The 56,171-nt window shown below is 51.8% G+C and carries 60 protein-coding genes and 1 pseudogene (1 of these 61 running past the window's edge); 36 read left to right on the top strand and 25 right to left on the bottom strand.

Annotated features, from left to right (window positions below; genetic code table 11):
* From BUA28_RS13090 to traJ, 13 genes are all read right to left on the bottom strand, one after another.
* Window positions 1-260: ParB N-terminal domain-containing protein (locus tag BUA28_RS13090; RefSeq protein WP_178298051.1), on the bottom strand; the 260-nt coding region annotated here is incomplete at its 3' end.
* A 70-nt stretch (window positions 261-330) separates the two neighbouring features.
* Window positions 331-633, bottom strand: a complete 303-nt coding sequence (locus BUA28_RS13095; RefSeq protein WP_072768569.1) for a type I restriction endonuclease subunit M — start codon at window positions 631-633, stop codon at window positions 331-333.
* Window positions 634-1,299: 666 nt separating this feature from the next.
* Complete coding sequence (locus BUA28_RS13100) at window positions 1,300-2,244, bottom strand: DNA-binding protein (RefSeq protein ID WP_072768570.1); 945 nt, start codon at window positions 2,242-2,244, stop codon at window positions 1,300-1,302.
* Window positions 2,245-2,307: 63 nt separating this feature from the next.
* Window positions 2,308-3,114, bottom strand: a complete 807-nt coding sequence (locus BUA28_RS13105; protein WP_072768571.1) for an N-6 DNA methylase — start codon at window positions 3,112-3,114, stop codon at window positions 2,308-2,310.
* Window positions 3,115-4,571: 1,457 nt separating this feature from the next.
* Window positions 4,572-4,931, bottom strand: coding sequence for a hypothetical protein (locus tag BUA28_RS13115; RefSeq protein ID WP_072768573.1), 360 nt, complete (start codon window positions 4,929-4,931; stop codon window positions 4,572-4,574).
* A gap of 129 nt (window positions 4,932-5,060) precedes the next feature.
* Window positions 5,061-6,296: a replication initiation protein gene (locus BUA28_RS13120; protein ID WP_256598324.1), complete on the bottom strand. Its 1,236-nt coding sequence runs from the start codon at window positions 6,294-6,296 to the stop codon at window positions 5,061-5,063.
* A 223-nt stretch (window positions 6,297-6,519) separates the two neighbouring features.
* Entirely contained in the window at window positions 6,520-6,834 is a 315-nt protein-coding gene (gene parC, locus BUA28_RS13125; protein ID WP_072768575.1) for a ParC family partition-associated protein, read from the bottom strand.
* Window positions 6,835-6,987: 153 nt separating this feature from the next.
* Complete coding sequence (locus BUA28_RS13130) at window positions 6,988-7,302, bottom strand: hypothetical protein (RefSeq protein WP_072768576.1); 315 nt, start codon at window positions 7,300-7,302, stop codon at window positions 6,988-6,990.
* On the bottom strand, window positions 7,299-7,925 hold the full coding sequence (locus BUA28_RS13135; RefSeq protein ID WP_072768577.1) for a ParA family protein: 627 nt from the start codon (window positions 7,923-7,925) through the stop codon (window positions 7,299-7,301). Before BUA28_RS13135 ends, BUA28_RS13130 begins: the two co-directional genes overlap by 4 nt.
* A gap of 236 nt (window positions 7,926-8,161) precedes the next feature.
* The gene (gene traF / locus BUA28_RS13140; RefSeq protein ID WP_072768578.1) at window positions 8,162-8,695 is read right to left on the bottom strand and encodes a conjugative transfer signal peptidase TraF; all 534 of its coding nucleotides are present in this window, start codon (window positions 8,693-8,695) and stop codon (window positions 8,162-8,164) included.
* A 1-nt stretch (window position 8,696) separates the two neighbouring features.
* A complete protein-coding gene (locus BUA28_RS13145; protein ID WP_072768579.1) occupies window positions 8,697-10,559 on the bottom strand; it encodes a type IV secretory system conjugative DNA transfer family protein in 1,863 nt (620 codons plus the stop codon).
* The gene (gene traI / locus BUA28_RS13150) at window positions 10,556-12,706 is read right to left on the bottom strand and encodes a TraI/MobA(P) family conjugative relaxase (RefSeq protein ID WP_072768580.1); all 2,151 of its coding nucleotides are present in this window, start codon (window positions 12,704-12,706) and stop codon (window positions 10,556-10,558) included. Before traI ends, BUA28_RS13145 begins: the two co-directional genes overlap by 4 nt.
* Before the next feature lie 28 nt (window positions 12,707-12,734).
* On the bottom strand, window positions 12,735-13,103 hold the full coding sequence (gene traJ / locus BUA28_RS13155; RefSeq protein WP_072768581.1) for a conjugal transfer transcriptional regulator TraJ: 369 nt from the start codon (window positions 13,101-13,103) through the stop codon (window positions 12,735-12,737).
* 234 nt (window positions 13,104-13,337) lie between these two features.
* Here traJ and BUA28_RS16465 point away from each other — a divergent pair, with 234 nt between their 5' ends.
* Genes BUA28_RS16465 through BUA28_RS13170 form a run of 3 tightly spaced genes read left to right on the top strand, consistent with a single transcriptional unit; the run spans window position 13,338 to window position 14,820 of the window.
* Window positions 13,338-13,688, top strand: coding sequence for a TraK family protein (locus BUA28_RS16465; protein WP_371915221.1), 351 nt, complete (start codon window positions 13,338-13,340; stop codon window positions 13,686-13,688).
* Complete coding sequence (locus tag BUA28_RS13165) at window positions 13,688-14,419, top strand: nucleotide-binding protein (protein ID WP_072768583.1); 732 nt, start codon at window positions 13,688-13,690, stop codon at window positions 14,417-14,419. The genes BUA28_RS16465 and BUA28_RS13165 overlap by 1 nt, the downstream gene beginning before the upstream one ends.
* Window positions 14,416-14,820: a hypothetical protein gene (locus BUA28_RS13170; RefSeq protein WP_072768584.1), complete on the top strand. Its 405-nt coding sequence runs from the start codon at window positions 14,416-14,418 to the stop codon at window positions 14,818-14,820. Before BUA28_RS13165 ends, BUA28_RS13170 begins: the two co-directional genes overlap by 4 nt.
* A gap of 8 nt (window positions 14,821-14,828) precedes the next feature.
* On the opposite strand, the gene BUA28_RS13175 is transcribed toward BUA28_RS13170, so the two are convergent.
* The 3 genes from BUA28_RS13175 to kleE all read right to left on the bottom strand — a co-directional run bounded on the left by BUA28_RS13175 (window position 14,829) and on the right by kleE (window position 16,450).
* The gene (locus BUA28_RS13175) at window positions 14,829-15,176 is read right to left on the bottom strand and encodes a KfrB domain-containing protein (RefSeq protein WP_072768585.1); all 348 of its coding nucleotides are present in this window, start codon (window positions 15,174-15,176) and stop codon (window positions 14,829-14,831) included.
* 16 nt (window positions 15,177-15,192) lie between these two features.
* Complete coding sequence (locus BUA28_RS13180) at window positions 15,193-16,104, bottom strand: ParB/RepB/Spo0J family partition protein (protein ID WP_072768586.1); 912 nt, start codon at window positions 16,102-16,104, stop codon at window positions 15,193-15,195.
* 64 nt (window positions 16,105-16,168) lie between these two features.
* Window positions 16,169-16,450 carry a KleE stable inheritance protein gene (kleE, locus tag BUA28_RS13185; protein ID WP_072768587.1) on the bottom strand — a complete coding sequence of 94 codons (282 nt, stop codon included), beginning with the start codon at window positions 16,448-16,450 and terminating at the stop codon, window positions 16,169-16,171.
* A 151-nt stretch (window positions 16,451-16,601) separates the two neighbouring features.
* Between kleE and parA the strand changes: the two genes are divergently transcribed.
* The 16 genes from parA (at window position 16,602) to BUA28_RS13265 (ending at window position 30,556) form a co-directional block, all read left to right on the top strand.
* Entirely contained in the window at window positions 16,602-17,234 is a 633-nt protein-coding gene (parA, locus tag BUA28_RS13190; RefSeq protein ID WP_072768588.1) for a ParA family partition ATPase, read from the top strand.
* Window positions 17,231-17,473 (top strand): hypothetical protein, encoded by a 243-nt coding sequence (locus BUA28_RS13195; protein WP_072768589.1) that lies wholly within the window; start codon window positions 17,231-17,233, stop codon window positions 17,471-17,473. The genes parA and BUA28_RS13195 overlap by 4 nt, the downstream gene beginning before the upstream one ends.
* Before the next feature lie 395 nt (window positions 17,474-17,868).
* The gene (locus BUA28_RS13200; protein WP_072768590.1) at window positions 17,869-18,273 is read left to right on the top strand and encodes a helix-turn-helix domain-containing protein; all 405 of its coding nucleotides are present in this window, start codon (window positions 17,869-17,871) and stop codon (window positions 18,271-18,273) included.
* A 144-nt stretch (window positions 18,274-18,417) separates the two neighbouring features.
* The gene (gene trbB / locus BUA28_RS13205; protein WP_072768591.1) at window positions 18,418-19,383 is read left to right on the top strand and encodes a P-type conjugative transfer ATPase TrbB; all 966 of its coding nucleotides are present in this window, start codon (window positions 18,418-18,420) and stop codon (window positions 19,381-19,383) included.
* A gap of 75 nt (window positions 19,384-19,458) precedes the next feature.
* A complete protein-coding gene (locus tag BUA28_RS13210; protein ID WP_371915222.1) occupies window positions 19,459-19,779 on the top strand; it encodes a TrbC/VirB2 family protein in 321 nt (106 codons plus the stop codon).
* Window positions 19,780-19,781: 2 nt separating this feature from the next.
* On the top strand, window positions 19,782-20,096 hold the full coding sequence (locus BUA28_RS13215; RefSeq protein WP_072768593.1) for a conjugal transfer protein TrbD: 315 nt from the start codon (window positions 19,782-19,784) through the stop codon (window positions 20,094-20,096).
* Window positions 20,093-22,555: a VirB4 family type IV secretion/conjugal transfer ATPase gene (locus BUA28_RS13220; protein WP_083570023.1), complete on the top strand. Its 2,463-nt coding sequence runs from the start codon at window positions 20,093-20,095 to the stop codon at window positions 22,553-22,555. The genes BUA28_RS13215 and BUA28_RS13220 overlap by 4 nt, the downstream gene beginning before the upstream one ends.
* On the top strand, window positions 22,552-23,334 hold the full coding sequence (locus tag BUA28_RS13225) for a VirB8/TrbF family protein (RefSeq protein ID WP_143148525.1): 783 nt from the start codon (window positions 22,552-22,554) through the stop codon (window positions 23,332-23,334). Before BUA28_RS13220 ends, BUA28_RS13225 begins: the two co-directional genes overlap by 4 nt.
* A gap of 7 nt (window positions 23,335-23,341) precedes the next feature.
* Window positions 23,342-24,391, top strand: coding sequence for a P-type conjugative transfer protein TrbG (gene trbG / locus BUA28_RS13230; RefSeq protein WP_256598325.1), 1,050 nt, complete (start codon window positions 23,342-23,344; stop codon window positions 24,389-24,391).
* Window positions 24,392-24,393: 2 nt separating this feature from the next.
* Entirely contained in the window at window positions 24,394-24,882 is a 489-nt protein-coding gene (locus tag BUA28_RS13235; protein ID WP_072768594.1) for a hypothetical protein, read from the top strand.
* A 4-nt stretch (window positions 24,883-24,886) separates the two neighbouring features.
* The gene (locus BUA28_RS13240) at window positions 24,887-26,170 is read left to right on the top strand and encodes a TrbI/VirB10 family protein (protein WP_072768595.1); all 1,284 of its coding nucleotides are present in this window, start codon (window positions 24,887-24,889) and stop codon (window positions 26,168-26,170) included.
* A gap of 12 nt (window positions 26,171-26,182) precedes the next feature.
* Window positions 26,183-26,944, top strand: coding sequence for a P-type conjugative transfer protein TrbJ (gene trbJ / locus BUA28_RS13245; protein ID WP_072768596.1), 762 nt, complete (start codon window positions 26,183-26,185; stop codon window positions 26,942-26,944).
* A gap of 10 nt (window positions 26,945-26,954) precedes the next feature.
* Window positions 26,955-27,164 carry an entry exclusion lipoprotein TrbK gene (gene trbK, locus BUA28_RS13250; protein ID WP_072768597.1) on the top strand — a complete coding sequence of 70 codons (210 nt, stop codon included), beginning with the start codon at window positions 26,955-26,957 and terminating at the stop codon, window positions 27,162-27,164.
* Window positions 27,165-27,168: 4 nt separating this feature from the next.
* Window positions 27,169-28,497 (top strand): P-type conjugative transfer protein TrbL, encoded by a 1,329-nt coding sequence (trbL, locus tag BUA28_RS13255; RefSeq protein ID WP_072768598.1) that lies wholly within the window; start codon window positions 27,169-27,171, stop codon window positions 28,495-28,497.
* Between the two features lie 2 nt (window positions 28,498-28,499).
* The gene (locus BUA28_RS13260; protein WP_072768599.1) at window positions 28,500-28,955 is read left to right on the top strand and encodes a transglycosylase SLT domain-containing protein; all 456 of its coding nucleotides are present in this window, start codon (window positions 28,500-28,502) and stop codon (window positions 28,953-28,955) included.
* 419 nt (window positions 28,956-29,374) lie between these two features.
* On the top strand, window positions 29,375-30,556 hold the full coding sequence (locus BUA28_RS13265; RefSeq protein WP_072768600.1) for a DUF4236 domain-containing protein: 1,182 nt from the start codon (window positions 29,375-29,377) through the stop codon (window positions 30,554-30,556).
* Between the two features lie 759 nt (window positions 30,557-31,315).
* Here the strand turns inward: BUA28_RS13265 and BUA28_RS13270 are convergent.
* A complete protein-coding gene (locus BUA28_RS13270; RefSeq protein WP_072768601.1) occupies window positions 31,316-32,080 on the bottom strand; it encodes a hypothetical protein in 765 nt (254 codons plus the stop codon).
* Between the two features lie 420 nt (window positions 32,081-32,500).
* On the opposite strand from BUA28_RS13270, the gene BUA28_RS13275 reads away from it, so the two are divergent.
* The 9 genes from BUA28_RS13275 to BUA28_RS13315 all read left to right on the top strand — a co-directional run bounded on the left by BUA28_RS13275 (window position 32,501) and on the right by BUA28_RS13315 (window position 39,981).
* A complete protein-coding gene (locus tag BUA28_RS13275; RefSeq protein WP_072768602.1) occupies window positions 32,501-33,178 on the top strand; it encodes a vWA domain-containing protein in 678 nt (225 codons plus the stop codon).
* On the top strand, window positions 33,156-33,929 hold the full coding sequence (locus tag BUA28_RS13280) for a PP2C family serine/threonine-protein phosphatase (protein WP_072768603.1): 774 nt from the start codon (window positions 33,156-33,158) through the stop codon (window positions 33,927-33,929). Before BUA28_RS13275 ends, BUA28_RS13280 begins: the two co-directional genes overlap by 23 nt.
* Window positions 33,930-34,258: 329 nt before the next feature.
* A complete protein-coding gene (locus BUA28_RS13285) occupies window positions 34,259-36,091 on the top strand; it encodes a topoisomerase DNA-binding C4 zinc finger domain-containing protein (protein ID WP_256598326.1) in 1,833 nt (610 codons plus the stop codon).
* A gap of 373 nt (window positions 36,092-36,464) precedes the next feature.
* Window positions 36,465-36,707 (top strand): CopG family ribbon-helix-helix protein, encoded by a 243-nt coding sequence (locus tag BUA28_RS13290; protein ID WP_072768605.1) that lies wholly within the window; start codon window positions 36,465-36,467, stop codon window positions 36,705-36,707.
* A gap of 3 nt (window positions 36,708-36,710) precedes the next feature.
* Window positions 36,711-36,986, top strand: a complete 276-nt coding sequence (locus BUA28_RS13295; RefSeq protein ID WP_072768606.1) for a type II toxin-antitoxin system RelE/ParE family toxin — start codon at window positions 36,711-36,713, stop codon at window positions 36,984-36,986.
* Window positions 36,983-37,822: a tyrosine-type recombinase/integrase gene (locus tag BUA28_RS13300; RefSeq protein ID WP_218587269.1), complete on the top strand. Its 840-nt coding sequence runs from the start codon at window positions 36,983-36,985 to the stop codon at window positions 37,820-37,822. The genes BUA28_RS13295 and BUA28_RS13300 overlap by 4 nt, the downstream gene beginning before the upstream one ends.
* Before the next feature lie 414 nt (window positions 37,823-38,236).
* Window positions 38,237-38,731: a hypothetical protein gene (locus BUA28_RS13305; protein ID WP_072768607.1), complete on the top strand. Its 495-nt coding sequence runs from the start codon at window positions 38,237-38,239 to the stop codon at window positions 38,729-38,731.
* 132 nt (window positions 38,732-38,863) lie between these two features.
* Window positions 38,864-39,604 (top strand): HupE/UreJ family protein, encoded by a 741-nt coding sequence (locus BUA28_RS13310; RefSeq protein WP_371915223.1) that lies wholly within the window; start codon window positions 38,864-38,866, stop codon window positions 39,602-39,604.
* A 26-nt stretch (window positions 39,605-39,630) separates the two neighbouring features.
* Entirely contained in the window at window positions 39,631-39,981 is a 351-nt protein-coding gene (locus tag BUA28_RS13315; protein ID WP_072768608.1) for a DUF6488 family protein, read from the top strand.
* Between the two features lie 49 nt (window positions 39,982-40,030).
* On the opposite strand, the gene BUA28_RS13320 is transcribed toward BUA28_RS13315, so the two are convergent.
* A complete protein-coding gene (locus tag BUA28_RS13320) occupies window positions 40,031-40,396 on the bottom strand; it encodes a DUF3147 family protein (protein WP_072768609.1) in 366 nt (121 codons plus the stop codon).
* Window positions 40,397-40,655: 259 nt separating this feature from the next.
* Between BUA28_RS13320 and BUA28_RS13325 the strand changes: the two are divergent.
* Window positions 40,656-40,857: pseudogene (locus BUA28_RS13325) on the top strand (chromate transporter); the annotation flags it as partial.
* Between the two features lie 27 nt (window positions 40,858-40,884).
* On the top strand, window positions 40,885-42,111 hold the full coding sequence (gene chrA / locus BUA28_RS13330) for a chromate efflux transporter (protein WP_072768611.1): 1,227 nt from the start codon (window positions 40,885-40,887) through the stop codon (window positions 42,109-42,111).
* A gap of 131 nt (window positions 42,112-42,242) precedes the next feature.
* On the opposite strand, the gene BUA28_RS13335 is transcribed toward chrA, so the two are convergent.
* The gene (locus BUA28_RS13335; RefSeq protein ID WP_072768612.1) at window positions 42,243-43,166 is read right to left on the bottom strand and encodes a DUF1259 domain-containing protein; all 924 of its coding nucleotides are present in this window, start codon (window positions 43,164-43,166) and stop codon (window positions 42,243-42,245) included.
* Window positions 43,167-44,111: 945 nt separating this feature from the next.
* On the opposite strand from BUA28_RS13335, the gene BUA28_RS13350 reads away from it, so the two are divergent.
* The 3 genes from BUA28_RS13350 (at window position 44,112) to BUA28_RS16325 (ending at window position 48,150) form a co-directional block, all read left to right on the top strand.
* Window positions 44,112-46,670, top strand: a complete 2,559-nt coding sequence (locus tag BUA28_RS13350) for a 3-keto-alpha-glucoside-1,2-lyase-like domain-containing protein (RefSeq protein WP_072768615.1) — start codon at window positions 44,112-44,114, stop codon at window positions 46,668-46,670.
* Between the two features lie 60 nt (window positions 46,671-46,730).
* Window positions 46,731-47,894, top strand: a complete 1,164-nt coding sequence (locus tag BUA28_RS13355) for a glycosyltransferase family 4 protein (RefSeq protein ID WP_072768616.1) — start codon at window positions 46,731-46,733, stop codon at window positions 47,892-47,894.
* A 79-nt stretch (window positions 47,895-47,973) separates the two neighbouring features.
* Window positions 47,974-48,150, top strand: coding sequence for a PEP-CTERM sorting domain-containing protein (locus BUA28_RS16325; RefSeq protein WP_256598332.1), 177 nt, complete (start codon window positions 47,974-47,976; stop codon window positions 48,148-48,150).
* A 7-nt stretch (window positions 48,151-48,157) separates the two neighbouring features.
* Here BUA28_RS16325 and BUA28_RS13365 read toward each other — a convergent pair whose 3' ends face one another.
* The 3 genes from BUA28_RS13365 to BUA28_RS13375 form a co-directional block, all read right to left on the bottom strand.
* A complete protein-coding gene (locus BUA28_RS13365) occupies window positions 48,158-49,159 on the bottom strand; it encodes a tyrosine-type recombinase/integrase (RefSeq protein ID WP_083570025.1) in 1,002 nt (333 codons plus the stop codon).
* Between the two features lie 383 nt (window positions 49,160-49,542).
* Window positions 49,543-50,700 (bottom strand): hypothetical protein, encoded by a 1,158-nt coding sequence (locus BUA28_RS13370; RefSeq protein WP_143148526.1) that lies wholly within the window; start codon window positions 50,698-50,700, stop codon window positions 49,543-49,545.
* 144 nt (window positions 50,701-50,844) lie between these two features.
* The gene (locus BUA28_RS13375) at window positions 50,845-52,476 is read right to left on the bottom strand and encodes a hypothetical protein (protein WP_143148527.1); all 1,632 of its coding nucleotides are present in this window, start codon (window positions 52,474-52,476) and stop codon (window positions 50,845-50,847) included.
* A gap of 422 nt (window positions 52,477-52,898) precedes the next feature.
* Between BUA28_RS13375 and BUA28_RS13380 the strand changes: the two genes are divergently transcribed.
* From BUA28_RS13380 to BUA28_RS13390, 3 genes are read left to right on the top strand one after another with little or no spacing between them, the layout of a single operon-like run.
* Complete coding sequence (locus BUA28_RS13380; protein WP_072768620.1) at window positions 52,899-53,201, top strand: hypothetical protein; 303 nt, start codon at window positions 52,899-52,901, stop codon at window positions 53,199-53,201.
* A gap of 9 nt (window positions 53,202-53,210) precedes the next feature.
* Window positions 53,211-53,828 (top strand): hypothetical protein, encoded by a 618-nt coding sequence (locus BUA28_RS13385; protein ID WP_072768621.1) that lies wholly within the window; start codon window positions 53,211-53,213, stop codon window positions 53,826-53,828.
* A gap of 21 nt (window positions 53,829-53,849) precedes the next feature.
* Window positions 53,850-54,416 (top strand): hypothetical protein, encoded by a 567-nt coding sequence (locus BUA28_RS13390; protein WP_072768622.1) that lies wholly within the window; start codon window positions 53,850-53,852, stop codon window positions 54,414-54,416.
* A 171-nt stretch (window positions 54,417-54,587) separates the two neighbouring features.
* On the opposite strand, the gene BUA28_RS13395 is transcribed toward BUA28_RS13390, so the two are convergent.
* The 3 genes from BUA28_RS13395 to BUA28_RS13410 form a co-directional block, all read right to left on the bottom strand.
* Window positions 54,588-54,722, bottom strand: coding sequence for a very short patch repair endonuclease (locus tag BUA28_RS13395; protein WP_256598329.1), 135 nt, complete (start codon window positions 54,720-54,722; stop codon window positions 54,588-54,590).
* A 378-nt stretch (window positions 54,723-55,100) separates the two neighbouring features.
* On the bottom strand, window positions 55,101-56,000 hold the full coding sequence (locus BUA28_RS13405; RefSeq protein WP_256598330.1) for an ImmA/IrrE family metallo-endopeptidase: 900 nt from the start codon (window positions 55,998-56,000) through the stop codon (window positions 55,101-55,103).
* Window positions 55,990-56,171 carry the 3' portion of a helix-turn-helix domain-containing protein gene (locus tag BUA28_RS13410; RefSeq protein ID WP_072768625.1) on the bottom strand. Its footprint extends 139 nt past the window's final position, so 182 of the gene's 321 nt are visible here — the last part of the coding sequence; the start codon falls outside the window, past its right edge — the gene reads right to left on this strand; its stop codon occupies window positions 55,990-55,992. The genes BUA28_RS13405 and BUA28_RS13410 overlap by 11 nt, the downstream gene beginning before the upstream one ends.

Here is a 56,171-nt window from a genome sequence, read left to right on the forward strand (position 1 = left end):
TCGGCCACCAGCAGATTCAGAGCGGCCAGCCGCCTCCCGCCGGCGACAACCTCAAATTTTCCGGTTTTCTTGTTTTTCTTCTTTTGCTCGGTGACGACCAGATTTTGTATCAGCCCTTGGGATGCTATCAAAGCGGCCAGTTCCGCTATGCCGCTGCCCTCTTTCTTGCGCACGTTCAGGGGCGATTTAACAAGATTCTTGATGGCGATGCGCTGAATGTTGCTGGTTTCAATGTCTTGGATGGCGTCGGTGTTTTCCATGATGATTTTTTCCTATGGTAATAGTGAATGGTAAAGGGAAAGAGCCGGTGCGGGCGCACCGGCATGGGTTCTAGTATTCGTTGGGCAAAAGGAAGGTGGTCACGTTGCGATCCCATTCCGTGATGATCCAGAAGGTGTTGTCGCCAAAACCTTCACACGGCTTGGTTTCGTCAATCGGATAAGCGGACATAAGGCGGCCCCCTGTGCGTACACCTGCGTTATTGGTTTCGGCATCTTCCTCGCATACCACGCCCCAATCGCCTCGCGTGTGACGCCCTAAGCACAGCATCAAGCGTGAAATGCCCACGGCAGCAAGCGCGCCCGGAGTGGCAACAACCCGCCCAAATGGAAATAGTGACTGTAAAAAACACATGGCAATCTCCCTAAAAATTGAGGTTAAGAAAGAGAAGCTAAAAACTGATCCTCTCGCTCGGACTCTCCTCGGGCCGCCCTGGGGCGGCGGTGGTGGGGATAGCCCTGCCCTCACGGGCAAGGGTTGGGAATGGGTGGGGTTGGAAGGCAGACACATGCAAAGCCGATGATCTGGCCCCGCATGAAACGTTTATCCCCCCACAAGTCCCCCTCGCAGAGATTGGGGGGCGCTTTGTGGGGGGATTCTTGCGGGGTGAGTTTTCGGCTTGTGCCGTCAGGGATTCGGGTTCAAGCGCGTTGCGGCCGCAAGAATTTGCGGATCACAGGGCATGACAGGCAAAGCGAACCCGCCAGCGGCTGGCGTGGCCTGTGACAGCGATAAGCGGAAGAAACAAGATATTCGCGGGCGCGAATATCTATCCTGCTCTCGGGGTGGATCTGTTCATTGATCTATTTTCGCATATGCAAAAACATGCTCTGAATCGGCCTGGTCTGAATTGACGAGGCCGCTACCCAGCTATTGCAACGGGATCGTGACCGAATGGCTGGGACTACAGGCCCGGGGTGCGCAGCATGTAGAGCCCACCCCCGCTGACAGCGTGAGCGGGTTGCTCTGAATCCCGGTAGTCAGTCGAGATGATTTTCTGGCCGTCGTTATTGATCGTTATCATTTCTTTTTTTCTCCTGTGCTAGTTCCCTCGCCTCCGGGTTCGCGTCGTCCGGACAAGTCGCGGATAGTTGCCTGCTGTTCGGCAACCTGGGCGCGCAACGCGTCTGCGGTACCGCTGGCCTTACCTAATTTTTCGCTCAACGTGCGAGCCTCTTTCCGTGTCTCGGATAACTCGGCCGCTATTGCCTGTTTATTAGTTGTCAATTTATTGACAATCTCGCCGCTGCGTTTTTTCAGTTCCGCCAGGGCTTCAATCAGCCCTGCGGTCTCGGCTCTCGCCTTGGCTGCTTCCTCGATCTTTGCGCGTTCGCGTGTGCTGATTTCCTCGATTTTGATCTGCGCTTGGCTGAGTTGACCGCGAACATGGTCAATTTCGACCGCGTACCGCTTGCGTTCAGCCTCGGCTTCGCGCCGGGCTGCCGACAAATCACCTTTCAACCCCTCGATCTGATTGCGCATCTGGTCCACGGTAGCCGCAAGCCCGGCCTGGCGAGCGGCGGCATCTGACATGGCTTGATGTGAAGTTTCACGCTCGCCCGCCAATATGGTTTCCAGCGCTTCCAGGCGGTCGGCGTCAGCCTGTTGCTCGTTTTCAAGTTGACCAATCGCAGCAACCGCTTCCTCCAGGCGGCGATTCGCCGCCTTAATTTCTGCCTCTGCCTTCTCACGGATCGCAGCGATTTCCTTACCGGCTTCGGTAGCTGCAGCTTGCCAAGACTGATCGAAAGCAAGCTTGACAGCATCCGGCATCGGAATGCTGACCGGCGCGGGCAGCGTCTTGCGCGTCTCTTCCCAAACTTCAAGATGTCGGTAAATCGTGGTCAAGCTACCGCCGCCCAGCGCTTCGCGCAAGGCTGTCGGCGTGACTTCTTTTCTGGATGCGGCCAGCTGGTCGGCTGCCTCGAAAATCTGCTCTTGCGTGTGAAGCGCTTTGCGTCCCATATTCTCCCCTATTTGATAAAATATTACTTTATTACGTTATCTTATTTTATCAAATGGTTTGCCTCAAAACAAGGTTAATTGTTGGTTGTTTTGTTTCGCCGCCACCAGCTCGCGCACCTGTTGGGAAACAACATCAGGCATAGCCAGCACGGCATCCGTTTTTTCTTCCTGCTCCTGCCTGGCGCTTTCGTCCCGCTTGAGTTTGGTATTCCAGAAACCAAGCACATGCGCGGGAGTCAGCCAATATCCCCAATGTTCACTGCTCAAGGCATTGCCGTGGATGATGATCGCCGGAATGTGCAACAACGTTAATTGGATATAGGCCATGTGCACGGCGGTCGCATCGATGTCGATGCAAGTTGCGTGCATTGCCTGTTGATAGTTGATCTCTTCATCCGCAAGGGCGTGCGCGGTAGCAATCACCATGCCACCAGCACCGACAGTCGGTTCCATCACGCGCACGAATCCCCGCTCTTTGCAGATCCGGCTAGCGTCGCTGCATCCTATTTTCGCCATCAGCAAAGATATGGGATAAGGCGTGAAAAACTGCCCTGCCCTGCTGTTTCCAAGTTCCATTGCCATGAACAATTCTCCCAGGCAATCGCTCATGCTTTCCAGCGATAACGTCAGGCAAGCCAGCATTTGGGGGAAGCGCGCAACCTCATCCGCCTTATAGCCTTTCACGATCTGCAAATAGCGTGCTTCCCGTACCTCGTACTGTGCCCGGTCAACGGCATTGCTGAATGACAGCGCCGCCAGTTCGCAGAAATCCTTGAAAACCGTATATGTGTGACGGCTGTGGCTATTTTCCTCAACCAGCCTCGCAAACTCCTTTTGGTGCTTGTTCAATCCAGCATAATTCGTTGCCATTGATTCTTTCCCCTTCCCATCATCGTTTTGTTAGGGGTGAGCCAGGTCTTGAACTGGTTTGCTCGAACAGACCCGGCCAACCTGCTTACTGCTGTAAAACATCGCTTCGCTGAGGGTTTCGCCGTTGAAGCACGATGGGAAGGCAAGACGAATGAGTGAGATGGCAAGGGCTGGAATGAACGAAGTGAAGGGAAGGCGAAGCACACCCTTGCCATGGAACGCGGCTTGGCTAGGGTTTTAGTGCTTGGTGAACCCCTGGGCGAAGCGATTGCAGGTGATGAGCGGACGAATGAGTGAGAGCGAATGAAGCGGAGCGCGAAGCGCCTGCGTGGGGGGTTTTTATTACCGGCGTGGCCCGGAACGGGCGACGCTGCTAGATAGGAATTTGCAAAAGGGATCGTTACCGAATGGCCGGGACCAAAGGCCCGGCGTGCGTAGCACGTAGAGCCCGACCCGCTGACAGTATGTGAGCAGGATTTGCCTACCCCAGGTTAAAAACAACAAAATGATTGTTAAAATCAGAATATGCGGTAGGTTTCTCCTCTTAAAACCTCACTCTTGCACAATAAATCGTGAACCCAAACCTTAAACCCATAATTGGACTAGGATAAGTTATTGAACGGAACTGCTATTATCCATATGTCATATATTACAGAATAGTGCTAATCAAGGTTAGAGTACATTTGGTAATATTTGTTATTATTAATTATGAATCAGATTGTTACAGAGATAATGAGCTCTAAAACCCCACTTCAGCATAAGAAAGCGTCAAACATTAAAACTCTATTGTCATAAATAGACAGGAGAAAAACCTACATCATGCGGATTGGTAGTGAACGGGTTATCGTGAACCACAATATATAGTTTCGAACTGGTTTAGAATAGAAGAACGTCGAAGTTGACGGAATCATCTAAATAGCTGAATTGAATTAAACACAGGAGTAACCGAACGGACGGACGAGGAAGTTATCATGTCCGGAAGCAAAATGCCCCACTACGCTAATAGCGGGGCATTTGGAGTAAGGGGTAGGGAAGGTGTAGAAGACCTTTTCCTACATTTGACTAACAAACAACACACTTGGGTAAGTGGAGGTTATTTGCGGGGTAAGTCCAGACCCCTATAATCCTGCATAGGGACAATAATGTCAATGGAGTGATATCCATTATCTAAGAATAACAACATTTGCCTGGTGTGTTCTCAATAAGGAGAACCGTATGTTTGTTTACATACCGGAAATCTTATTAGTGCACCTAATCATATTGATATGGTTTCTAATTAAGATTTAAACAAACGGGGAATGAGGGTACCCTCATTCCCCGTTTGTTCTCGATCGAAAAAGCCGCTGAATGCTGGTGGGTCCAGTTTGAAATGCAGGCCGTTACAGTTATAGATTTCTTCCTGACATATCACGCTCAGGAGGGCACCACGTACGGTCAACGCATCGGCTACATCCACGTCAGCAGCTTCGGAAAACCTTAACGTACGATTTTTCGGAATTCTGTGTACTCACCAAAAGCAGCTTGACGGCCGCCACGAAATCTACGCCGAACAAGTGCATTACGAGGTCGATTCCACCACCTCCACCCTTACCTGCACGAACGTCATACCACTTGAGATCCGTGACCAGAACTTCCCAAGCGAAACCCGAGGGAGATGACAAAAACAGACGCATCGTCTTCCGATCCTTCTCTGGAACAAAATCTAGGTCACGACGATAAAACAGCTTGCCATCATCACGCAGCTTATCAAGTACCAGCAATAGGGGCATAGCTCGAACCCTAGCGAGCATTTCATTGTCGAAAGATTTTCGAATCATTGTTCATATCCTCCATACGTAACGCAACAAAACTGACACTTTTAAGCGCGATAGACACTAATTAGTCGCTGCGCTCCGGGCTACTCGCGTTTAAAAAACGCCGGGCTACTCAGACCCAAAACCGAGCGCTCACCCATCGAGCACAGGCAATATTCTCAGTCCGCCAGGGAATAAGTCCGAGCACAGCGAAGTCGCCTCCGCTTCACCCCTCTCCCGGGACGCCGCAGTTACCTGATTTACACCATATTTAACATTGCCGGCTTTGGCAGAAGACCCCCCCAGGACTACGACAGCGGCCGGCTTGATCACATCATTGAGTACATGTTTGTAGGCGGCCACTGTTTGTCTTGTGAGGCCCGCCACACGGCCGATAGCAGCTTGCGTGAGGGCTTCGCCCTTCTGCTGTAGGAGGTGATATGCGGCGCGTACCCTAGACTCGGTTGCCTTGTTGCGCACATCGTGCGTGCGTGCCGCGGCAAGGCGTTGTCGCTCCTGTAGCGGCAACGCCTTGTCAAGCGCCATCACGCCACGGTGGCACCGGCCACAGCCCGTATAGCGATTCCACGTCCACCTGGCAACCGACTTCACGGTTGCGTTGATCGACGATTGAGCAAGGTTTTCCATGAAGCCTAGCTTGTGAAAGCTATTGCTGTTGTGGGCGTAGGCTTCCAGCAGGCGGGTGAAGGTCGAGAACGAGCCGCGCTCGCGCTCGCGGCTCACAATTGAATAGGCGTAGTACCGTAGATGCTCAAACAGGATGCAGTGTCGGGAATGGCTCACTTCCTCGAGCTGCGGTCCCCTGCCCCAAGGGCTGGCCACGGCCAGATCCACGTAGTCGGCCAGCTTTCCAAGCTCATAGACGTGGCTATGCAGTTCATGTGTGAGCCACCATGGATGGCCAGGTGTCTTGGCTACTGGGCCGCTGTGGAAGTCGGTGTCGGCATCGAGCCGGGCAGCGAAAGCCTCATAGACGGCTTTCATGAATGCAATGGGCTTGCTACGGGCGTTTTCGGTGGTGCAGACCGGAGAGATGGCGTAATACAGGTGGCTGTGGCCTGAAGTGCGGTTGCGCACGATCAGGTTGGGAGCAGGAAGGCCAGCATCTTCCCAAATCATTGCCCTGTTGTGGTCAAGGTCGAAGATCAACCAGCTCACGAAACCGGGCCGATTGACCTGCATGTAGGGATAACGAATGGCGTACTCGCGCGGCCGGACACGCGTGGCCGTCTTGTCGTCGGAGCAACGCGGCAGGTAAGGCGCTTCTGTCAGCACGCGATTGAGCGCGGTGCCGGACTGGAAGAAACGATCCTCTTGCTTTCCGTCTACTTGTGTCGTACCTGCCATAGTCCCCTTACCGCTCGCCATTTAAAAGACGTGCGCGCACTTGCGTGCAGGGTTTAAGACAAGTACAATAAAAGCACGAACGCTTTATATTGTGTTACACAAAGTTTTGTCGGCTAAACAAACCTTTGTGCTTGTCTGGACACCCTGCCCAGTTTTTCTTCAAAGCCCGCCCGCCAAGGCGGGCTTTGTCGTTATTGATCGTCCGTAATTTCTCGCTGTCTGTCAGCCCCCTCCTTTTTTATCTTCACACTTCCGATTCGGCTTCTGCAGCCGGTGAGCTTTTGTAGCCTCGTACTGCCGTCTTGGGTACCCAATGCGCGATATCTACCTCAAATCGCATGATTCCGTAGCTTTGCAGGGCACTTGCAGCGCCATCAAGGCTTTGGAAGTACCTAACACCGCCACGGGCAGCGCCCAGGATGCGCTCATTCATCCCGACACGTACGACGGTCACCAAGCCTTTGTCACCGGATTCCACACGGGCAGATGTAACCAGTCCTGCCGCGATAAGTTCTTTAAAAACTTTTGGCGTGACCACATGAGCAGTCGTTGTTAACATCGCTTTTTATACCTTATTTTGTGGCCTATCGCAACAATATCATAATTAGTTGCGACCGTTTCTATATCTCGCAGTCATTTAAATTAAAAAAACCCATCCATATTTGGATATCGGTATATATATAGATAGGTATATATGTATATATATACCTATCTATATCTTGAGATGAGCTTCCAAGGCCTCGACTACGATGTCCTTCTCAGTGACCCGAGTGCCGGTTTCCCTGCTGCGGCTCATAGCCGCATCACGCAGCCGATCCGCCAGATCTTCCGAGAAATTAAAAATTTTTTGTACTCGCCCACGGCGGCGGCGAGGCTCTTCTTCGACTTCAAGTGGGATTGCGGTAGTCACGACTGCAGACGCAGATAACGGTTTTTCAGTCCTGTCGGCCTCTGCTCCTTCTAGGAAAGCGTCGGGGTCTTTGAGTCCCTTGAATTGCGCCGTGTTCGGCTTACTTTTCATTTTCATACCATGACTTCCTTGAAGAAGGCTTCCATCTCGGCGATAGCCGCTTGATCGCGGTTCAGTTCTTGAACACTCGCGCCTTCACCGATCGCACGCCGGAACGCCACTCGTTCGCAAACTTGTGTAGGTAATACGATTAGCTGTTGCTCGGCCAGAAACTCCAGCATTTCAGCAGCATCTTTGGTGCGAGGATCGACACGTGTCAACAGCACACGCACGTCCAATTCAGGGTTGTAGTCCCGGGCCAGCTCGACGACTTCAAGTAAGTCGGTCATGGCGGCTGCATCCAGGTTGGATGCACCAATTGGAATCACGGCACGCTGAGCCAACAGCAGCGCGGAGCGTAGCCCAACCGAATCACGACCACCAGCATCGACAACAACGTGCTCGAAGCCCTTGGCCAACTGTTTGCCTTCCGTCAGGATCGCCTTGCCTGCAAGACAGGTCGTTGTCGGTGAGGGTTCGTATTGCGACTCACGACGCCACGCAGCCCAGCTTGCCGCCGATGCCTGTGGGTCGCCGTCGATCAAGAGAGTTCTGCCCTGGCGAGTAAGCATTACTGCCAGGTGCACGGCGGTCGTGGTTTTGCCAACGCCGCCCTTGGTGTTCACGCATGCGAAAATCATGAGTATCCCTATATATTTCTATCAATGTTATGGTCATCGACTGACGCTCAGCAATCTTTGGTAGGTATATATATACATATATACCTACCTTGAAATAGTAACATCAAGCCCTGTCGAGATATGGACTAAAGCGGTAGTTTGAGCATAAGTATGTATATATATACCTATATATATACATACTTTTACATTCCTTCCCTAATCTGAAACGTGTTAGTGAGTGTTCTCCACAGCTTGATTCACCAGGTTAAAACTGGCCGAATCACGCCCCGAATCTGCGACACATCCACTGGACCGAAATAGCGTCCGTCAAAAGACGTGGCGCTCACATCCGACATAAGCAGCATTTCCCTATTCCTCAACGTATAACCGCTTGCTGAATAGTGCGGCATCACTCTGCCGGCGCTATCTGCCTTCATTGCCTTGCTTGCGTCCAGGAGCTGCCCGTTCACCCTGACGCCCTCCCCTGTCATGTCGATGCAATCATTGCCTGCCGCCAGCACCCGTTTCATCATGAAGCCGTAGTCGCCAGGACAAAATCCCGCTGAGATATACCCTCGATCCCTGGCCTCGTCGAACAGGGACGAGACAGGCGGACAGAAAATCACGTAAGCCTCTTTTGTCACTGGCTCATCGGTTATCCAGTAAAGCCCGATTGGAATGCTGCGAGTGCTGTTGAATCGCCCCCCTGCGGTAAAACAGAGCATTCCGAGTACCAGAAAAACCGCGCCGCCAACTGCGCACCAGCGGCTAATCAACGCCAGCGTTTTCAAGCTATATCAACCGGTCACTTTGGGCGGGCGCGGGAATCTCCGCGCGTGCCTGGAATATGGGCTCCTGAAAGTAAAGCGGCTGCTTGCCATAGATGGCCGGGAACCCAGCCGCATAGACGATCATATCGCCCGGTTTTTCAATAACATCCTGGCCGTCCTTGAAACTTTTGATTGGCCCTGGCATTCGCAAGCACTCATCCACTGTAAGCAGAGAGCGTTGTATCTCATGCATAGTCGTGATGCGGGAAGAATGCTTGCTACCTTTTGAAACCTGCTCCTTGGTGACGGTTGTTTCCCCGGCAAGTTTTGACAAATGTTCGGCGGTTTCCACGCGGTTAGGGGGAAAAGCAGTCTGGATATGGCAATTCGAGGTAATGGACTCATCCGGGCCATAGCCTGTGGACTCAGCTTTCAACTGACTGATATCTTGGCAAACCAAGTAACATTTGATACCGTAACCGGCAAGATATGCCAGCGATTCATGCAGGATTTCGAGTTTCCCCATGCTCGGAAACTCGTCCAGCATAGCTAGCAGTCGGTGCTTGTAGTGGGCCTTGGGCCGTCCACTTTCAAAATGCATCTTGCCGGCCAGCAAGCGCACAATCATGTTCATCATAATTCGCACAAGCGGTCGTAAGCGGGATTTGTCATCGGGGCTGGTTACGATATAGAGGCTGACCGGATTATCATGGTGCATCAAGTCCCTGATACGAAAATGCGAATCGCTGATATTTTCTCGAACTACCGGATCTCGGTACAATGACAGATAGGACTTGACTGTGGATAGAACCGAACCTCGTTCGTCTACTGGCCGATCAATCATGTCCCGGCCCCCAGAAGCAATCAGGCGGTAGTTAATTCCACGATCTGGTTTGGTCTGGTTCATTTCCAGCCATAGTTCTTTAACGCCTCGATCTGGATTGCTAAAAAGCATGTCGATATCGTATAAGGACGGCACAGCGGAAAGCTTGGCGCGCGCCTCATACAGAGCATGCAGGATTACGCCCACTAGCAAAGCCTGACCAGATTTTTGCCAATGAGTCTCCAAACCCTTTCCGTCTGGATCAACAATTAGAGTGGCCAAGTTCTGTACATCGCCGACTTCGTGCTCCGTCCCAAGCCGGATTTCCTCCAATGGATTCCAGTGCACGCCGCCGCTGGGTGCGGCCGGCTCGAACCGCAGCACCTTGTTATTGGCTTGCCGTTGACGCCAACCGGAGGTTAGCGCCCAAAGCTCTCCCTTCAGATCCGTAATCACCGCACTGTCCGGCCAGGAAAGCAGGGTAGGCACAATTAACCCGACCCCCTTGCCCGAACGAGTGGGCGCGTAGCACAGAACATGCTCCGGCCCATTGTGGCGCAAGTAGTACGTGCGGCCTTTTTTATCCTCCCAGGCGCCCACGTAAACGCCAGCGGATAAAGGAGCGGGCTTGCCTAGTATTCTCTGGAACAAAGAAATTCTCGTCGGCATCAACCCCGCTGCTTCAATATCTTTTCGATCGGCCCAACGCGCTGAACCGTGGGGAAAAAGATTGTTTTTCGCGGACTGCGCCATTGTGTTCTTGATGCCCAGCAGACAAAGCAATCCTGCTGCTGTCGTCATAACGCCCACGTTGCCTGCGTTCAAAAATTGATCTGGATAGTAGGAGCCCCATTTACCAAGCCATTGAAGAATCGTCCAGGGAGGATAAACAAAACCGATATGCCAACCCAAGGAGGCGTGATATTCGAAGGTGTATGCAAAATATTGGGTGGCAGCGGATAAACCTGCCAGCATCACGCATACGCCCAGTATCGGAATCAACGTGGAGCGATGTGCCCGTGGCGCGCCCCGAGTTTGGGGTCCGAAAGCATTGGGTTTCATAAACTAAGCCCTGTTTTTTGAACGCTTCCATCGGAATCGAAATTCACTTGATCTCCTATCTTCAAGTACTTTGCATGCTTTAAGGTTTCTGTGTTGACGGGGAGTACGATTATTTCCGATTCCTCCTGTTTCAGAAGCACCAGCGGCTTACCGTCTTTCTCGCGCCATCCGGCGTACTCTGCTTGCCCGCTCTCCCCGGTCCAAAGGGTGTGCCGGGGGATATCCTTAATAAGGGTCCTTTTTTTCTCTCGTTCTGCAATGTACTGGCGGGCGGCCGCCTCGCCAGGATTTGGCATCATTCTTCCTGATTCAGATATTTCCCGTCGCAAGCCATTAACTGCCTGGGCTGACTGCTGCTCCACGTTACCAAATACATTACCCGGCAGTAGCAGCTTACTTCCGAAGGCGTTACGAACCAGACCGAGTTCACGCAAGTCTCGCAGGCGGTTCTTTGCCTGGGGCGGCGGTCGGGTTCCAACTCTTGCAACGTTGGACTTTCGTGGTTCTCCATATACGCGTTGTTCAATTCGGCTTCTTCTACCAAGTCTGTGAAATCCCCCTGCAAATCGATTCCGGTGGTCTGATTCATGTTTTTTCTCCTGGGTCTTCAATTCGGATACTAGAGATTTGCGCCGCTGTTCCAAAGCCGGATTCTCGAACGTCACCGGCAGTTTTTCGGATGCGGCAAGCTGTACGACCCGTTCCTTGAAATCGGCCGTGCCATTCACCTTGACCGTCGGCCCGAAACGGCGCATGGCAAGATTCAGGGAAAGCGCCAGCGCTTGCTGCGTAATGACTTTCGATACCTTGATTTGGTGACCCTCGTCCCTTACCGCTGATGCGCCCGCCCGATAGATGATTGTCCCGCGTTTGGTGATGCTGTCGGGCTTCAAGCCTACTACCGGTTTCCCGCCATCGCCGGTTCTGTCGGTAAAGCCGTTGTTGTTGGCAAGGCTGTGGTTGCCTGCGCGGGCGCGCAATGCGCTCAATGCCTGCACATCCCCCTCTACCGCCCTTTTTTGCAGCCAATCGAGCCAGCTCGACCGCTGGCTGCCAGCCCTTATCACCTTGGACTCGGCGCGGTACTGCTGATTGACGGTCTGTATTTTGTCCCTGAGGGATTTACTGGTGAGTTGGTAGAGCACCTTTCTGTTGAGTACGCCTTGCGTAAACTGTTTGATCGCGGTGCGTTTTTGCCGCGCCTCGCTTTTGGCTGCCTCTATGAGCGCGTTTTTTTTGTCTCTCGCCTCCCCTATTCTCTGGGATTTCAACCCGGCAACCCGGCTTTGAGCCAGCTTGTAATCCTCATAGAGCACCGTTGTGTCCTGCCTGGATGCCATTGGCTTCGGCTGGTAGGCTTTTTCAGGCTGGCGGTTGATCGTTGAGGATTGCACGAAGGCGCCAAACTTCTTTTCTAGCTGCGGCCTTGACAGGTCGCGAGCAACGGAACTTGGCTTGACTTCCCGTTCGCCGTCCGTGATAACGAATCCATTGCCTTTTTCGTTAATCCCAAGCCCGTTGTGCTGTAGCGCCTCGTGAAATTCTTGCCAACTCCCGGCGGCCCGGATCTCGGCAAGGCACTCTCGCCTGATCCATCCCAGCAAGCTCTCGACACCGCCTGCCGACTCCATGCTCAGCGCCAGGCTTTGTTTCCCTCGGTTGACGGCTTGATGATTATCCCGGGCCAGTCCGTATTCGACTTCCAGGCTTTCGCAAATCGTTCCAAGAACTTTGTGGTCGCAATACGGGTTATGGATCGTTAAGCGGTGTGGATGAATCTTGTTGATGGCGATGTGCATGTGCAAATGGTCTGTATCGGTATGCACGGCGCTTATCCGTTGATGTTCGGCAAAACCTATTGACGCGCACACTTTCGATTCGATTTCTCTCAGGGTGTCGTTTGTCGGCCTCTCGCCTGCCGGAAATGAAATTATCAGGTGGTAGGTTTTATCCGATCCGGCGCGCGTGTTCCGTTGCTGAACCGCCATTATTTCTTTGGCGGCCACGATATATTCCGGCTGATAACAATTGGTGACGGTAATTTGCTCAACACGCTCGTGTTTGTTCTGTGAGTTTGCGATGTACTGGACCAGCTCGCCAAAATTGCTTCTTTTGGCGACTCGCATTGAAATTTGCTTGGCGATCATAGGTTTTGAAAGTGACCGTTTGAAAGATTCAAGGAACGATCATGCCGATGATCTTCCGCAGCTCGTCTTGATTGCGTCCGATCTTGGCCAGCACGTGCAAAACGATTGCACGAACCCGCACTGGGCCAAATTTCATGATGCGCTCATCATTCGTCAGCCAAAGCTTCAGCAATCCACCCAAGCGGCCCAGGTCTGCATTTACTCTCGCCAAGTCGTCCACGCTTTGGTAATCCAGGATGCCCTGGATCTCGTAGCCGAGTCCCAGGGCGCGTAAATAAGCCGCCACCGACATGCCGGCTGCGTCGGCCTGGCGCTTGATCTGTTCTTTTTCTTCTGAAAGGCAATACACCTTCAAAGGCGTACAGCCTTTCCGCGTTTCCTTAACATGATTATTCATGTTTTCTCTAATTGATGGCGGTAGCCATCTGCCTCGCAGAGCAGGATTCCGTTGAGCACATAGTGCGAATAGGCAAGTTGTGAAGAGGAATACCCGCTCGCGGGTAGGCCTACTTCACATATCCTGCCCGGACTTTCTTCGATAAAGTATGCAACTTAACAGATAATATGTTGTTGTGCAAACGATATAATATGTATATATTCTTCAATAACAATATTTTCCATAACAACGTTTATGCCAAAAAACTTATCTGAAAGGATCATGGCGAGATCCAGGAAAAAGAAAGCTACGCGCCGTGCCAGGAGTTATGCGGCTTTTCTCTCGCAACGTGAGCAAATAAAACACTCACTGGCCGAGGGTTGGTCTGTAATGCATATATGGCAAACGTTATATACGGAAAGGAGAATCACAGTTTGTTACGTGACGTTTAATCGGCAGGTTCACCGTTGGATACGAAACCGAAGTAGCACAACGGAACAGGCTGCATTACTGAAATCCGCATCTACCCAAGTCACCAAACTAGCGCCCACCGTTACAGGCGGCTTTAATTTCGATTCAACCCCCAAACAGGAGGATTTACTTTAATGTCCAGCATACATATGGTTTTGCAGGGAAAAGGCGGGGTGGGCAAGTCATTCGCTGCCGCACTGCTTACTCAGTACATGATGCTCAAGGGGCGCAACCCGCTTTGCATCGATACCGATCCAATTAATGCGACGTTCCACGGTTACAAGGCGTTGAAGGCGCAGCGACTGCAGATCATGGATGGAGACGAAATCAATCCTCGCAATTTCGATGCCTTGATAGAACTGATTGCGCCTTCACAAGAGGACGTCATCATCGACAACGGCGCAAGCTCCTTTGTGCCGCTAGCACACTACCTCTTGAGTAATCACGTGCCCGCGCTGCTACAGGAAATGGGGCATGAGTTGGTGGTGCACACACTTGTGACGGGCGGGCAGGCCCTGCTTGATACTTTGAGTGGCTTTGCCCAGCTCGTCACACAATTTCCGGACGGGAGTACCCGTTTTGTAGTCTGGTTGAATCCCTTTTGGGGCCAGATCGAGCATGAGGGAAAGGGTTTTACCGAGCTCAAGGCTTACAAGGACAACAAACATCGCGTATCGTCCATCGTTCAGATTCCGCCGCTGAAGGAGCAAACTTATGGCCGCGATTTAAGCGACATGCTTCAGAAAAAACTGACTTTTGATGAAGCGCTGGCCATGAGTTCTCTGTCGATTATGACCCGTCAGCGGTTGAAAATCGTGCGGGACAATCTGTTCAACCGTCTTGATCAGTCGGCGGTGCTTGCATGAACCAAGGCGAAGATTCCGTGCTTCAAATAATTGAAGAGGTTGCAAGCAAGCATGGAATCGCCTTGGACCCGAACGATCCCATTCTGATGGTGTATACGATCAATCAGCATCTGATGCGATCAGGCGCGCGTATTCAGCAAGCAATGTTGAAAGAGTGCCAAAAGGACATTGAAGAGCACATGGGGCTTTGGAAGGCCCAAGGGGATCAGGCCATGCGGTCAACGCTTGATGCCACGCGCGAGATTATAACTGCCTCAGTGCGCGTGGAGACCGAAATGGCACTGAAAGCATTAACGCTGGATCTAAACAAACATCAGCGCAGCGCCAATCTTAATCTCTTTGCATCCATGCTGACGCTTGCTGCTTCGGCCATCGTGCTATGGACGGCACTTTCTCACTAGAGGTCGCGCTATCGCGTCATGCCACGACTCAGCGAAACCGTAGCCGTATTCACCTGGGCTCGGTTCTGGGCATCGTAGGAGATGCTTTTAAGCGCGCCAATTTCAGGTGCGGTGTCAAAATCTGAACGAGAATGCCGCACCACCTCTTCGCCCTGCTGTTGGTAAACATATTCTTTATCCGTGTGAATAATCATGCCCGCATATTTCTGCGCCTTATCCACTGGATCGGCCAGGTACAGGTCGTAAAGGCCAGGCTTCAGGTTACCAGCCCTTTCGACCTTGGTCACTTCCCACTGCCCTTTCTTTTCAGTTTCTAGAAGGCGTTGACCATTCATGACAAGTACCCGCTGTTTCATTAAGACTTTCCTTTCTTTAGTCGGCGACTAACGTAACTTCTTGAATCTCATCTAATCGGCTTTCAAATTCAACGCCATTATCTTCATATTTAAACCAGGCCAATCCCGCTTCAGTTAGTGAGCGATTAAATATTGGCCTAGCAGCCCTTCCGCCATGCTTAACCAATACCTTGAGCTTACGCTTTACAGTTGACTCGGGTTCTTTTAATCCCGGCCTCTCTCCTTCGTTAACGGCGGGATCTGAACGAAAATTATTATTATCCGAGAAAGTTAACTCATCCTCAACAGTAAATTCCGGCGGCTTTCTATTAGACCTATGAGATTTAGCATCAAGAAATATGCGCAACTCCTTTACAGTCCCTCTCGTAATGTCGCGTGTTTCATCCGCCAACCACTCTTCGACAGCCTTGCTGTCGTTTGCCCACAAACCTGACAATTCATAAAGCGCCGTGGCATTGGTGCAGCGGCCAGAATTAAAAACATCTTCAAGTGATCCGGGCAAAGCAAGCAGTTTTGTATGATGTGTGACAAAAACACGGGATTTCCCTAACTGGTCGGCAATCTCGTGATTTTTCTTGCCTCTTTGCTGCTCTTTTTGAATTATTGCTGCCCATTCGCGAGCCGAGAAAGTCTGATGGTGTGCGTTGACAATTATTTGGTCAATCTTTGTGAAATCGCTATCAACAAAGGCTCTAATTGTCTTTTTTCCGGCCAGGATTGAAGCGCGATATCGTCTGGCTCCGTCATTAATGACATATCGGCCAGGCTCTGTAGGATGCTTATGAACTGAAATAGGATTTTTTACCCCACGAGAGCGAATGGTTTTGGCCATCTCGTTTAGTAAATCCTGATCAAATTCAGTTCTAGGTTGAAATGGGTCCTCGTCTATCAAGGAGATGGGCAATTCTATTGGACGTTGAACGGCCATTTTGCGATTCCCAGTATTGAACAAATGAAGTGTGCGACAAGCCGAATTAAGCCGCTTAATCTTATCATGGCCGATAGCATCCAACGAAATACATCAAAGCAGTAAATACAAGAAAATGTGTTGCTAACGTCCAGTCGAAATAGGCGCCTTTATCGGCGAAAGCAATGAGCACCCGAAATAAATGAGCGGTTACATCAAGAGCCAAAACCCAACGTAAAATCGGCCAAAACATCACGGTAAGCGTCCATATGGCACTTACCATCATAGAGACCATGCGTACACCCAGCGCCTTTGCGGGCGGTTTGTCATTCCGATTTTGACGGGGAAATTCAAGAATCGTTGCCATAGCAGTTCCCTTTAGGTAATTCCCTAAGTCATCTATTTAAAATCGTTCAGAAACTGATATATCGTATCTAAATAATGCATTGAATTGCACGTTGCTTTATTTCTGTGTTTCTGTATTATAGCATATGTAATATATTACATAAGGTAAACAAATGATTATCGGGCTTTTGAATCAAAAAGGTGGGGTAGGAAAAACCACTTTGAGCGTTAACATCGCCGCCAGCCTGTCTCGTTCTGGCGAGCGTGTTTTGTTGATTGATGCTGACCCTCAAGGAAGTTCTCTAGATTGGGCGGCAGCCCGGAAAGAAAGCCAATTGTTTTCCGTCGTCGGATTACCCCGGCCAACGATACACAAGGAGATTAAGCAACTCAGTAGCGGATATGACCACGTTGTTATTGACGGCCCACCAAGAGTGACCGAACTAGCACGCTCGGCAATCATGGCTGCCGACATGATTCTAATTCCAGTCCAACCTAGTCCTTATGATATTTGGGCTGCTGACGAGGTAGTTAAGCTGATTGAGGACGCGCGAGTATTTAAAGAAACACTATTATCATATTTTGTAATAAATCGTAAAATTACAAATACAGCTATTGGCCGAGACTCTGTTGAAGCCTTGGCTGCTTATTCGATTCCTGTCTTGTCATCTGCCGTGGTGCAACGAATTATATTTGCGGAGTCAGCAGCACAAGGAAAGGCTGTGTACGAGATTGATGAGGAAGGCCCGGCTGCGGTTGAGATTGAATTGCTTAAAGATGAAATCTTGAAGGAGTTTTTACGATGACTGGAAAGAAAGTTACGCTTGGAACCAGACCAAGCAAAAAGCAGGAACCGATTTCTGCTGATGCCTGGGTGGAAAGTAGCGTCAATGAGATAGAAGAAACTACTGAACCTATCAAGCGCCTGACAATAGATATCCCTGTAAGCTTGCACCGGTCTATCAAAGCGCAATGTGCAATGCGAGGCACTAATATGGTAAAAGAAGTGAGAGAATTACTTTTACAGAAATACGGAAAAGGATAAATATACTTATACCTATTTCTGTAATATTACTTTTACGGCAATCTGTATAGGTGCTGTAGAAGCACCCCTCAATCGCCCGATAAGGCAATTATCCCACGCGGCCGTAATTGCCTTAAATCCTGAGCCGTTCCTAGCATGGGTTCGAGAATCTATTAAACCTCTTTCCATTGCATATCTCAAAGACCATTTCTCTTATAAATTCAAAAGTCAAACGCAAAAGCCAGTGACGCACAACTCCCAGTAAATATTAATTCAAGAGATCAAACTGATAGAATCAATATTAAGTAAGGACAAGTTGACATAACAACAAACTAAATCATAAGCTTCAGCTAGGGTTAACAACCCTAGCTGAACAACAATAATATTAAGCCGCTTAATTTAAACAGTATCTATTTATGTCACAGTCTCACTTATACAACGAGTTATTTTTCACCAACGTTCTCCGCATACTCGGCGAACGTGGAATGACAAGAGAGCAATTGTCTGAGCTTTCTGGCGTATCTGCATCTCTTATCTCGGATTTATCCAGAGGCAAGGGAAATCCTTCCTTACGAACAATGGGGGCTATAGCAGAAGCCTTGGACACAGCCTTGCCAGTTTTGCTCGAAGCAACGGATTTAGGAAGGGAAACATTAGATAGATTAGCAGGTGATAAGGCCCTAACGAGCCTTCCTGATAATTATGAACGTGTAACTTTGATACTTACTGCCTTTGAAGCATTTGTTGCAAAAAAACAGGATGAGGTAAATCGTAAAAAATTGCTTGAAATCAGTGCTAAGAAAAAATCCAGTAAACCATGATTTCACTTAATTCATGGGTAGTTCCACGATTATTTACGGTAGGGTATAAATAACATAACAATTAAATAGTATTGCATTAAAAAGATATTCGGTATAATGTTCCTTCGGACCTGAAGGCGGCATAACTATTGAACTGGAAATTTAATGCAAGAAACCGAAGAGCAGTCCTCCCTTCGGGACCGCGCCCGAAAAAAGTTGGAACGTGAGCTTGGAGCCGATTTAACCGGCGTACTGCATGATCCGAGAACCATAGAGATCATGCTTAATGCAGACGGCAAGTTGTGGCAGGAACGCTTGGGTGAGTCCATGCGCTGCATCGGTACGATGCATGCTGCCAAGGCTAGGGGAATCGTCAAGACCGTAGCCGGCTATCACGGGCGCGAACTTACCCGAAGCAATCCCACCATAGAATGTGAGTTTCCCCTGGACGGCTCGCGCTTTGCCGGCCAGATCCCGCCCGTTGTTTCCGAAGTCGTTTTTGCCATCCGCAAAAAAGCCGTATCCGTGTTTACCCTGCAAGACTACGTGGTAAAGGGAATCATGACGGCCGCGCAAAGCGCCTGTATCCAGGATGCGGTTGCACGCCGCCGAGACATTCTCGTGATCGGCGGTACCGGTTCGGGCAAGACCACATTGGTCAACGCCGTGATCGAACATATCGTGACGATCGATCCTGATGTTCGGCTCGTCATCATCGAGGACACTGGCGAGATCCAGTGTTCCGCCAAAAACTACATCCAGTACCACACCTCAGCGGAAGTCAGCATGACGCAACTCCTGCGCACCACACTGCGTATGCGTCCCGACCGCATCATTGTCGGCGAAGTGCGCGGCCCGGAAGCCCTCGATCTACTGATGGCCTGGAATACCGGCCATGAAGGCGGAGTCGCCACCTTGCACGCCAACGATGCCAGGGCGGGCCTGTCCCGGCTGGCCATGCTCATCAGCATGCACCCCGATTCTCCCAAGCCCATCGAGCCGTTGATCGGAGATGCCGTGCATCTCATCGTGCATATCGCCAGGACACCAGAAGGCCGCCGGGTGGAAGAAATCATCGAAGTAAAAGGTTACGAGAACGGCCGTTATTTAACACAAACATTCAGGGAGTGATTCATGTTTAGAGAAGCATTGCAGTTACGCCGTGGGCCCGGGCCTGATGTGTGGTTCGTTTTCTGGCTGGTGCTCATGGCGTTATGGATGCTCCTGCCTGAATACGCCGCGGCATCCGAGGGGGTAGGGGGCACGCTGCCGTATGAGAGCTGGTTGGTCAATCTACGAAATTCCGTTACCGGGCCGGTCGCCTTTACATTTTCGATAGTGGGGATTGTGGTGGCAGGCAGCATACTGGTGATGGGAAACGACTTGAGCGGATTCTTTAGGACATTGGTTTTTCTCGTGCTGGTCATGTCACTGCTGGTCGGTGCGCAAAACATGATGAGCAACTTCTTCGGGCGAGGCGCGGAAATCGCACTCAATGGGTTCAGCCAGGAAAGAGGGGAGGGGTAGTCATGGCGCTTAGCAGAATACCCATACGCCGTATCGGCAACCGCCATAACCTTTTCATGGGGGGCGACCGCAAGGCTTTGATGATATCGGGCGTTGCAGCTGCCGCGCTGATATTTTCCGCCCAAACCCTGTACTCCACTGCCTACGGCCTGCTGCTGTGGTTCACCGCCCTGTTCGTGCTGCGCATGGCGGCAAAACACGACCCCATGCTGCTCCCGGTCTGGTTTCGACTCATATTGCGCTACAAAAAATACTACCCGGCCAGAGCCACGCCTTTCCGACAGAACACGCACAACCAGAGGCTCCGGTACCGATGAGAGCCGCACGTGCTCTTAAAAAACACCGCAGCCAGGAGCCGGGGTTTGCCGATCTCCTGATTTATGCGGCCATGGTGGAGGATGGCGTCATCGTCGGCAAGGACGGTTCCTTTATGGCGGCATGGGCGTATCAGGGCGATGACAACGCCAGTGCGTCCGACGAGCAACGCAATTTGGTGTCGTATCGCATCAACCAGGCGCTATCCGCGCTCGGCAATGGCTGGATGATTCATGTGGATGCGGTGAGGCGCCCCGCGCCGCACTACCCCGACCGGGGACTATCGTATTTCCCCGATACAGTGACCGCGGCGATGGACGAAGAACGGCGCCGGTTGTTCGAGCGCATTGGCACCATGTACAAGGGTTATTTCGTGCTGACCCTGACCTGGTTGCCGCCGCTGCTGGTGCAGCGCAAGTTTGTCGAGCTGATGTTCGACGACGACCAGGCCGCCGTGCCGGACGAGCATGCGCACACGCGCGCGCTCATCGATCAGTTCAGGAGGGAGTGCGCGGCGCTGGAATCGCACCTGTCGGCCGCGCTCAAACTGGAGCGGCTGCGCGGCCGGCGCGTCATGGCCGAAGACGGCAGGGAAACAACGCATGACGATTTCCTGAGCTGGCTGCAATTTTGCGCAACCGGCCTTCATCATCCGGTACAGCTCCCGGCCAACCCCATGTATCTGGACATGCTGATAGGGGGGCAGGAATTGTGGAGCGGCACGCTGCCTCAAATAGGGCGCAAGTATATTCAAGTGGTTGCCATTGAGGGGTTTCCAATGGAATCCTGCCCGGGAATCCTGAGTGCCCTGGCCGAGCTGCCGGGCGAGTACCGGTGGTCCTCCCGCTTCATCTTCATTGACCAGCATGAGGCAGTGGCCCATTTGCACACTTACCGCAAGAAGTGGCGTCAAAAAATACGCGGCTTCTTCGACCAGGTATTCAACACCCAGGTCGGCGGCGTGGATCAGGATGCCATGTCGATGGTAAGCGATGCGGAGGCCGCCATCGCAGAGGTCAGCAGCGGCCTGGTGGCGCAAGGTTATTACACCAGTGTCGTGGTGCTGATGGACGAGAACCGCTCCAGCCTGGAAGCGTCGGCCCGCTCGCTGGAAAAAACCATCAACGCCCTTGGTTTCACCGCCCGCATCGAGACCTTGAACACGATGGAAGCGTACCTGGGCAGCCTGCCGGGGCACGGCGTGGAGAATGTGCGCCGGCCTCTGATGAACACCATGAATCTTGCCGGCCTGCTGCCGACCTCCACCATCTGGACCGGACAAGACAGGGCACCTTGCCCGATGTATCCGGCCAACGCCCCCGCGCTCATGCACTGCATCACGCAAGGGGCAACCGCTTTTCTATTGAATCTGCATGTACGCGACGTTGGCCATGCCTTTATCCTCGGCCCGACCGGATCGGGCAAATCCACCCTGCTTGCTGTCCTGGCAGCGCAACTTCGCCGATATAGGGGCATGTCGCTATTCGCCTTCGATAAAGGGATGTCGATGTACCCGCTCGCAAAAGCCTCGGGAGCCCGGCATTTCACTGTCGCCGCCGACGAGGAGAAGCTGTCATTCTGCCCCTTGCAGTTTCTGGAATCGAAAGCCGACCGCGCCTGGGCAATGGAATGGATCGATGCGCTCCTGGCGTTGAACGGACTCAAAACCACGCCGAACCAGCGTAACGAAATATCCCTGGCGATACTCAACATGCACGAGAACCACGCCAGAACGCTGTCGGATTTCTACACCACCATCCAGGATGCGGCAGTGCGCGAAGCCTTGAAGATTTATACGGTCGAGGGCGGCATGGGCTATCTGCTCGACGCCGACGTGGATGGCCTCTCCCTTGCCGATTTCACGGTATTCGAGATCGAGGAATTGATGAATTTGGGGGACAAGTATGCGCTCCCCGTTCTGCTTTATCTCTTCCGGCGCATCGAGCGTTCACTGAAGGGCCAGCCCGCCGCGATCATCCTGGATGAAGCCTGGGTGATGCTGGGCCACCCGGTATTCCGCGAGCAGATCCGCGAATGGCTCAAGGTGCTGCGCAAGGCCAACTGCATGGTGATCATGGCAACGCAAAGCCTGACGGACGCGGCCAATTCGGGAATCTTGGATGTGATCGTCGAATCGACCGCCACCAAGATCTTCCTCCCCAATGTGTATGCGCGGGACGAGGACACGGCGGCACTGTACCGGCGCATGGGGCTCAACACTCGGCAGATCGAGATCCTCGCGACCGCCGTGCAGAAGCAGCAGTATTACTACGTATCGGAGCAGGGGCGGCGCCTGTTCGAATTGGCGCTGGGTCCGCTGGCGCTGGCCTTTGCCGGCAGCACCGACAAGGAATCCATTGCACAAATCAAAGCCTTGGAAGCCCGGCATGGGGATGCCTGGGTGCACGAATGGCTGGCTATGCGCGGACTGGACCTTAACGACTATGGAGTGGCGGCATGAGTACAAGCATGGAGCACGTAACTACAATCTTAAGATCGCTTTTCAAGCGCCGGACTCAAGGGGACGAGCGGGAAGTGTCCTGCGCGATGCCGGATGGAAGGCGGGCAGGGGAGGGCGCCAATCCGTATCTTTCCGCAAGGCGCACCTGGAACGACCACGTGGGCGATCAGGCCGCTTCGCGCAAAGCCTGGCAGACGCTGGGCATCCTTTGCCTGCTGATTGCGCTCGCAGCCGTGGGCGGTATGATCTATATCGGCAGCCAGTCGAAGTTCATTCCTTACGTCGTGGAGGTGGACAAGCTGGGGCAGACCATTGCCGTGTCGCCGGTGGATCGGGCCAAAGGCGTCGATCCGCGCGTGATCCATGCGGCCATGGCGAACTTCATTCAGTCCGCCAGAATGGTGACGCCCGATGTCGCATTGCAGCGCAAGGCGATCCTTACGGCCTATTCCATGCTTTTCGCAAACGATCCCGCCACGGCCAAGATGAACGAGTTCCTGAATGGCAGGCCGGAAGTAAACCCATTCAAGCGAGCTGAAAAGGAAACGGTCAGCACCGAGATCGTATCCGTGATCGAGCAGACGCCACAAACCTGGCAGGTGGACTGGATGGAAACCGTGCGCGACCGTCAGGGATTCGTGAAAGTGCCGCCTTACCGCATGCGCGCACTGGTGTCGATGTACGTGACCGAGCCTGCGCCGGACATCAGCGAAGAGCAGATCCGCAACAACCCGCTGGGCATTTACGTCAGTGACTTCGCTTGGTCCAAACAAATCTGAGGTTCTTATGAAAAATCTTCGCTTTATCGCGGCAACGACCCTGCCGCCGCTGACCATCATCGCTGCCGCCATCCTGCCCTATATGGCCGTTGCCGCATCCAGCACCTTGCCATCTGAAAATATTGACAGCATGGGCGGGGGCCAGCGACAAGTGATCGCCGCTGCCCCTCCGCCTGACTTCCCGCCGGTTCCAGTCGCGCCGGTTCCCGTGATAGCGCCGGAGGAATCCAGACAGCCCGATGCGTTGTACTTCACCAACCCGGAACTGAAACTCACGCCGCACGAGCGCGAAGCGCTGGCGCTGGTGAAGAAGTGGAAGGCGGGCAATTCCACCCAGGGGGTAAAGCCCGTGGCGGGTGCGGACGGCACCATACGCTTCCTGTTCGGCGCCACGCAGCCGAGCATTGTTTGTGCCGTGCTGCAGGTCTGTGATGTGGAATTACAACCGGGCGAGACAGTGAACGGGATCCACCTGGGCGATGAGCGCTGGACGGTTGAGCCAGCCATCACCGGCTCGGGTCCAAACGAAGTGCAGCACCTGATTATCAAACCCACGGATACCGGGCTGGAAACGTCCCTTGTTGTTACAACCAACCGGCGCACCTACCACCTGCGGCTGCGCTCGCACCGCACCGAATTTATGCCGCGTGTGGCGTTCATCTATCCGCAAGACGCGATGGCAAAGTGGGACGAAATCAAGAAAAATGACGCCAAAAACCACAGCCGGCAGATCCTGCCCGGTACCGGCGAATACCTGGGCGACCTCAATTTCGACTACACCATTGACGGCGCCAATGCCGCCTGGAAGCCATTGCGCGTTTATAACGATGGGGTCAAGACCATTATCCAGATGCCCGCCACCATGAGCCAGTCGGAAGCGCCGATTCTGCTGGTAGTGCGAAAAGACGGGGGCCTCTTCACCGACGAGGAGTCGGTGCAGGTCAACTACCGTCTGCAGGGCAACCGCTACATCGTTGACAGTATTTTCGACAAGGCCATTCTGGTCGCAGGCGTGGGTTCCAGCCAGGATCGCGTCACCATCCAGCGAGGGAAATAAAAATGCGCTTCCTCTTTGCCGCCTTTCTGTGCGCATGCCTTGGCGCCTGTGCATTCCAGCCCTTGACGAAGGGCAGTCCCTTTGTCGCCCTTGATGAAAAGATTGCTTCCGATACCGTCAACCAGCTGGCGCGGCTCTATCCGCCGGCCAGGACGCAATTCAGCCTTGTCGTCTCCGAGCCTAAGAGTTTTGGGGCGCTGCTGGCGGACCGGCTGCGCGCCAAAGGCTATGCGCTGTCCGAAAAGGAAGAGAAAACCCGGATCATGCCGCCGGATACCTTTGGCGCGGTATTTTCGCCAAAGCCGGCGGACGAGGGCAATAAGCCGATAAAAACACCTGCGCCCGAAGGGATCGAGCTGCGCTATGTGCTCAACCATTCGGCAGACCTTTCCCGCATCACGATGGTAGTCGGGCACGCCGTGCTGGCCCGTGCCTATCTGGTCGAAAATGGCGCCATTGCCCCTGCCGGGGCCTGGACGTTCAAGGAATAGCGCCATGAGCCAGACAATGCCGCCGTCAGTCTCGCCTGGCCAAGCACGAACCGGAGGCGGGCGCCGGGTCAATAATCTGCCGCTGTACCTGATAGGGATAGTGGTGGCCATGTTCCTTCTCATCGTAGGATTGGTGGCAATGGACCGCGCCAACCCGAAGCAGACAGAAGAAGAAACACCCAGGCGCCAGGGCAACACGTCGCTCTTTGCCAAGGAACTTGCCGGGGACCGCCCGGATGGGATCATTCCGGCATCCAGTCCTGTTCTTCCGGAAGATGCCGATTTCCGTCCCGCGAATCCCGACATGCCGCCGGTGCCGCCGTCCCTGCCGGCCTCTCAGCATCAAACGGACATGGAGCGCATCCGGCAAATGAAGCAGCAACAGTTCGAGGAAGCGCTGAAAGCCAAAACGAGCGTGCAAATAGCGCAGCCGCGCGAGCGTTCTGCGCCGGATGCGGCGAGTGGGCGGCCGGCTGACCTTCCCGCCAATACAGACCCGGCTGCGGTCTACCGTGCGCGGCTGGCGCAACTGCGAAAGGCGGGCATGCGTGGTAATGAGGATATGGAAGATAGCGAAGAAACACGGCCAAGCGAATCCGGCCAGCCAGGAAAACCCAGGAATAATTACGAGGATTTCGCGGGCGGGGGAGAGGATAAGTGGAAGCTCGATTCGCGCCTGCTCCCGCCGCGCTCGCCCTATACCGTGCAAACCACTTTTGTGATTCCGGTCACGCTGATCACCGGTATCAATTCCACGCTGCCGGGTAAAATCTTCGGTCAGGTCAGCCAGGATGTGTACGACACCGCCACGGGCAAGCACTTGCTGGTGCCGCAAGGCACCAAGCTCGAAGGGGTTTACTCCAGCGATGTGGCGTATGGGCAGGCAAACCTGTTGGTTGCCGGACAGCGTTTCGTGTTTCCCGATGGCAAGACGATGGATATCGGCGCCATGCCCGGCTCCAGCGGAGCGGGCTACGCTGGATTGTCGGATCAGGTCAACAATCACTACGTGCGGCTGTTCGGTTCGGCCCTGATTATGTCGGCGATCACGGCGGGCGTGTCATTAAGCCAAAGCCGCAACCAGATTGCAGGCACGTTCGGCGCGCCCACGACCAACAGCGTATTGAGTGCCGCCCTGGGGCAGCAGCTGGGGCGCGTGACTTCGCAACTGATTTCAAAGAATCTCAACATTTCACCGACGCTTGAGATTCGCCCCGGATACCGTTTCAACGTCACTGTCACCAAGGATATGGTTTTCAGCAAGCCCTATCAGGCATTCGACTATTAAGGGGAGCGTTCCATGAAAACAACGACACCTGGAATTCTTGCGGCAATGGTTGCAATGAGCCTGGGTGCAGCCACGCCGGCGGCGGCGGGCGGCCTGCCGGTTATCGATATCGCCAGCGTGCAGCAAGAGACGATATCAGCCATCGAGGGCGTGAACCAGACACTCAAAATGGTGCAGCAGTACCAGCTCCAGTTGCAGCAGTACGAAAACATGATCCAGAATACGCTGGCGCCGGCAGCGTATGTGTGGAACCAGGTGGAACGGGTGAACATGGCAATCCTGGGGGCGACGAATACGCTCAATTACTACAGGAACCAGGCAGGCAATCTCGACGGCTACCTGTACAAATACCAGAACTCGTCCTACTACATGAGTTCGCCTTGCTTTAGCATCAGCGGTTGCCCGGAATCGGAACGCAACCGGCTTTTTGAAAACCGCAGGATGGCGTCCGACGCGCAGAAGCGGGCGAACGACGCCATGATCCGCGGGCTGGACCTTCAGCAGCAGGAGCTTGAAGCCGATGGGCGCAGGCTGGCGGCATTGCAGATGCAGGCGCAAGGCGCGCAAGGACAGATGCAGGCCATACAGGCCGCCAATCAACTTGCGAGCAACCAGGCGAGCCAGTTGATGACTATACGCGCGCTATTGATGGCGCAGCAGAATGCGGAAGCGGCACGGCAGGCTGCCTTGGCGGATATCGAAGCACAGCGGATAGCAGCCGATGCACAAGCGACTGCGGGAACCTTCAAAAAAAGTACGCCACGCGAGTGGTAAGGAGAAAAGAATGAAAGCTGTGCAAATGACAGTTCTAACCGTTCTCGCCATATTGGCCGGTTGCGATAATTTCGTGCCGGCTGAACGAGAAAAGATAGCCAACCCGACCTGTGAAGATCTGGGAAAAATAACAGATGAGGTGGAACACAAGGCTCTTCTCGCTAAATGTCCTGACTACCTCCCTGGAGGTAGAAAGAGAAGCAAAGATAAGGAGTGGTAGTGAAATGAGAGCGTCGAGTGCATCTATTTTTAATCTCTTGTTATTGTCGTGGTTGGTATTATTCCCGACGCAAGCTCACGCTCTTATTGAGAATGCAGATGTACTTGATGACATTCTGACGCGATACAAGGATGCAGCTTCTGCCTGGGCGGGAGTTATCACCGATAGGGCATCCTGGCTCTTCTGGCTGCTGGTGGTCATCAGTATGGTATGGACTTTCGGGTTGATGGCGGTACGGCGGGCCGACCTGGGAGAATTCTTTGCCGAATTCATTCGTTTCACGGTGTTCACGGGCTTCTTCTGGTGGCTGCTGATTAACGGGCCGAATTTCTCGACTTCAATCATTGCGTCATTAAAGCAAATCGGTGCCGAAGCGAGTGGCTTGCGGGGCATGGGTTCCCCATCTAGCATCGTAGATATCGGATTCGACCTTTTTTATCGGTCGATAGATGAGGTGTCTTACCGCAGTCCAATCGTCAGCATGACAGGTATCATCGTGTCAGCAGCCATTCTCATCATCCTGGCGTTGATCAGTGTCAACATGGCGCTGCTGCTCGTGTCGGGCTGGATACTGGCTTATGCCGGCGTTTTCTTCCTGGGGTTTGGCGGCTCGCGCTGGACTTCCGATATAGCGATCAATTACTACCGGACAGTATTAGGTGTCGCGGTATCGCTGCTTGCGATGATCCTGCTGGTGGGCATCGGCAAAACCTTCCTGGATGACTACTACTTGAGAATGAGTGGAGGGCTGAACCTGAAGGAACTCAGTGTCATGATGGTCGCCTCCATCGTGTTATTTGCTTTGGTCAACAAGATCCCGCCGATGCTGGCCGGGATCGTCGGCGGTGGCGGTGGGGGCATCGGCAATATCGGGGCTGGCGCCGCGATCGGCACGGCCGCGGCGGCGACTGGCATGGCAGCGGGCATGATGATGGCATCTGCTACTCATGCGGCAGGTGGCGCCTCGGCCATCAAGGCGGCATTCGACGCTGCACACGATACCATGAGTAGCGGCGGGGGCATGTCTACCGGCTTAGGCGGCTCACCATCCGGTGGCGGTAGCGGCAGGAGTGGCGGCGGCTTGGGCCAGGCGATGGGAACGGGTGCGCGTTTTGCTGCAAACATGGGATCGAATCTTGCCAAGGGGAGCATGGCGGTCGCAAAGGCGGGCGCAGGTGACCGTGTTAGCCAAACTCCTGGCGGAAAAATCGCCTCGGCCATTCGCGCCAGCATGGAACAGCCGGAATTCACCGGAAACCGGTTTGCCAATTCCACCGATACAACGGTAGACCGCGAAGCCGAAACCGAAGCTTTCGTGAACAGCAAGCGCTAGCGATGGCCGATCTGCCGCCACACATTCAGGAGCGCATCGTCTGCTCCATCACGGCGGCAGTGAAATACGAAGTGCCGGCAAACATCGTCCTGGCCGTAGCGGAAAAGGAAAGCGGCAGGGCAGGGCAGTGGGTACGCAACTCGAACGGCACCTACGATGTAGGCCCGATGCAGTTTAATACCGCGTATCTTTCCGATCTAGCCAAGTATGGCATTACCGCAAGCTATGTCGCGCAAGCCGGGTGCTACGCATATGATCTGGCCGCGTGGCGGCTCAGGATGCATATCAGGAACGACAAGGGCGATCTGTGGACGAAAGCGGCCAACTACCACTCAACCACGCCGCATCTCAATGCAGCGTACCGGGCGGATCTGATGCGCAAGGCCGCTCAATGGACAAAATGGCTGGATGCCCGTTTTGTCACCTATGAGGTTACGGCGTCACCTGTGAAGCGGTAAGGCAATCTCGCTATCGCTCGTCCCATGGACAACCCTATGGATAACCTGATGGACGGATAGATCCCCGCCCACAAGGTTCCCCACAGGGATTGCCCACAGGCACACCGGACTGCACCACAAAAGCCTTCTGACGCGGCCTTTGGCCTTGCCCTAGCCATTTTTAAATTTTTCCTTACCACCCCTGAGAGCAAAGCACAAAACCTTAGATGGAGCGGGGGCTGGGGAGGAAGCCCAGAATCAGAACCAAAAATGAAGCTCAAGAGAGGCCAGGACAAGGATCAAGAGTGGGAACTTTGCCCTGTACTGGATTCGAATTTCAAGATTATTCCAATATGCCCGTTATTATTTATATGGTTATCATTGGATGTTGTATCTGACAGCAGGCTAATGAGTGACAACTTGGAAATGGGTATTACGTGATGGGTGTGCGGTTTAGGAAATCAGTGAAGTTAGCACCGGGCCTACGCATGAACTTTAGCGGTAGCGGTGTAAGCTGGACGGTTGGCCCTCGCGGAGCCTCATTAGGGCTCGGGAAAAATGGAATCCACCTTAATACGGGAATTCCAGGGTCAGGATTTTATTCTCGCCAACGTATCCATAATGCTGGCTCGATCAGCAGATCATCCGGAAAAGCTATTACCAGCGTTCCAATCACCGTACATATTGATGAAAGCGGCATAATTTCTTTCCTAGATACTAATGGGAATCCAGCACCTGAATCCTGGGTGACTGCTGCCCAAAAACAGCAGGGCGACGCAATCAGAGGCTTGATTCAAACAGAATGCGACAAGATTAACGCTCAGATTGAGGCACTTGGTCAGCTGCATCATGATACCCCTAACCCTCTCTTGCGTCCGAGATACCAGCGCATGAGTTTCGATAATCCAGAACCGGTGCAACCAGTTTTCATCAAACCTGGATTTTTCGCTGCTTTATTCAAGAGGGATCGGGAACGAATCGAACGTGAAAACGCTGATAAACAGTGCAGCTACGAGAAGGTTCTTCAAGAATGGGAATGTGCCAAGCATGAATTTGAGATCAGGGAAGCAAATCGGAAGCAGCTCATCGAGCATGGCATCTACTCCGACACAATTGCCATGGCCACCTTCCTGGAAGATACTCTGCAAGATATTGTCTGGCCTAAAGAAACAGATGTGTCTTTCGACATCTTTGATGAAGGTAAGCATGTCTTTCTAGACGTAGATCTTCCTGAAATCGAGGATATGCCTACAAAGACGGCAACTGCCCCTTTAAGAGGGTACAGGCTCAACATCAAGGACATTTCTCCGGCAAAAATACGTGCGCTTTATATGCAGCACGTACACGGAGTGGGTTTCCGTATTATTGGCGCAACTTTTGCGGCACTACCTATAGCAGAGGAAGTGACCCTGTCTGGTTACTCACAGCGGGTGGATGCGGCTACAGCGCAGATACATGACGAGTACCTGTATTCTGTTAGAGTACGTCGGGCTGATTGGAAAATGATCCAGTTCAATAACCTACCAGCCCTGGATGTAGTGGAAGCATTAGCCCGATTTGAATTACGTCGGGACATGTCAAAGGCTGCAGTATTTAAACCGATCGAGCCGATAATCCCTTAATGCAATTTATAGGATTATGTAGAAGGGAAATATAATGCGTCCGACTTATATTCTTATCACAGGAATTGTGGCGCTTGGGTTTCTCGGATGCGGTAAAAGCCCTTCCGACTCCGAGATTGATGCCTGTGTTGAGAGGGGTGTGGCTTATTTTAAGGAGATAGGTTCATATCCGACCTTGTCGAGTGCCCCAAATACAGGGCGTCAAGCTGAAGATGTCGCTTTTGAGCGATGCAATCGCACAATTACGGCATTCTGAGAGAGGATTACTTGCGCTGCCTCTCGATGTGAATCGCTGCGGTTTTAGTAGACATTCTGCAGCCGGTTGAAATACTGGTTTTCGAACTCTATCGGGGAAACGCTGTTCGCATAAGTGATCCATAAATCCCACTGAAGGTGTTAAGGTTTTTGTTTGGGCCGCAGGCATTTCATCGGATTACACTGCGGCCACACCTGAGGATGTTGGCTGGGCGGCACGCCTCATGCGTAGCGTTTTATACTGTGCGTGATGCTCAGATTCAACGGATAATCGTAGCCCGACTGTCTTGAGAACCGCCAGCAGCGTTTTGAGAGTGGTTGCCTTTGGGCGATAACGTGCGATACAGAGGATGATCGATGGGGAATGAAGATAGACGCTTCACAGGGATTGATATTGCTCTCCCCAATCTGCTTGGCGCATCGTATAGGAAGAGCATTCAGCTCGCATTGATATCGATAATTTTGGCAGTTATTGGATTGCATGAGCAAGCGTTAGAAACTTAGCTAGTTCATATTCTCGATCCTAACCACACACGATACACATGCGTAGTCGGTTGGGCTTACATCATCATTCCACATTATTGCCTCTGAACGTTTGCCTTCTGCTCCACAAATGCAACATATGATTAACTTGTCTTCATCTTCGCAGTAATGGCAGATGTAATTCCCTAGCACACAAACGGCCGTATTCCTTTCACCGCAAAGCCCGCAGTCGTACACTTCGCCATCTCCGGCCCGTTCTCTAGCTTCATCTTGTGCGTGGGTCACGTCCGCTTTATATTCGTCGGCCAACAGTTGAAAGATTTCGAGATTCGGTTCCGTAATCCAATCTTCCATCTTAAAGTCAGCAAATTCGGCACTGAACTCATTCATCGCCTGCACAAGACGTCCTAGCGTTCTTCGCGCACTCGCGATTTCCATCTCAAACTTGTGATGCTCAATGCCGTTGCGTAATGTCTTCAGCCACTCCAAATCGACAATAAATTTACCATCAAGTGGTTTTCCTTCATTCTTGAGAAACTGTACTGCCTCCCATAACCCAATAGTCTGCTCTTTAGCTATATTTTTGGAGAACGGGTTCTTGTAGATCAATAGGGGATGAGCCTGTGAGACATATAGCTTGAATAGTAACTCAAGGAAATGTGAAAAATGCAGGATCGCAAACTTGTACGCTTTGATATTCCCCGCCTGACCTTCGCGATATTTGACAAGCGCTTCATTGAAGCTGTCGAGCGCATTTTCTTTTAAGTCAAGCTTATGAAGTGGCATGTTGTTGGTGTTGTTTTGACAGGTAAAGAATTGACGTGTCTTCTAGGGAGAACAAGGATAGCAGCGGATCAATTAATTTACTCTCATACTTACCTTAAACGTTGGGCTATCCTCCCGGCCGACTCTTACGGTGATCGTATGGAAGGGCGATGGTGTCTCAAACAAACTCTACTTAATAAGATCCGGCACAAGTTTTGAAAAACTCCTACTCATTGACCGGTGTACCTAAGTCCAATTGCTAGCTCAACAATGTGTACTTAAAATAAGCACCGCTGCGGGTAACAAAATTCTGTTTCAATATATAGAACGAATCGGATCGCGCTATCTGGTTTTAAGAATACACAGATACAGATCTTATTAATTTTCTGATAAAGAAGATCTGTAAGTGGTCCAACCAATAACAATTTAGGGGGTATTTTGATGGATGATTTCGAACAGCAACCCTTTGCTAATGCTGAGTTTGCTGAAAATCCCGAGCAACGTTGTCCGTGCCTTCTTCTGCTCGATACTTCTTATTCAATGAATGGAAGCCCGATTCGAGAGCTCAACGACGGCTTGACCGCATTTAAGCAGGATTTGATGGAGGATTCACTTGCAGGCAAGCGCGTCGAAATTGCAACCGTCACTTTCGGGCCAGTCCATGTTCGCTCGAATTTCGTTACGGCGGATGCATTTTACCCAGAAACGCTCGAAGCGAACGGGGCTACGCCTATGGGAGAAGCAATCGAGCTTGGGCTTGACATGCTCCGTGAGCGCAAGAACCAGTATCAAGCAAACGGCATCAGATACTACCGGCCCTGGGTGTTTCTTATCACTGACGGGGCGCCTACTGATAACTGGCAGGAAGCCAAGCGGCGTGTCTATGAGGGGGAGGAACGAAAAGAATTCATGTTTTATGTTGTTGCCGTTGAAGATGCGGACATGACCATTCTCTCGGAGCTGGCGACTCGTAAGGTGATGAAGTTAAAGGGCTTGGCATTTCGCGAGCTTTTTGCCTGGCTATCTCGTTCGCTTGGTGCAGTATCCCAATCTAACCCGGGCGATCAGGTTCCTTTAGCAAATCCAACCGCTCCCGATGGGTGGGCCGTTGCAGGCTAACTCCAACCGTTGGCGATGGGCCGCAGCATCCAGAACAGGAACGTCACATATTCGGGCAGGTACTAGGCGGCAGGATGCCTATGCTGTGTCGAAGCTGAGGCCCGATGGCCTGTGCGCGATCGTGTCGGACGGCGCAGGAAGTGCATCTCATGGGGGCTATGGGGCGTGGCTCGTTTGCCGGCACTTGACCCAGCGCTTTCGTATATGGTTTGACCATTCGAACAATCTTCCTTCCGAGGAAGATGTCATGGTCTGGATTGACGATCTACGAGACCTGCTAGCAAACGCTGCCAGCAAACGGGGTATTACACGACGTCAGTTTGCGGCAACACTTGCAGCTATTATAATCACCCCGGAGCAGATGCTCACACTGCAGGTTGGCGACAGCGCTATTGTTGGTCGGCGCAATGGACTATGGGAATCTATCTGCTGGCCAGAAAACGGCGAGTATGCATCGACCACATATTTTATAACCGACGATCCCGAAGTTCGGCTAAGAACGGCCCGCCTCCCCCTCGATTATGACGCCTTTGCACTGTTCTCCGACGGTATTGAGGATATCGCGCTCGAGCGGCTTGAGTTACGGCCGCATACTCGCTTTTTCGATCCAATGATCAAGCCGATCGACTTAGCAAGTAAGTATGGGCGTCTAGGCCCCCTTTCTGATGCCCTCGGCCGTTATCTTGATGAGCCCTCCATCTGCGACCGTACTGATGACGATAAGACGCTCATTTTGATCTCGGGGGTCTGAGCAAGCGCATGATAAAGATCGGCACCGAACGAGCCGTTCTCGGTAAGCGCATTGGGGGAGGTGGCGAAGGCGAAGTCTACATAATAGAGGGGAGGCCAGACCAAGCTGTCAAATTATACAAACCTGAGCTGAAAGGCAAGCGCGAGGACAAGGTCAAGGCTATGGTAATGAGTGGTCTTGCACGCACGACCGATCTTGTCGCTTTTCCTGCGGATATCGTAACAGACCCAAGTGGCCAGTTTGCCGGCTTTATAATGCGGCTAGTCTCTTCTTATCGCCCGATCCATGAGCTCTACAGTCCCAAATCCCGAAAGCAGCATTTTCCTAATATGGATTATCGATTTCTGGTTCGGGCAGCGCTTAACGTCGCTCGGGCCGTAGGGAAGGTACATCAGAGCCACTGTGTCATTGGGGATTTAAACCACTCGGGGTTGTTGGTGTCGAGAGATGCGACCATTGCCTTGATTGATGCAGATAGTTTCCAGTTCAGCCTCAACGACCGAGTATATCACTGCGAAGTCGGCGTTCCCGAGTTCACGCCACCAGAACTACATGGGAAATCTTTCGCGAATGCCAAGCGCACCCCAGTGCATGATCATTTCGGTCTGGCGGTTGCAATATTTCATCTCCTTGTCATGGGCCGTCACCCTTATGCTGGCCGATCTCCTGATGGGGACCTCAGCCTAGGTGAAGCCATTTTTCAGAACCGTTTTGCTTTCTCGCAGATTCGGAAAGCAGCCACGCGAATGTCGCCACCCCCGGGCTCGATAACGCTAGCAGATTTTCCAGAACCAATCGCGCGAGCGTTTGAAGCTGCATTTGGCCTCAACCCTGTTGGGCGACCCGATGCCTCAACCTGGGTCGCGCTCCTAAAGGAAATGGGAGGCGGTCTCCGACGTTGTTCGACTGTTCGCTCACACTATTATCCACCGGTAGCTAGCAAGTGCCCGTGGTGCCGACTCGCTTTGCAGTCGGGTGTCGATATGTTTCCCGAGCCGATCGTTGAGGGAGCTCCACCACCAGCGGGCCCACCATTTGATCTCGATAAAATCTGGGCTGCAATCGCCGCGATTAATCTTCCGTCGCCCGAAGCAATTTTGCCAAAATGGACAGGCAATATCAGCACGCCGGGTACAGCCGTCGCAGTAGCGAAGAAGGCGCAATTAAGAAGGAAAGTTGTAGGGATTCTCGCTTTAGCAGGCGCGGGTTATGGTTTATTAAATGCACCCGCCGCCGCGATCATTTGGATTGGCCTAGGAATCCTTGGGTTAGGTCGTTTCCTCGGCAGTAGTCTCGATGGCGAGCCATTTCAAAGCGCTTACTTGTCTGCAGACCAACATGTTACCCAAGTGGCACAAGCATTTCTGCAGCGCATCGGTGCGACAGAGCTGTATGCCCTCCAAAATGCTCTTTATGATCAAGTCGCGGAGTATCGAGAGTTTGATGAAAATATAGATCGTGAATTATCCACCTTAAAATCAACCCGGGAAATATGCCAGAAGAACGCCTTTCTCGATCGCTTCACGATTCGTCAAGCACAAATCCCGGGCATCGGACCGGCTAAAACCGCGATGCTCGCTTCGTTTGGCATTGAAACTGCTGCAGATGTCACCCAACAGGCTGTGCTTGCCGTTCCTGGTTTCGGGGAGGTGATGACGACAAAGATGCTGGCATGGCGCGGAGGCCATGAAAACAAATTCCGATACAATGCGACTCGTAGCGCATCCGATGTGCAAGCCGAGAATGCCCTAAAATCTCGCTACGCCGCTAAAAAGAGAGAACTCCAGTTAAAAATTCGATCCGGTCTCGCAGGATTGAAAGTCGAGTCGTCCCGTCTTAGTGCCCGTGCAGCAGTTGCCGATCAAACATTAATGCATGCGCTTCAGGCTAAGGCACAGGCCGCACACAACCTGACCAGCTTAGGGTTGACGCTTCCCCCGACGACATCAACGTTTTCGACTAATCTCACGCAGCCACAGAGCAAATCTCAACAGCTTGGGGCTAGTCGAAATCCAGGGTCCGGATCTCGGAGTGCTAGCTTGCCCTCTTGTCCCCAATGCGGATCGCCGATGCAGCGACGGACTGCGCGTCGCGGATTCCGCACGGGTACTCAATTTTGGGGATGTTCGCGTTATCCAACCTGTCGTGGCACACGCAACTGATTTCCAAAAGGGGAAATTCCGCATGTCGCATGCTTGTGGATCCAGACTCTTTCCACTTGCTTGCATATTAGGCATTGGCAGCTATGCCATTACAGCGTTTGCAACAGCTGCAAACCGTTCTCCAGAAAAGTGTACTTCGGTCTAATGAATTGAAGACACCCCTTACTCTCTCATGCTCAATCTCAAAGTGTGTTAATTATCACCTTTGCAAGTGACTCATTTTTGCTTCGCCTTATGAATGATAAAGGACGTTATCATTCACTAATGAATAATTTTATGTCGGTCAAAAATATTATTTCATCTTCATGTTAGAGCTGGACAACTTCAATCGGATTGATTAGTATTGATTGTTCCTGTTTCAAATGGATTGAATATGAATACACGCGTCGTCACCGCTCACATTCCTAATGAACTTGCTGAACAGATTGATCAACTCGCTGCTCGACTTGATCGTCCCAAGGGCTGGATCGTAAAACAAGCGTTGACCTCTTGGGTTGCCCTTGAAGCAAAACGCCACCAGCTTACCTTGGAAGGTATCGCCGATGTCGATGCCGGACGCTTGGTCGATCACGCTTCAATTGATGCCTGGGCTGCAAGCCTCGACAAGCCGGCTTAATTAATGGCGCTTAAATGGACGGTTAGTGCTGAGCGCGATCTTGTTCGCCTTCACGCCTTTCTCGCTCCAGTAAATTCTACAGTTGCGGCAAAAGCGGTGAAGCAGTTGGTGGCAGGCACGGAGCAACTTCTTGCTTATCCGCAGCTCGGAGTGCCGCTCGAAGAATTTGCACCCCGAGATGTACGCCGGGTAATTGTGGGGGATTACGAAGTGCGTTATGAAGTTGTCGACAATATGATTTATATCCTTCGCCTCTGGCACGCCCGGGAAGATCGATGATGACACAGGCACTAGCCTATCCGCTTCACGGATCAGTGGCACTGCCGGCGTTGTTTTCTCCCACCCCGGATGCTGGCAAGCGCTTCATCGAGTTCTTTACTGCCAATATCCGTAATCCGAATACCCGTAAGGCCTACGCCTGGGCTGTAGGGGAATTCGCCACGTGGTGCGAAAATAACGGACTGACTGCGCTGTGCGACATTGAGCCGGTTCATGTTGCAGCCTATATAGAAATATTGTGGCAACGGTTGTCAGCACCTTCCGTGAAACAACATTTGGCTGCAATCCGCATGCTGTTCGATTGGCTGGTGGTTGGCCAGGTCCTTGCCACGAATCCGACGAGCTCGGTACGAGGTCCAAAGCATTCAGTCAGAAAAGGCAAGACGCCTGTCCTGGCCGCGGATGAAGCACGCACCCTACTGGATTCAATCGATACCAGTACCCATGTGGGCTTGCGCGATCGCGCCCTAATTGGCTTGATGATCTATACGTTTGCCCGCGTTGGTGCGGCACTTGGGGTAAAGGTCGAAGATGTCTATGTGCAAAGCCGCCGCACCTGGGTATGGCCACATGAAAAAGGCGGGAAGCAGCATGAAATGCCCTGTCATCACAACCTGGATGAATACCTGCACGCTTATATAAATACCGCCCAGTTGACGGAAGCCAAAAGCATTCTATTCCGCACAGCGCTGGGCCGCACCGGACAGCTATCCGATCGGCCGATGAGTCAGGCCGATGCATACCGCATGATCCGCCGGCGTGCCCTGGATGCAGATATCCTCACCCTATCGGCAATCACTCCTTCGCGCTACAGGTATCACGGAATACTTGCGTAATGGCGGCAAGCTTGAAGTGGCGCAACAAATGGCCGCCCACGAGAGCGCACGCACGACCGGACTCTATGACCGGCGTAACGACCAAGTCTTCCTGGATGAGGTTGAGCGGATCGTGATCTGACTGCGGGGAATGGGGGAGTAATGTCCCCCTGCCCCCTGTGAGTTCAGTGCGCGACCTATGGATTAGAATTAGGTACTCCCCACAACGGGAGTGTGATTGTGATTTTATCTCATCAGGGACGCGACAATTTGCCGCATTTCTACACCAACTGAAATGGGTTATTCTCGCGCTTGATTTGTTGAGGAATATTGGCAGAACGATTAGCAGACAAGATAAAAGTTGGACGGGCTGGGAAAGACCCGGTCTAAAACGTCTTTTCTTTCATAACCAAAGTCACAATGACGAGAAATTAAATGAATATACGGCGAGTCACCACCCTTCTCATCAGCGCTGCATTGGCTAGCATGTCGCTCTGTGCTGGCGCTCATAACGAAGAATATTTCGATTCCAAACAATCGCCCCACGGCGGTCAAATGCGCATGGCGGGGCCTTATCACTTGGAGTTGATTGCTAAGGATAAAGAGATCGTGGTGTATGTGATGGATCATGCCGATACCGAACTCAGCGTCAACGGTGGCTCAGGCAAGGCAACCATTCAAACCGACAGGACCAAGACTAAAACATCGGTTAAACTGGAACAGGCTGGTGATAATGTACTTAAGGGAAGCGGAGATTTTTCTATCACGTCCGAGACGGTCATTACCGTATTCGTTGAGCTACCAGAACAGGGAGCGCACGCTGCTAGCTTCACCCCACTCAAGCCCAAAGCCAAGCCCTCCAAGAAAGCCAATAGTGCCAAGCCTCAGGCAGATAGTAGCAAAGGGCATTCTCATCACATGCAGCACTGAGTGCGACGAGTTAGTTCGATAAAATAACCCTGATTTAGCAGGGGCTTTGACAGAAGATGAATTAAAGCATTGTTCAGTTCCCATCTGATACGCCGTATTTCCTTACCGCAACTTTTCGTTTTGCTGATTTTGTTGGCGCCGATAGTGGCCATAGCCCATGGTATTTCCGAGGAGGATAAACTGCGGATGCTAAATGGAGGCTACCTGCAATATATGTGGCTTGGTGCAACGCATATGTTGACTGGATACGATCATTTACTGTTCCTATTTGGAGTAGTGTTTTTTCTGACCAGCTTCAAGGATATTGCCAAGTTTGTCACAGCCTTCACAGTCGGACACTGTATTACCTTAATTTTTGCAACCTTCTATCAGATTACCTGGAACTACTTTCTGATCGATGCGATTATTGCACTTAGCGTGATCTACAAGGGCTTCGACAATAACGGCGGTTTTCAGAAGTACCTGGATATGAAATCTCCCAACCTGTTGGGCGCTGTGTTTCTGTTTGGCTTACTACACGGCTTTGGCCTCTCAACCCGCCTCCAGCAGCTGCCACTTGGTGACGACAATACAAGTATTCTTTTACGAATATTGAGTTTTAACCTTGGCGTGGAAATTGGGCAGATCGTCGCTTTGATGGTTATGGTGGCTGTACTCTCACTATGGAGACATAGACCCTCTTTTCAACGATTCAGCTTTGCGTCCAACCAAGCTCTCGTTTATGCCGGCGTACTCTTGCTGTTTATGCAATTGCACGGGTATCAGCATGATTCCGACCCTGATGGTTTCCGCTTCCCAGACCAGGAACACAGGCATGCGCACGAGGATCTGGAAGTGGAGGAAAGTACCGATACGGGACGCGAAAGCCTTTAATTTACTATCCCCAGAGGAATAATGTAATGAAGAAACTATTGATAGCAACGATCTTGAGCGCCGGGATAATCGGGTCTGGCGCGGCGGTGGCGGGAGAGAGCAGCAGCTGTCACTTTCATGGCAAAAAAGTGGCTCCGGAGGAAACTGTTTCTAGCTGCGCATTTGAGCGTAAGGAACTTTTAATTATGGGCGGCAAGATCGATCCGTCCTGGGAGAGGGTTGAGCAGGACAAGATTGAGTTGGTAGATGGGAAAAAAGGTAAAGAATGGCTAGTCACGTTCACCAACCCGGCTGTTGCCGACAAGTCGAAAGCAAAGCTTTATATGTTTTTTACAGCGCCTGGTAATTTTATAGCGGCAAATTTTTCCGGCAAATAAATAAAAGGCGCGTACGTGGGCACCGCGTTCTTGACCGCAGGTAAGAGGGTTATAGTCCCGCCTCAATCCGTCGGAGAATAAAAAAGAAAGCAAAATAACAGCCCATGGTAGCGGCAGCAGACAGACCGAGGCTAAGCCAGAAACCCACGCCCTGCTTAAGCAATATGGGCAACAGCAAGAACAATAGGAGTGAAGGTAACACCAACCAAAAAATTTGCTTTGACAGGTCTGCAATCTGCAATGGCGCGGTCCCCTCAAGGTGCAGCCAAATAAACGCCAGCAGCGATGTGAGCGGCAGCGATGTGAGCGGCAGCGATGCGACGAGTGCAGCAAATCCTGTGCTTCGCTTTGCAATTTCCGAGATAGCTACGATTACGATAGCGGAGATAAAAACTTTGAGCACGTAATAAAGCATAAGCCTACTTTTAGCCCCTAACCTAGGTAACAGCATAAGGGTTGAGAAAGGAGATGTGTATTCGTATACACCTTGTTCTTCGTTTTATCATCGAAACTCTCGTTATTGCTGTTTCGTTTTTTAGTTTGCGCTTGTTTTTTGTCACGATAAAAATTAACATTAGGTCACAAAATTTGGGGATTTAGCAGCCTCCCTATTCTAGACGCTTGCGTCCAAGGCCTGCTCCAATCTTAGGGGATTACCCTGCAGAGGAGAGCCTATGGACTTCCCAAGTAACAATAACAAAACCCCACAGCTCCCCGCATCACCCACATCCACTTCACTAGCACAAGCGGCCCTTTATTCGCTGAAGTTTGGGTTCGCTTTCGGCTGGCCAGCCGGACAGATTGCAGTCATGAATCACGATCTGGTGGAAAAGAAGCGCTGGATTTCAGCCTTTCTTGCATGCATTGAATTACAGCGCGATCCTTCCCGGCCCCGGAAAACAGATGACTGAACCGAATGAGAGCACAGTGCGCGTACCACACCAGCCGCTTGGCCGTCTCTTTTTGCGCTTTTTAAAGTTCGGCTCACTGGCGTGGGGCGGGCCCGTTGCGCAGATCGCGATGATCCAGCACGAGCTGGTCGCGGAAGAGAAATGGGTGAGTCCACAGCACTTCAATCGGGTGCTAGCGATGTATCAGGTGCTGCCAGGTCCCGAGGCGCACGAGTTGTGCGTGTACTTCGGCATGCTGGCGCGCGGGCGCATCGGTGGCATTCTGGCAGGACTAGGCTTCATGCTGCCTGGCTTCATGCTCATGATGAGCCTTTCATGGCTGTACGTTCGCTATGGACTACAGACAACGGGCACTTTTGCAACCATGTTTGCAGTCGTGCAGGCGGCTGTCGCAGCGCTCATCGTGCGCGCGGTCCATCGCATCGGCGGTCACGTGTTGGTCGATCGATGGCTATGGATCATCGCCATCATTGCGACGGCTGCTCAGCTCACAGGCGTTCACTTCGCGATCACGTTATTTGCAGGAGGCGCCGCTTACGTGCTGGCGAAGCAGGATAGGACGTCGCTTGCCACCTCTTTGACGGTCCTGTGCGCCGTTGGAGTGATCAGCTGGTTTGCTTTCAACGGCTTCCATCTTGCTGGCATGGGTGGGGCGGCAGTTCAGCAGGGCCAAGGCGAGGCCCAGCGGTCGCTATGGGAGTTGTTCATCTCGGGACTAAAAGCAGGGATGCTCACGTTTGGCGGTGCCTACACCGTTATACCGTTCCTGCAGGAGGATGCTGTTGCCGACGGCGCCTGGATGACGAACACCCAGTTCCTCGATGGCCTTGCGCTATCCGGTTTGCTGCCCGCACCGCTGATTATCTTTGCGACGTTTGTTGGCTACCTGGGCGGCGAAGCTGAGGGGGCGGTCATGCTGACGGCAGGGATCTTCCTGCCCGCCTTTGCCTTCACGCTCCTCGCGCACGATCCTCTGGAGAAGCTGGTCAGCGAACCGCGCGTACGTGAGTTCCTCGAAGGCGTCACGGCGGGCGTCGTCGGTCTGATCGCGGGGACGACCATCGCCCTGATGGTAGTCAGTCTTGTGAACATCACAACCGTGATCGTCTTTGCTGTAGCGCTTGCCACACTTTTTTATTTCAAGTCTAAGCTGATTATCCCACTCGTCGTCGCTGGCGCTGCGTTTGCAGGTTTTGCGGTGAGCTTTGTGTCGATGTAGCGGGTCCGACGAAGAAGACGCGTTTACTCCACAGGAGGACTAGCGATGTAAGAGATGAACCCCTTGGCGCGACCCCGCGCGCGATTGTCCGGTTTGTCGGAAAAGCCAGGAATTCCGGGAAATCCGCGAATCTATTGGCGGGCACTCGCCTGAAAATCCAGCGCGTTTTTGACGGTTTTCGCTAAATCCCCCGCCCCGCCCTTCCCCCAATAATGCAGGAACAGGTAACGGGGCTGCTCATGTGCCATATGCTGATGGATTGCAACAATATTGATATCGCCTGCCCGGAGAATCCTTAGAACAGACTGCAGCTCGTCTTCGAGCACTGCAAAATCGCCGTCAACGACTGCCAGCGTATCAGTACCGGCAAATGCTGCCCACGTATTCACTCCCATTTGCTTGCCGATCTTTACGCCATGTACGGTAGCGTCGCGGCCTATCGTGACCTTGAACATGCCGTTATTTGCTTCTCCTTTCATGCCAAAAATTGTTTCCAGTGGCCCTGCGGTAATCTTGTTTTCCCCGGCAATAGTTTTGGAAAACCCTGCAGTAGGGGTCGGATTTGCTGCCCTGATTTCGCTCACTTTGTCATAAATCTTTTTTACGCCGGCAGCGAGTTGTGCCGCGGTGCCCGTGCCGCCTATGTGCATAAAATATACTTTCGGCTGCTCAAAGAAAAAATGGTTGTGCAATGCCGTAACTTCAAGATCTGCATCGAACGCGGCGCTTATGACCGGGTTTACTTCATCCTCGAACAGCACCGTGTCGCCCATCATCATGACTAGCCCATTCTGAGCGGGCGTAAAAGCTGCCCAGGAAGTCAATCCCATGAAGGGGGGCATTACCCATCTATCAACTTGAATTTTGACTTCGGTACGCGGCTTGGAAATCTTGAAGACATTTTCTTCTTGAGAAAATTTACCTTTTAAGCCAGTTAATTGTTCAATCCTGGCGGTATCCAGAGCGGAGGACGTTTCAGCTGCATGCGCACTTGCCAAACCAAAGACCAGCGCAGCAGCCAGTATGGAATGTTGCAGGAAAAGAGAATGCGGCATTTTGTACCTCCTAAAACAATACGTGGAAAATAAATTTATTGCAGGGGGTCAATTATGCGCTTCTGAGTAAAAGTGTTGGCGCCATGCAAATGGCGATCCCCGAGCGCAACGAGTTCTTCAGTTATCTATCTGGTGCCAACAAGCAAATCCACCTGAGCAGTATTAAACGTGATCCAGTATTGTTTCTTTTCCCTCACTTCATCTTGGCCGTCCCGATCTTGGATCATCGACATGCTGTACAACGCAGTACTTCTACTATCACAGACCCAACCAGCTGCGCCATGCATCATTAGGAGCGGGGTAAAGGGTTTTAGGAACCTATATCAATTGCGGGAAACGCAGCGCGACAGGTCAAAGGCAAATGCCGGGAGGGCTCCTTGTGGGCAAATAGCGATGGAGTCCAGAACAACAAGCCGGCTATCATCTACTGCTGTGGATTCGAGGATCAACGTGGGAAAAATCGGGACAAGCTGAAATCCTGAAATCAGATCGAATCCGCGGCTGGCAAATTCCCCTGAAATACAAGACATAAAATTCTTACCTTTCCCTTTTTCTCAACTATAAATAAATATTCCCGCTTCACAGGCCGGTTGCTGCTTGTGGTCTGCGGACGATCGATCCCAGCGGACACGCCACAGAGCGTGGGAAGGAGTCCCTCCTGCTGCACGGTAGTTCAGGTGCCTGTTGTTCGCGATGTAGCCTTTCCAGGGGAAGCTGATGCTGGACATATTTGGTTGCGCTCATCTGAATCCATCGATGAGGCAAAGCTGAACACAGCTCCGTGAACCAGCGGATAGTGGACTTAAGAGCGGGCCGTGCTGAGAATCCGTGACACGACGTTCTTAGCCGGTATTTTCCGTTTTTAAATAATGAACACTTTAGCTTGTTTTCCCATTTCATCGACTGCGGTGAAATACCCCTGATCTGAAACGAGGAGATTTCGATATGACTACCAGCAAACCCCAAACCACCGACTTTACCAAAGATGTACTGGGCCGCTACATCAGCAATGGAATGGATGAAGCGTTGAACAGCACCGATAAAAATGGGCAGCGGCCGGATGGCTCCCCGACTAGTGACGCCAAGCCCTTTGATGTGATTGTGATTGGGGGCGGCAGTTTCGGCCCGACGTTCGCGCAGCATTTATTTTCAAGTGACCAGACTCACAGTCATCGCATCCTGGTACTGGACGCCGGCTCGCTGCTGCTCACTGAGCATGTGCAAAATTATCCCCCTATTGGCATTGGGGTGCCGCCTCCTACTGAAAACGATCCCTTCGAGCTTCGTGCCGAGGTCTGGGGACTGCCTTGGCGCGCAGATCCTGCAAAAGTGCCGCAGGGCTTTCCCGGATTGGCCTACTGTCTGGGAGGGCGCTCGCTCTATTTTGGCGGCTGGTCTCCACGATTACTGGATACCGATACCGATACGGAAATGCCACGCGATCGGTGGCCGGACAGCGTTGTGACGGACTTGAATGACAAGTATTTTGCGGAGGCTGCGCAACAAATCGGCACTGATCAGACCAATGATTTTATAAGTGGCCCGATGCATGATGCGTTACGCAAGCAGCTGTTTGACGGCATCAAGGCTAACAAGGTCCCCGACGCTATCAAGCCAGCGAAACTGCCTTTGCACCTGGATCTACCCCCGGGCATACCTGCCGCAATGAAAGAGCAATTCAAGCTGGAGGCCCCCTTAGCGGTCAAAAGCCGTGAGGGTTCGGGATTATTTCCTTTCAACAAATTCAGTTCCATGCCACTGGTAATCAAGGCGTCGCGCGCGGCCGCCACCGAATCGATGCACGCTGTAGGCTATCCGGATAACGTCAAGAAGCGATTCATGGTGGTGCCTCACTGTCGCGTAATCCGTCTTGTCACGAATGTCCAGAATGGGCTTGGCCGCGTGACCGGTGTGGAATGTGAAACCTATCTGCCCATCTGTGGCGACGGCTCCAGTGTTCAAAAGCAGCGTGTGACAATTCCCGTGCCGGATACCGCCAACGTTGTTATCGCACTGGGTACGATAGAAAGCGCTCGCCTTGCACTGCTCTCCTTCCAGGGGATCAAGAATTACGACAGGATCGGCACAAATCTGATGGCGCACCTGCGCTCCAACATCACCATCAGCATTCCCCGCACCTCGTTGTCCAGCCTCGACCCAGCCGTGAAGGCACTGCAGGCGTCCGCACTGTTCGTGAAGGGCAGACATACCTTTTCTGATGGGTCGGGCAAGGGCTATTTCCACTTGCAGATCACTGCGGCGGGCCTCGATAAACTTACCTCAGACTCCGAGGCTGAACTCTTCAAGAAAATTCCCGACCTGGACAGCATGCTGCCCCTGCAGCAGGTAAACGATCATACGATAGTCATCACCATACGTGGAATCGGCGAAACCCAGGAACAGAATCCGGGCAGCAACATCACGTTGAAAAATGACGAAACCGATGAAGTGGGCATGCAGCGTGCATTGGTGACCTACAATCTCAGTGACAACGACTTCGAACTGTGGGATGCCATGGATAAGGCTTCCGACGATGTGGCCAAGGTGTTCGCTGGCGGAAACAACTTCACCGTCTTCACTGCACCTGATCGTCCTCAGACGGTTGCGCCAACGGCGGACTTGAGCCAGATTGTTCCCTATAAGCCTGTCTGGGAAGGGGGACGCCGCGATGGCATGGGTACCACACATCATGAGGCAGGACCGCTCTGCATGGGCGACGATCCGAATACTTCCGTCACCAATGCCGACGCACGGTTCCACTCTGTTGAAAATGCCTATGCCGCAGGACCCGCTCTGTTCCCCACTGTCGGCTCGCCCAATCCCATGCTCACAGGGGTCGCTTTAGCACGGCGCCTGGCAGACCACTTTATCGTTAAGCCATTTCCTCCAGACGCCGGGTACACCATGCTGTTCGACGGCGTAAACCTGGGCAAATGGCGCTTGTCCACAATCAATAACCAAGCCAATAATTTTCCCGGCGGACGCCTTCTTGTGGATAGCGCCTTGGAAACGGTGCCCGGCAATGACTTGGGCATGTTCTGGCATACCGACCCGACCCCTCAAGATTTCGTGCTTAAACTGGAATGGCTACGTTGGCGCGAGGATGACAATTCCGGCGTATTCATTCGCTTTCCACACCCTGACAGTAAAAATTACAACAACACCGCATACGTCGCTATTAATTTTGGTTTCGAGATCCAGATCGACCAACTCGCAGGCCCCGATGGTTCACCTCTGAGCAAGACCGGCGCGATCTATGGCTTTGCCCCACCTAACGATCCGAATAACCTCCCGGTAAAACCAGTGGGCGAATGGAATAAATTCGAGATTCATGCCCAAGGGCAGCATTACATCGTGTTCCTCAATGGGGTAAAAATCACCGAGTACGACAACCCCGATCCAGCCCGGGGCCAGCCGAGCACGGGGAGCAACCCAAGTTTTATCGGTCTGCAAAACCATACTGGACGAGTAGCATTCCGCAAAATTCAGATCAAAGCGCTTTAACGCCTGGGTCAGGTATTTTTCAGAAGAAGAGTTACATCAACCTGACAGTTTAGAGGAGGTATGCGCGTTCTTCATCTTACTTCGGAATATCCTCCCGTAGTATGGGGTGGGCTAGGCACGGTCGTCGGTGGTCTGACCGTCGCCTCGGCGCAAGCTGGTATTGAAGTAGATGTGTTACTCATACGGCACGACGGGCAATTGTCCTACGGCCACTTGGTTCCGTCCTGGACGGTAGCGGTATCTGTAGAGGAAGCATTGGCAGGCCGTACGATGTCCATTAACATCTTTCAGGTTTCCCACACTGGCGCCGCCATCGCTGCGATCAAACTTGCCCAGGACCGTAAACCGGATGTTATTCATATTCACCCGGTTGAGCTATGGCCAGTTGCAAAGGCAATTAAGCAAGCCACAGGTATTTCCGTCGTCTATACCGTTCACTCGCTAAATCTGGCCGAATATGAATTCGGCAATGAGCCCCCTGAAATTCTTAACCTTTGGCATACCCAACAGGCATTGATTGCGGGGGCAGATCGCGTTCTAGCATTGACGCAAGACGAAAAGTCTCTGTTACTGGAATGCTACTCATCGGCGCTCGACCATGTACGAGTGGTGGGTAACGGCATTAGCGACTCTGCAGCAGCGAGACATTCCGCTGGGAAAAAAAGGCGAAACGAGTCACCTCTGGTGCTCTACAGTGGACGATTCGTCGACCGCAAAGGAATTCATGAATTATTCCGGGCAATTCCCATGGTGCTGCAAACCGCACCGAACACAAAATTCGTATTCGTAGGTGGTTATGGTAGCGGTCCAGACATTGAACGCGCTTGGTTACCCGCCGAGCTATTCCCCTACCGAACGCAGATTCAATTTACCGGTTGGCTTAACACTATAGAAGTTGGGAAATGGTATGAGCAAGTTGATATCCTTGTAGTGCCGAGTTGGTATGAGCCCTTTGGTATGGTTGTGCTGGAAGGAATGTTATATGGACTTCCGATTGCGGCATCGAACGTAGGTGGGCCAGCTGAAATATTGGAACATGGAAACACGGGCCTGCTTTTTTTACCAAAGAATGTTGAAACCCTTGCAGACGCTCTGCTTACGCTTGTGGCGAATCCCGAATTTCGTGAACATTTGGGTGCCAATGCCGCAGTTACAGTACGCGAGAAATGGTTATGGCCGCGGATTGTAGACCAGATGAAAGACATCTATCAGCAGGTAATCTGAGAGATTGCGATTTGGCGGCGGCTCACTAACGCAGAACGGTAATTCCATAACCGGGTTAGAAGGGAATGGATTGTTACAGTTGAAGGGCCTATACCGATATTTCCTTCACCACGCCAGATTACGAATATTATTATGGGATTACAGTTGGAGGCCTTATCTCGGCCGTCCTGAGCCCCAAACTTACGCCATGTTTCTGGCTGGCCTTGGCTTAATGTGTTTTATGGGGCGACGTAGAAAGCACTACCACGCTCACTAGTTTCACTTTAATAACTCACCTTAAACGTGGGACTATCCTCCGGCCGGGTCTTGCGGTGGTCATAGATCCGGGTGGTGGCAATGTTCGCATGCCCCAGCCACTCCTGCACCTTGGCGATATCCGCCCCGTTATCCAGCGCGTTGGTCGCGGCCGTGGCCCGCATCACGTGCGGCCCCATGTTCTCGCCAAAGATGCCCAGCTTGTTCAGATACTTCAGCACCACCTCGAAATAGATGGAGTCCGGCGTGAGCGCGGTCAGGGTGTGCCCATGCACATTGTTCTTCACCGGCCGGAACAGCGGCGCATCCTGGTTTTGCCCATGCCCCGCGGCCTCTAGGTATTCTTCGATCAGGGTCAAGGTGCCGGGATGGGTAGGCACAAAGCGCATCTTGCCGCCTTTGCCATGCAACCGCAGATGCGCCACCCCACGGCGCGTCTGGCTGTAGTCCTTCACCTTCAGTTTTGCCAGTTCCGCGCGCCTAATCCCATGGTAGAGCAGCGTGGAGAGAATCGCCCGGTCGCGCTTGCCCTTGAGCGTGGCGGCATCCGGCGCGCACAACAAGGCACGTGCCTGGGCATCGCCCAGCGCCGGGGTTTTGCCCTGCTGCGATTCCACCACTGGACGTTTCACCCCCTTGACTGGATTGTGCGTGACCGCATTGGACTCGCACAAATGCTCGAACAGGGACGACAGGGCCGCCAGTTTGCGGCGGATAGTGCTGCCGCCGAGCTGCTGCGCTTCCAGACTCTTGCGCCAGGCGAGCACATGACTGCGGCTCACGATCCGGAAATCCTCCGGCCCGGCAATGCCGGCAAATTGCATGAAGCCGCGCAAGTCGTTTTCGTAGGCGCGCCGCGTTTGCGGATTATCGATATTGGCGAACCACTCGATCGCCGGCGGCACATCGCTCAGTTGGCGAAATTGCAGGGCGGTGAGGATCGAGGGGTCGGCTACAACGGGCAGATCGGAAGTGGCCGGATTTTCCGGTTGGGGAACGAGGGAATTCATGAGGTGATTTTACCCATGATAAAATATGTTATCAAGGGTAAGGAATACGAATTCGGCTAACGGATTTTTCGGCAAAAGGAGCTTTTGGGATGGAAAATATCCTCTGATAATTTAGCTAACCGTCCATCAATGTATAATTGACGGTTGCGAAGGTTTGACCACGGCACATCGTCCCAAGCGGCTTGAATAATGGCGACTCGGCATGACGTAATAATCTGGCCAAAGAAAGCGGGAGAAAATTCCCCGAAACAGCGGCGAATCGCCAGAGGATTTAATAGTTAGAAGGTTCTACAACCCAAAACAGGCATTCAATTATCCGGCAATATCAGTTGGGTAAAATTTGAAAACAGACGGCTTGAATACCCTGAATAGGATCTCTTAGACTAAGATATCGCAGGCGGATTTGGCGAACCAGGAACTAGCTGTACTGGAAGTGCCGGGAGCTCCTCCCCCTTGATACGCTGTGCTAGATTATCCACTGATCGACGGAAGGCATGATCATCAATGAAGCGACGTAAGGAGGCAGAGCGGTAGGTTGTATCCTCACCTTTGTGCAATGCGATAATATGCTTTAACACCGCGTCTTCGCAATCACGAATCGCCCTAGGTCGCCTCCCCGCTTTTTCCTCCTCCTCCGCGACTCGTGCAAAGGAAAGTAGAGCCTCGGTCTGCATTGTGCCAACGAAAAGGTTGCGATGATAGCAACTGAGAGACACACTACCATTGGTACTAAACCGGTACGGATCCCAAACAACACGCGACCGGGCATGTCCAAAAAGCAGGGGTGCGGCTGACGTAGACAGTCGACTGGAGATTCGGCCCCCATCGAGCGCTCCCATCCTCCAGCGATCCCATTGAGTGACAGCCTCTAGGGTGCGGTGTATAAGTTCTCCTTCGACAATGGCCTGATCCACTCCGCCATCGCCATTTAGAACTGTTACTAGGCTAAATGGAGTGACGGGAGTTGGCGGGCCTGTATTTTCACCCACCCCCTCGAGAAGAAGCGCTTCAAGATGCTTCGCAGCCACTTCGTCGAGCTTATATAAAGCACCATCGCCAAGCTCTGTTAGCACACGTCCCTGACGTAGCTCGAGGCATAAGTCCGACATCTTCTCAAGAGTGAACTCACCACTGACGGTAAAGTGTACGGCAAAGGTCACCATATGTGGATGAAACCAGGCCTCACTTAGCACATGCTCAGGTGTTACTCCGTCAGAAAGCGCTACCCCTAACCCAGATGCTGGCGAACCATGGCGACGGAAGGGTAGCAACCGAACAAAGGCGTAGCTACCAGAAATTTTCCGGATGGGATTGGCCCTCAGGTAGCGGGACCAAAACCAGTGTGTTCCCTTCCGCGGCCAAGGCAACTCCAACAAGGGCGCTCCGCTCACCGATGGTTCCACTGCTTTCTCAGGCTCGACAATCAGTGAATTAAAGATAGAAGCGTAGGACTGGAGATGACCAAGTGCGGCAAGGGGCGCCCCAACAGGCATAGTATCTTCAAGCAGGGTGGGAAAAGATATATTCCAAAATAGGGACATTCGAAATCGCTTGATTGGAGGCGCCACTTGTCAATTCCCTTAAACGAGTGTTACGATAATAGCGATTTCGTCCAAAAATGGACCGGAGTTCCGGGGAATATGTCGGGGCTCAGGGGTCTGGCCTCAGGGGCCGACCCCAATCTTCTATGCAAGTCGCACCACAACCATCTCTCCGTTGGAAGCCTCCAGATCCGTTAGATTCATTAGACGGGGCCCGTTGAGACCAAATTTCTTTCCCCATTGCACCAATGCGAGCTTCTTCGTCGTTATCTCTCTGAGCTCCCGCAACAACTCGGTTACGATAAGATCGTTCTTGCTGGGGTCAAAGTCACCCAGCGCGCCGGGGGAAGCGACGCACTCAATTTGTGGAATTACCCAAATAGTCTCCTCTGGCTTTTCTTCCCACAACGTAAATCCCTCAATCACCGGTGCACTCCCCCCCTTCGTCCTTACAGGACGACAGTTCTCTCTCGGCCATGATCTTGCCTGCATTTTCGCTACAACTGTTAACACATCGTCATTGGGAGTAAGCGTTAGCCTTGCAGTCTTCTCTGCTGCTCGCCGTACACGCCACCGATCGACGCCGAGAAGCGTGACATAGAGGAAAAGGCTAATGACAAGCGATGCACCCCATACCTTAGCAATATCCTCAAGATTATAGGGTTTTGTGTAGCCTATCGCCATTGTGTCTGAGGCGAAGAATAGTATTAGAGAGAAGGTGATTGCTAATAACCAAAATTCGGTGTCGGCCCCACTAATGATGAACTCATCCGTGCTAGTAGGTTTTGCTAAGAAACTTACCCGCCATCCAAACACCTTAAACCGCCAAAGCAGCATCCACAACGTCAATATTAGAAAGCCGGGGAGAAACAAAAGTGTGGGTACCTTAAGGAATCTGAGCAGATCAGATTCTCCAAAGACACCAAGGGTAACCTCATAAGAGACAACCCGGTGAATCGAAGGACCACAGTCTGTTTGCGCGTCAACTTGGATCAAACCAAAAAACTTGCCAGGGCTAACTTTTTTATCTGCCGTGACTTTATAGGGGATTACTACCCCCCCGTGAGGGGGAACAGTTGTCGAGGCCATTGTCGAAATTATTTGAGATGAATCTGTCGTTGACATTGTTTTTGAAACTGTTGTCGAGGAACCCTCGATCGGGATGACTGTAGTGGAAAGTGGATTGCCCTGTACCTCTGTAGAGGCGTTTAATTTAATCGTGTTATTAGTCCCATTAGTGATCATCAACAATACATTCCCGTCTTGTCCTTCATACAAAGAAGCAAAGTTCGCCTTTGCCTCGACTTTGAATAACTCGGGATTTAGTTTTGAGGTGGTTACAGAGAAAGAGCCTGTTGCTATCTCATTTTCATCTTTCGATAGGTCGCCTCCTTCGTAGTCAGCCCATAGGATAGCTGTGGACGTTGGAACGTAGCTAGTAACATTAAAAGACATCAGCCTCGACAATATCGAGTTAGGCTTCAACTCGGGCAGCACCACTCCACCAATACATTTCCCCTGCTCTGATGCACCGGTATTTGGCGGCGCTTCATCGTGAGAATGGGACACTGGCACGACCACGAAATCTAGTTTAGCTGAACTGCTGGTGAATGCCCTTAAGCATATGTTGCGTATGGGCTTAGCATCTTTATTTTGCACAGTAACCAGAACTTGCGCAGCTTGCTTTCCAGGACACAGTTCCACCGTATTTGGAGTTGTGGTAATGCTTACCAATGGCTCGCTCGCGTAGGTAAAACCTCCGATAGTAGATAACATCCCTAATGCAGTTATTAGCCTAATCCTATTTCTACATCGGATCATTTTTTATTGCCTTCGCGAATGGGCTTACATAGTGTTTTCATTTTGGAAGCAGGATACTCGACATGCAGCCACCCTCTCCTTCCTAGTCTGAAGCGAATGCAGCGAACTAACCACCTTGGTAGCTTCACTACAATAATGGAGATATATATACATGAGCATAGGATATCCATAGTGCTTTTTCCTGTTAAGCATCCCTCGCAAATCTAACGGGTTTTAGTTCTCTGCGCAGAGGGTGTGAGAATTTCTTGATAAATATAATTGCCTCATCTATAAAAAGATTGATGGATTGACTGAATTGAAGAGGATTTACAGCAACTTTGGACTTGATCAAAAAATAACAATGTCTTTTACATAAGCGTTATTAGGAGATTAACAAAATGGGTGATTCTGTTGGAGTAATTTGCAATTCTGGCGCTTGTACTGATGTCGACCCCGTCACAGCCCTCGTATTAATTGCCTTAGATCAACTGATTAAGGAACTTAACTCGAAAGAGCCATTTGGGCCAAACGGAGAGATTGTTAAAGCACTTCGCACGGCATGGAATGACATCGCAAACGGCCCTGGCGATAACAACGATATTGTGAAAGCACTTAAAAATGCATGGGACGACATCAACCACGGGCTCGGGCCAAACAACGATATACGTAAAGCGTTAGAGGCATTGGGTCTCAAATTCTAAGGAGCGGCTATGGCAACTATCTATAAACAGCAGTGCGTGGAGTGGGGAAATGCTATTCGTCAAAAGGCAGACGCATTTTACGATCATCAAATTCAAGCGACGAAGAATTTAATTCAGGACGCGATTAATAAAGGTTTGAACCCGAAAGCGGTCGATATTGAAGGGGGGATTGCGACTATTGACTATGAGGAACTGCTCCGACGAACTATAGCTGCAAAGGATCTCGCGTACAAGGAAGCCGACAGTAGGGTTGAGACCTGTGATTCCACCGCAGTTCCTGACTGGCTGTCGGATGCTCAGAAAACTGCCGACTACGCAATGACGGTCGCGCTATTGCCTTTTGTTATCATGACAAAACAATATGCTGCAGCCAAGATAGACTTGGGGGAAGTTTACAAAGGACGTACGTTTGGTGGTGATAATGCACTAATTCCCAAGGCACGTGAAGATGCACTTAATGCGTTAGGCATAAGTGGTGATGTTGCAGTTGTTATCCGTGACCCCGTTAATGTTGTACAAAACATCGTCGCTGATGCTGTCGAAGCCGCAAAGAAGATAATTCCAGTCATTAAAATTGATCTTCCCACTTTTCCTCCCCCTTCTATCCCGGGTGTGAGGCTCTGGTAGCATCTAAATTAAGAGGAAATCATGACCATCACTAGTAAGCAGTGTACGGCCTATGGCGACACAATCCGTCAAAAAGTAGATGAATTTTTTGATCCTCGCATTGAGGAAACTCAAAAACTGATAGATTCGGAAATTGCAGCTGGTCGCGATCCTGAGAAGTATCCTATACAGGATGGAATTGCAACCATCAACTTAGTAAGGTTGCTGGCAAAAATTAAGGAAATGAAAGAGCTCGGCAAGCACAACGCGGCGGCTCATGAAGACGCTTGCGATAAAGAAGCCGTGCCAGATTGGATTGGAGATGCCCAAAAAGTTAGCGACATAGCACTGGGTATTGCCATGCTTCCGTTCATTTTACTTACTGGAAATATGGCTATGGCCCATGTTGATCTGGGTGAGGTTTATAAAGGTACTCCCTTTGGGGGGCCGAACGCGTTGATTCCGAAGATGAGAGAAGATGTTCTTGACTTTCTACAAATTGGCGGAGACGTCAGAAAGTTCATCAAAGATCCATTCAACGTTACACAAGATTTTTTCTCACAGGGAATCGAGGATTTAAAGAAGTGGCTGGAAAAACCTTTTGGTTGACGTGAGACTGAAGTTAAATATAGAAACTTCTAATCTTGCAGGGGGAAATTAAAACTCGAAACAGCCGCAAAACCAAGTCGACTTTGGTCAAATGATTAAAGAATCCCGTTTTCTTCCACAGGCTGGAAGCATGTGTCTATTTGCAAATGATTAGTTTTACTACATCTTTTTTTAAGTAGAAAAGATGTAAGCTGCACTAGGGGTCCAGAAACATCCGTGAACGAAAATTACCTTTTTCCGGGATGAGAAAACGAGATCTGGTTTTCCTGGAAGATCCCGCCGGTGCAACCGGTAGCGGTAGCCCATACCATACAAGCTGGCGCACGATCATTTCGGGTTTCATGTGCTGACTGCGGATCGCACGCATAACGATACGTTTTAAAGGGGTGCCCAGAGTCGCGCCTTAATATCATTGGCAGGATCTGAAAAGCGCGGGGGTTCAACAAACCTGAGCATCACTAGAGCTAGCCCTAGTGATAGATAGTCTACCCCCCCCAAAATCCTCTCAATAGACACGGATCTGATTTTTGATTGGTCATCTATCACAGCATCTTTAACCTGTGTGAGAGGGCCCCAAATGATCATTGGCTGCGCGAGAAATGCGAGAAAATATTCTAAACAGGTTTTCTCGCACTTGACCCCTTCAAGTTCCGTGAGCTGTGCCTCGAGACCGTGTAAAAACGCTCATCTTGTCCAATTCAACCCTTGGGCTCTATTTTCTAAAAATGTAAATGCGTCCCGATCTTTTTCTTCGGCTTGTTCAACCATTCCAGCACATGGGAACTGCACCAGAAAAATGGCCATGTCGAAATGATCAGAAATTATTACGAATTCTTCAGCTTCTAATGCTGGATGCCAGACACCAGGGTGAACACGAGAACCTTGGTTTCGCCGGTTGATATCAACGGCACTGTTCAGGCGATCAAGTGATGATTGAGGCACTGGTGTGCCCGAGGGCAGATAAGCACGAAGTAAACGAGCGCGGCGGCTCGGATAAGACCAGCAAATGAACCCATCACGGGCTACCGCCAGCAAGGCAGCTTGATCGGTAAGCTCAACCCATTTTAATGCGGTAGCCGTAAATGAAGTTCCATAACGGTCAGCACAGTGACCTAGCAAATCTAAAGTGACAATTTGTCCTTCAACTTGATCTCTAAAATCTGTTGCGGGCATCAGCAAATAAGAAGCAAATTTATTTGCTTCTGATTCAAATTTCCTTGACTCCGCACTTTCATAATCGAGCATTTCCGCCTGGCAGCACTGAAAACCTTCCTCTCTGGTCTTACGGTGCAACAGATAATGCCCAAACTCATGCCCAAGGGTGAAATTGATTCTCCCAGGAACCGTGACAGCTTCATCATATGAAATGCACCAGTCACCCTTCGACTTCCGCTTAGATAGCATTCCATCGATACCTGCAACGCCATGCCCTTTGATAATCCCGACAGGGTCATCAGGAAATCTGGTCTTGGTTACTTCGAGCGCAATCTCTCTTACACTAATAGGCAATCCCTGGCCGCACTCCAACCATAATTGTGACAATTGAATGCCCCAAGCGGCAGGCGTTGGAGGATTACTCATCATCTATCGCTTTTAAGAATTTTTCTAGTTGGGCTCGTTTGGTCGGGTCGAGTTGAGTGATTCTACGGAAAAACACTTTATCAGCATCCGATTCTGTCAATGTCTGCTTCCCGTCATCCAAAAGAAATTCAACTGTGACTCCGAACACCTCCGCAATTTTGCCGATTTTTTCCG

Origin of the sequence: Nitrosospira sp. Nsp11, assembly GCF_900142705.1 — a bacterium.
In the GTDB taxonomy this organism is placed as follows: Bacteria; Pseudomonadota; Gammaproteobacteria; order Burkholderiales; family Nitrosomonadaceae; genus Nitrosospira.

Bases quoted from the DNA above. Each gene is read 5' to 3' on its own strand.
- BUA28_RS13270 (WP_072768601.1), bottom strand. From the start codon at position 32,080: ATGCCACTTCATAAGCTTGACTTAAAAGAAAATGCGCTCGACAGCTTC.
- BUA28_RS13390 (WP_072768622.1), top strand. From the start codon at position 53,850: ATGACCATCACTAGTAAGCAGTGTACGGCCTATGGCGACACAATCCGT.
- BUA28_RS13280 (WP_072768603.1), top strand. From the start codon at position 33,156: ATGGGTGGGCCGTTGCAGGCTAACTCCAACCGTTGGCGATGGGCCGCA.
- traI (WP_072768580.1), bottom strand. From the start codon at position 12,706: ATGATCGCCAAGCAAATTTCAATGCGAGTCGCCAAAAGAAGCAATTTT.
- BUA28_RS13240 (WP_072768595.1), top strand. From the start codon at position 24,887: ATGAGCCAGACAATGCCGCCGTCAGTCTCGCCTGGCCAAGCACGAACC.
- BUA28_RS13305 (WP_072768607.1), top strand. From the start codon at position 38,237: ATGAATATACGGCGAGTCACCACCCTTCTCATCAGCGCTGCATTGGCT.
- BUA28_RS13405 (WP_256598330.1), bottom strand. From the start codon at position 56,000: ATGATGAGTAATCCTCCAACGCCTGCCGCTTGGGGCATTCAATTGTCA.
- BUA28_RS13300 (WP_218587269.1), top strand. From the start codon at position 36,983: ATGATGACACAGGCACTAGCCTATCCGCTTCACGGATCAGTGGCACTG.
- BUA28_RS13395 (WP_256598329.1), bottom strand. From the start codon at position 54,722: ATGGGCTACCGCTACCGGTTGCACCGGCGGGATCTTCCAGGAAAACCA.
- BUA28_RS13350 (WP_072768615.1), top strand. From the start codon at position 44,112: ATGACTACCAGCAAACCCCAAACCACCGACTTTACCAAAGATGTACTG.
- BUA28_RS13120 (WP_256598324.1), bottom strand. From the start codon at position 6,296: ATGGCGAGCGGTAAGGGGACTATGGCAGGTACGACACAAGTAGACGGA.
- BUA28_RS13375 (WP_143148527.1), bottom strand. From the start codon at position 52,476: ATGTTATCTACTATCGGAGGTTTTACCTACGCGAGCGAGCCATTGGTA.
- BUA28_RS13170 (WP_072768584.1), top strand. From the start codon at position 14,416: ATGAACCAAGGCGAAGATTCCGTGCTTCAAATAATTGAAGAGGTTGCA.
- BUA28_RS13180 (WP_072768586.1), bottom strand. From the start codon at position 16,104: ATGGCCGTTCAACGTCCAATAGAATTGCCCATCTCCTTGATAGACGAG.
- BUA28_RS13115 (WP_072768573.1), bottom strand. From the start codon at position 4,931: ATGATTCGAAAATCTTTCGACAATGAAATGCTCGCTAGGGTTCGAGCT.
- BUA28_RS13260 (WP_072768599.1), top strand. From the start codon at position 28,500: ATGGCCGATCTGCCGCCACACATTCAGGAGCGCATCGTCTGCTCCATC.
- BUA28_RS13265 (WP_072768600.1), top strand. From the start codon at position 29,375: ATGGGTGTGCGGTTTAGGAAATCAGTGAAGTTAGCACCGGGCCTACGC.
- BUA28_RS13315 (WP_072768608.1), top strand. From the start codon at position 39,631: ATGAAGAAACTATTGATAGCAACGATCTTGAGCGCCGGGATAATCGGG.
- BUA28_RS13335 (WP_072768612.1), bottom strand. From the start codon at position 43,166: ATGCCGCATTCTCTTTTCCTGCAACATTCCATACTGGCTGCTGCGCTG.
- BUA28_RS13370 (WP_143148526.1), bottom strand. From the start codon at position 50,700: ATGTCCCTATTTTGGAATATATCTTTTCCCACCCTGCTTGAAGATACT.
- BUA28_RS13320 (WP_072768609.1), bottom strand. From the start codon at position 40,396: ATGCTTTATTACGTGCTCAAAGTTTTTATCTCCGCTATCGTAATCGTA.
- BUA28_RS13105 (WP_072768571.1), bottom strand. From the start codon at position 3,114: ATGGCAACGAATTATGCTGGATTGAACAAGCACCAAAAGGAGTTTGCG.
- BUA28_RS13355 (WP_072768616.1), top strand. From the start codon at position 46,731: ATGCGCGTTCTTCATCTTACTTCGGAATATCCTCCCGTAGTATGGGGT.
- BUA28_RS13275 (WP_072768602.1), top strand. From the start codon at position 32,501: ATGGATGATTTCGAACAGCAACCCTTTGCTAATGCTGAGTTTGCTGAA.
- trbJ (WP_072768596.1), top strand. From the start codon at position 26,183: ATGAAAACAACGACACCTGGAATTCTTGCGGCAATGGTTGCAATGAGC.
- BUA28_RS13235 (WP_072768594.1), top strand. From the start codon at position 24,394: ATGCGCTTCCTCTTTGCCGCCTTTCTGTGCGCATGCCTTGGCGCCTGT.
- trbB (WP_072768591.1), top strand. From the start codon at position 18,418: ATGCAAGAAACCGAAGAGCAGTCCTCCCTTCGGGACCGCGCCCGAAAA.
- BUA28_RS13385 (WP_072768621.1), top strand. From the start codon at position 53,211: ATGGCAACTATCTATAAACAGCAGTGCGTGGAGTGGGGAAATGCTATT.
- BUA28_RS13100 (WP_072768570.1), bottom strand. From the start codon at position 2,244: ATGGGACGCAAAGCGCTTCACACGCAAGAGCAGATTTTCGAGGCAGCC.
- BUA28_RS13290 (WP_072768605.1), top strand. From the start codon at position 36,465: ATGAATACACGCGTCGTCACCGCTCACATTCCTAATGAACTTGCTGAA.
- trbK (WP_072768597.1), top strand. From the start codon at position 26,955: ATGAAAGCTGTGCAAATGACAGTTCTAACCGTTCTCGCCATATTGGCC.
- BUA28_RS13165 (WP_072768583.1), top strand. From the start codon at position 13,688: ATGTCCAGCATACATATGGTTTTGCAGGGAAAAGGCGGGGTGGGCAAG.
- BUA28_RS13145 (WP_072768579.1), bottom strand. From the start codon at position 10,559: ATGAAACCCAATGCTTTCGGACCCCAAACTCGGGGCGCGCCACGGGCA.
- BUA28_RS13295 (WP_072768606.1), top strand. From the start codon at position 36,711: ATGGCGCTTAAATGGACGGTTAGTGCTGAGCGCGATCTTGTTCGCCTT.
- chrA (WP_072768611.1), top strand. From the start codon at position 40,885: ATGACTGAACCGAATGAGAGCACAGTGCGCGTACCACACCAGCCGCTT.
- BUA28_RS13380 (WP_072768620.1), top strand. From the start codon at position 52,899: ATGGGTGATTCTGTTGGAGTAATTTGCAATTCTGGCGCTTGTACTGAT.
- trbL (WP_072768598.1), top strand. From the start codon at position 27,169: ATGAGAGCGTCGAGTGCATCTATTTTTAATCTCTTGTTATTGTCGTGG.
- BUA28_RS13285 (WP_256598326.1), top strand. From the start codon at position 34,259: ATGGATTATCGATTTCTGGTTCGGGCAGCGCTTAACGTCGCTCGGGCC.
- BUA28_RS13135 (WP_072768577.1), bottom strand. From the start codon at position 7,925: ATGATTTTCGCATGCGTGAACACCAAGGGCGGCGTTGGCAAAACCACG.
- traJ (WP_072768581.1), bottom strand. From the start codon at position 13,103: ATGAATAATCATGTTAAGGAAACGCGGAAAGGCTGTACGCCTTTGAAG.
- BUA28_RS13225 (WP_143148525.1), top strand. From the start codon at position 22,552: ATGAGTACAAGCATGGAGCACGTAACTACAATCTTAAGATCGCTTTTC.
- BUA28_RS13095 (WP_072768569.1), bottom strand. From the start codon at position 633: ATGTGTTTTTTACAGTCACTATTTCCATTTGGGCGGGTTGTTGCCACT.
- BUA28_RS13220 (WP_083570023.1), top strand. From the start codon at position 20,093: ATGAGAGCCGCACGTGCTCTTAAAAAACACCGCAGCCAGGAGCCGGGG.
- BUA28_RS13215 (WP_072768593.1), top strand. From the start codon at position 19,782: ATGGCGCTTAGCAGAATACCCATACGCCGTATCGGCAACCGCCATAAC.
- BUA28_RS13200 (WP_072768590.1), top strand. From the start codon at position 17,869: ATGTCACAGTCTCACTTATACAACGAGTTATTTTTCACCAACGTTCTC.
- BUA28_RS13130 (WP_072768576.1), bottom strand. From the start codon at position 7,302: ATGAAAATGAAAAGTAAGCCGAACACGGCGCAATTCAAGGGACTCAAA.
- BUA28_RS16465 (WP_371915221.1), top strand. From the start codon at position 13,338: ATGCCAAAAAACTTATCTGAAAGGATCATGGCGAGATCCAGGAAAAAG.
- BUA28_RS13365 (WP_083570025.1), bottom strand. From the start codon at position 49,159: ATGAATTCCCTCGTTCCCCAACCGGAAAATCCGGCCACTTCCGATCTG.
- BUA28_RS13175 (WP_072768585.1), bottom strand. From the start codon at position 15,176: ATGAAACAGCGGGTACTTGTCATGAATGGTCAACGCCTTCTAGAAACT.
- parC (WP_072768575.1), bottom strand. From the start codon at position 6,834: ATGTTAACAACGACTGCTCATGTGGTCACGCCAAAAGTTTTTAAAGAA.
- kleE (WP_072768587.1), bottom strand. From the start codon at position 16,450: ATGGCAACGATTCTTGAATTTCCCCGTCAAAATCGGAATGACAAACCG.
- parA (WP_072768588.1), top strand. From the start codon at position 16,602: ATGATTATCGGGCTTTTGAATCAAAAAGGTGGGGTAGGAAAAACCACT.
- trbG (WP_256598325.1), top strand. From the start codon at position 23,342: ATGAAAAATCTTCGCTTTATCGCGGCAACGACCCTGCCGCCGCTGACC.
- BUA28_RS13210 (WP_371915222.1), top strand. From the start codon at position 19,459: ATGGCGTTATGGATGCTCCTGCCTGAATACGCCGCGGCATCCGAGGGG.
- BUA28_RS13195 (WP_072768589.1), top strand. From the start codon at position 17,231: ATGACTGGAAAGAAAGTTACGCTTGGAACCAGACCAAGCAAAAAGCAG.